The 57,671-nt window shown below is 55.8% G+C and carries 45 protein-coding genes and 1 pseudogene (1 of these 46 only partly in view); 27 read left to right on the forward strand and 19 right to left on the reverse strand.

Annotated features, from left to right (window positions below; translation table 11 throughout):
- Positions 1-3,278: the 5' portion of a TonB-dependent receptor domain-containing protein gene (locus tag RBB82_RS19820; protein WP_433972466.1), read on the reverse strand. It extends 238 nt beyond the left edge of the window; only the first 3,278 of its 3,516 coding nucleotides appear in the window; its start codon is at positions 3,276-3,278; the stop codon falls past the left edge of the window.
- A 1,240-nt stretch (positions 3,279-4,518) separates the two neighbouring features.
- Between RBB82_RS19820 and RBB82_RS19825 the strand changes: the two genes are divergently transcribed.
- The 3 genes from RBB82_RS19825 to RBB82_RS19835 all read left to right on the forward strand — a co-directional run bounded on the left by RBB82_RS19825 (position 4,519) and on the right by RBB82_RS19835 (position 7,662).
- Positions 4,519-5,661: a hypothetical protein gene (locus tag RBB82_RS19825; protein WP_433972467.1), complete on the forward strand. Its 1,143-nt coding sequence runs from the start codon at positions 4,519-4,521 to the stop codon at positions 5,659-5,661.
- 64 nt (positions 5,662-5,725) lie between these two features.
- Positions 5,726-6,874 carry a sensor histidine kinase gene (locus RBB82_RS19830; protein WP_433972468.1) on the forward strand — a complete coding sequence of 383 codons (1,149 nt, stop codon included), beginning with the start codon at positions 5,726-5,728 and terminating at the stop codon, positions 6,872-6,874.
- Positions 6,871-7,662: a LytR/AlgR family response regulator transcription factor gene (locus RBB82_RS19835; protein ID WP_433972469.1), complete on the forward strand. Its 792-nt coding sequence runs from the start codon at positions 6,871-6,873 to the stop codon at positions 7,660-7,662. Before RBB82_RS19830 ends, RBB82_RS19835 begins: the two co-directional genes overlap by 4 nt.
- A 347-nt stretch (positions 7,663-8,009) precedes the next feature.
- On the opposite strand, the gene RBB82_RS19840 is transcribed toward RBB82_RS19835, so the two are convergent.
- The 3 genes from RBB82_RS19840 to RBB82_RS19850 are packed head-to-tail and all read right to left on the reverse strand — an operon-like array spanning position 8,010 to position 14,604.
- Positions 8,010-8,885: a transglutaminase family protein gene (locus RBB82_RS19840; RefSeq protein WP_433972470.1), complete on the reverse strand. Its 876-nt coding sequence runs from the start codon at positions 8,883-8,885 to the stop codon at positions 8,010-8,012.
- Entirely contained in the window at positions 8,882-11,380 is a 2,499-nt protein-coding gene (locus RBB82_RS19845; RefSeq protein ID WP_433972471.1) for a circularly permuted type 2 ATP-grasp protein, read from the reverse strand. The genes RBB82_RS19840 and RBB82_RS19845 overlap by 4 nt, the downstream gene beginning before the upstream one ends.
- Entirely contained in the window at positions 11,377-14,604 is a 3,228-nt protein-coding gene (locus tag RBB82_RS19850) for a DUF2126 domain-containing protein (protein WP_433972472.1), read from the reverse strand. The genes RBB82_RS19845 and RBB82_RS19850 overlap by 4 nt, the downstream gene beginning before the upstream one ends.
- A gap of 579 nt (positions 14,605-15,183) precedes the next feature.
- Here RBB82_RS19850 and RBB82_RS19855 point away from each other — a divergent pair.
- The 8 genes from RBB82_RS19855 (at position 15,184) to RBB82_RS19890 (ending at position 22,153) form a co-directional block, all read left to right on the forward strand.
- Positions 15,184-16,698 (forward strand): S10 family peptidase, encoded by a 1,515-nt coding sequence (locus tag RBB82_RS19855; RefSeq protein WP_433972473.1) that lies wholly within the window; start codon positions 15,184-15,186, stop codon positions 16,696-16,698.
- Positions 16,699-16,856: 158 nt separating this feature from the next.
- On the forward strand, positions 16,857-17,084 hold the full coding sequence (locus RBB82_RS19860; protein WP_020713518.1) for a hypothetical protein: 228 nt from the start codon (positions 16,857-16,859) through the stop codon (positions 17,082-17,084).
- Between the two features lie 128 nt (positions 17,085-17,212).
- Complete coding sequence (gene ribB / locus RBB82_RS19865) at positions 17,213-18,358, forward strand: 3,4-dihydroxy-2-butanone-4-phosphate synthase (protein WP_433972474.1); 1,146 nt, start codon at positions 17,213-17,215, stop codon at positions 18,356-18,358.
- A 371-nt stretch (positions 18,359-18,729) separates the two neighbouring features.
- On the forward strand, positions 18,730-18,909 hold the full coding sequence (locus RBB82_RS19870) for a hypothetical protein (protein ID WP_433972475.1): 180 nt from the start codon (positions 18,730-18,732) through the stop codon (positions 18,907-18,909).
- Positions 18,906-19,544 (forward strand): GAF domain-containing protein, encoded by a 639-nt coding sequence (locus tag RBB82_RS19875; RefSeq protein ID WP_433972476.1) that lies wholly within the window; start codon positions 18,906-18,908, stop codon positions 19,542-19,544. Before RBB82_RS19870 ends, RBB82_RS19875 begins: the two co-directional genes overlap by 4 nt.
- Before the next feature lie 111 nt (positions 19,545-19,655).
- A complete protein-coding gene (locus RBB82_RS19880; protein WP_433972477.1) occupies positions 19,656-20,420 on the forward strand; it encodes a hypothetical protein in 765 nt (254 codons plus the stop codon).
- Between the two features lie 105 nt (positions 20,421-20,525).
- A complete protein-coding gene (locus RBB82_RS19885) occupies positions 20,526-21,254 on the forward strand; it encodes a DUF4440 domain-containing protein (RefSeq protein ID WP_433972478.1) in 729 nt (242 codons plus the stop codon).
- 32 nt (positions 21,255-21,286) lie between these two features.
- Complete coding sequence (locus RBB82_RS19890; protein WP_433972479.1) at positions 21,287-22,153, forward strand: hypothetical protein; 867 nt, start codon at positions 21,287-21,289, stop codon at positions 22,151-22,153.
- A 3-nt stretch (positions 22,154-22,156) separates the two neighbouring features.
- On the opposite strand, the gene RBB82_RS19895 is transcribed toward RBB82_RS19890, so the two are convergent.
- On the reverse strand, positions 22,157-28,120 hold the full coding sequence (locus RBB82_RS19895; protein WP_433972480.1) for a beta strand repeat-containing protein: 5,964 nt from the start codon (positions 28,118-28,120) through the stop codon (positions 22,157-22,159).
- 102 nt (positions 28,121-28,222) lie between these two features.
- A complete protein-coding gene (locus tag RBB82_RS19900; protein WP_433972481.1) occupies positions 28,223-28,885 on the reverse strand; it encodes an HAD family hydrolase in 663 nt (220 codons plus the stop codon).
- Between the two features lie 81 nt (positions 28,886-28,966).
- Between RBB82_RS19900 and RBB82_RS19905 the strand changes: the two genes are divergently transcribed.
- The gene (locus RBB82_RS19905) at positions 28,967-30,145 is read left to right on the forward strand and encodes a pyridoxal phosphate-dependent aminotransferase (RefSeq protein WP_433972482.1); all 1,179 of its coding nucleotides are present in this window, start codon (positions 28,967-28,969) and stop codon (positions 30,143-30,145) included.
- Positions 30,146-30,205: 60 nt separating this feature from the next.
- Here the strand turns inward: RBB82_RS19905 and RBB82_RS19910 are convergent, their stop codons facing one another.
- The 3 genes from RBB82_RS19910 to RBB82_RS19920 form a co-directional block, all read right to left on the reverse strand.
- Positions 30,206-30,832, reverse strand: coding sequence for an MBL fold metallo-hydrolase (locus RBB82_RS19910; protein ID WP_433972483.1), 627 nt, complete (start codon positions 30,830-30,832; stop codon positions 30,206-30,208).
- A gap of 224 nt (positions 30,833-31,056) precedes the next feature.
- Positions 31,057-31,353 (reverse strand): preprotein translocase subunit SecG, encoded by a 297-nt coding sequence (secG, locus tag RBB82_RS19915; RefSeq protein ID WP_260738596.1) that lies wholly within the window; start codon positions 31,351-31,353, stop codon positions 31,057-31,059.
- Positions 31,354-31,579: 226 nt separating this feature from the next.
- Entirely contained in the window at positions 31,580-31,990 is a 411-nt protein-coding gene (locus RBB82_RS19920; RefSeq protein WP_433972484.1) for a hypothetical protein, read from the reverse strand.
- A gap of 591 nt (positions 31,991-32,581) precedes the next feature.
- Between RBB82_RS19920 and RBB82_RS19925 the strand changes: the two genes are divergently transcribed.
- Positions 32,582-33,178 (forward strand): cysteine hydrolase family protein, encoded by a 597-nt coding sequence (locus tag RBB82_RS19925; RefSeq protein WP_433972485.1) that lies wholly within the window; start codon positions 32,582-32,584, stop codon positions 33,176-33,178.
- Between the two features lie 49 nt (positions 33,179-33,227).
- Here the strand turns inward: RBB82_RS19925 and RBB82_RS19930 are convergent, their stop codons facing one another.
- Positions 33,228-34,979 carry a carbohydrate porin gene (locus RBB82_RS19930; protein WP_433972486.1) on the reverse strand — a complete coding sequence of 584 codons (1,752 nt, stop codon included), beginning with the start codon at positions 34,977-34,979 and terminating at the stop codon, positions 33,228-33,230.
- A 221-nt stretch (positions 34,980-35,200) separates the two neighbouring features.
- Here RBB82_RS19930 and RBB82_RS19935 point away from each other — a divergent pair, with 221 nt between their 5' ends.
- Both RBB82_RS19935 and RBB82_RS19940 read left to right on the forward strand, forming a co-directional pair.
- The gene (locus tag RBB82_RS19935) at positions 35,201-35,728 is read left to right on the forward strand and encodes an NUDIX domain-containing protein (protein ID WP_433972487.1); all 528 of its coding nucleotides are present in this window, start codon (positions 35,201-35,203) and stop codon (positions 35,726-35,728) included.
- 1,210 nt (positions 35,729-36,938) lie between these two features.
- On the forward strand, positions 36,939-37,727 hold the full coding sequence (locus RBB82_RS19940; RefSeq protein WP_433975425.1) for a CoA transferase: 789 nt from the start codon (positions 36,939-36,941) through the stop codon (positions 37,725-37,727).
- A gap of 392 nt (positions 37,728-38,119) precedes the next feature.
- Here RBB82_RS19940 and RBB82_RS19945 read toward each other — a convergent pair whose 3' ends face one another.
- From RBB82_RS19945 to RBB82_RS19965, 5 genes are all read right to left on the reverse strand, one after another.
- Entirely contained in the window at positions 38,120-39,547 is a 1,428-nt protein-coding gene (locus RBB82_RS19945) for an alginate export family protein (RefSeq protein WP_433972488.1), read from the reverse strand.
- A gap of 60 nt (positions 39,548-39,607) precedes the next feature.
- Positions 39,608-40,540 (reverse strand): glyoxalase, encoded by a 933-nt coding sequence (locus RBB82_RS19950; RefSeq protein WP_433972489.1) that lies wholly within the window; start codon positions 40,538-40,540, stop codon positions 39,608-39,610.
- Between the two features lie 26 nt (positions 40,541-40,566).
- Positions 40,567-41,301, reverse strand: coding sequence for an MIP/aquaporin family protein (locus tag RBB82_RS19955; RefSeq protein ID WP_433972490.1), 735 nt, complete (start codon positions 41,299-41,301; stop codon positions 40,567-40,569).
- A gap of 92 nt (positions 41,302-41,393) precedes the next feature.
- Complete coding sequence (locus RBB82_RS19960) at positions 41,394-43,226, reverse strand: amidohydrolase (RefSeq protein WP_433972491.1); 1,833 nt, start codon at positions 43,224-43,226, stop codon at positions 41,394-41,396.
- A 65-nt stretch (positions 43,227-43,291) separates the two neighbouring features.
- Positions 43,292-43,999 carry a hydrolase gene (locus RBB82_RS19965; protein ID WP_433972492.1) on the reverse strand — a complete coding sequence of 236 codons (708 nt, stop codon included), beginning with the start codon at positions 43,997-43,999 and terminating at the stop codon, positions 43,292-43,294.
- Between the two features lie 508 nt (positions 44,000-44,507).
- Here RBB82_RS19965 and RBB82_RS19970 point away from each other — a divergent pair.
- From RBB82_RS19970 to RBB82_RS20015, 10 genes and pseudogenes are all read left to right on the forward strand, one after another.
- Positions 44,508-44,681, forward strand: a complete 174-nt coding sequence (locus RBB82_RS19970; RefSeq protein ID WP_433972493.1) for a hypothetical protein — start codon at positions 44,508-44,510, stop codon at positions 44,679-44,681.
- 105 nt (positions 44,682-44,786) lie between these two features.
- Positions 44,787-45,254, forward strand: a complete 468-nt coding sequence (locus RBB82_RS19975) for a hypothetical protein (RefSeq protein WP_433972494.1) — start codon at positions 44,787-44,789, stop codon at positions 45,252-45,254.
- A 563-nt stretch (positions 45,255-45,817) separates the two neighbouring features.
- Complete coding sequence (locus tag RBB82_RS19980) at positions 45,818-46,756, forward strand: 3-hydroxyacyl-CoA dehydrogenase NAD-binding domain-containing protein (protein WP_433972495.1); 939 nt, start codon at positions 45,818-45,820, stop codon at positions 46,754-46,756.
- A gap of 227 nt (positions 46,757-46,983) precedes the next feature.
- Positions 46,984-47,346: an acyl-CoA dehydrogenase family protein gene (locus RBB82_RS19985; protein ID WP_433972496.1), complete on the forward strand. Its 363-nt coding sequence runs from the start codon at positions 46,984-46,986 to the stop codon at positions 47,344-47,346.
- On the forward strand, positions 47,343-48,116 hold the full coding sequence (locus RBB82_RS19990; RefSeq protein WP_433972497.1) for an acyl-CoA dehydrogenase family protein: 774 nt from the start codon (positions 47,343-47,345) through the stop codon (positions 48,114-48,116). Before RBB82_RS19985 ends, RBB82_RS19990 begins: the two co-directional genes overlap by 4 nt.
- A 210-nt stretch (positions 48,117-48,326) precedes the next feature.
- A pseudogene (locus RBB82_RS19995) lies at positions 48,327-49,150 on the forward strand (AMP-binding protein); the annotation flags it as partial.
- Positions 49,151-49,354: 204 nt separating this feature from the next.
- On the forward strand, positions 49,355-49,678 hold the full coding sequence (locus RBB82_RS20000; RefSeq protein ID WP_433975426.1) for a class I adenylate-forming enzyme family protein: 324 nt from the start codon (positions 49,355-49,357) through the stop codon (positions 49,676-49,678).
- Between the two features lie 102 nt (positions 49,679-49,780).
- Positions 49,781-50,605: a CaiB/BaiF CoA transferase family protein gene (locus RBB82_RS20005; RefSeq protein ID WP_433972498.1), complete on the forward strand. Its 825-nt coding sequence runs from the start codon at positions 49,781-49,783 to the stop codon at positions 50,603-50,605.
- Positions 50,606-50,756: 151 nt separating this feature from the next.
- Positions 50,757-51,011, forward strand: a complete 255-nt coding sequence (locus RBB82_RS20010; RefSeq protein ID WP_433972499.1) for a hypothetical protein — start codon at positions 50,757-50,759, stop codon at positions 51,009-51,011.
- A gap of 18 nt (positions 51,012-51,029) precedes the next feature.
- Positions 51,030-51,830 (forward strand): enoyl-CoA hydratase/isomerase family protein, encoded by an 801-nt coding sequence (locus RBB82_RS20015; protein ID WP_433972500.1) that lies wholly within the window; start codon positions 51,030-51,032, stop codon positions 51,828-51,830.
- Positions 51,831-52,327: 497 nt separating this feature from the next.
- On the opposite strand, the gene RBB82_RS20020 is transcribed toward RBB82_RS20015, so the two are convergent.
- A complete protein-coding gene (locus tag RBB82_RS20020; RefSeq protein ID WP_433972501.1) occupies positions 52,328-53,101 on the reverse strand; it encodes an RNA polymerase sigma factor in 774 nt (257 codons plus the stop codon).
- Positions 53,102-53,574: 473 nt separating this feature from the next.
- Here RBB82_RS20020 and RBB82_RS20025 point away from each other — a divergent pair, with 473 nt between their 5' ends.
- Together RBB82_RS20025 and RBB82_RS20030 are read left to right on the forward strand one after the other, a co-directional pair.
- A complete protein-coding gene (locus RBB82_RS20025; protein WP_433972502.1) occupies positions 53,575-54,810 on the forward strand; it encodes an NTP/NDP exchange transporter in 1,236 nt (411 codons plus the stop codon).
- A gap of 152 nt (positions 54,811-54,962) precedes the next feature.
- Positions 54,963-55,775, forward strand: a complete 813-nt coding sequence (locus RBB82_RS20030) for a hypothetical protein (protein ID WP_433972504.1) — start codon at positions 54,963-54,965, stop codon at positions 55,773-55,775.
- 432 nt (positions 55,776-56,207) lie between these two features.
- Here the strand turns inward: RBB82_RS20030 and RBB82_RS20035 are convergent, their stop codons facing one another.
- The 3 genes from RBB82_RS20035 to RBB82_RS20045 form a co-directional block, all read right to left on the reverse strand.
- On the reverse strand, positions 56,208-56,795 hold the full coding sequence (locus RBB82_RS20035; RefSeq protein ID WP_433972505.1) for a winged helix-turn-helix domain-containing protein: 588 nt from the start codon (positions 56,793-56,795) through the stop codon (positions 56,208-56,210).
- A gap of 292 nt (positions 56,796-57,087) precedes the next feature.
- On the reverse strand, positions 57,088-57,255 hold the full coding sequence (locus RBB82_RS20040; protein ID WP_433972506.1) for a hypothetical protein: 168 nt from the start codon (positions 57,253-57,255) through the stop codon (positions 57,088-57,090).
- 39 nt (positions 57,256-57,294) lie between these two features.
- Positions 57,295-57,459 carry a hypothetical protein gene (locus RBB82_RS20045; protein WP_433972507.1) on the reverse strand — a complete coding sequence of 55 codons (165 nt, stop codon included), beginning with the start codon at positions 57,457-57,459 and terminating at the stop codon, positions 57,295-57,297.
- Positions 57,460-57,671: the final 212 nt, after the last annotated feature.

Genomic DNA, 57,671 nt, shown 5'->3' on the forward strand with positions numbered 1-57,671 from the left:
GCTGCGTCGAAGTTCCATGCTCCCGGACCATAGAACGCATTTCGATGAGTCATGCCAGCTGGATAAGGTCCGAAATCTGAGATTCCTCCTGTTATTCCATTATCGTAGGGCAGGCTGGCAGCCGGGTACGGAATGGCTGCAGGCAGCGTTCCGATGTTGTATACGTTAGGGCCTGCCTGGCCGGTACTCTTATTGAATTTCTTATTTGTAATAGCAGCGGAGGGAAGATATCGCGGAATGCCAGATCCCGCTCCTGCGTTCAACGATTGAGTGCTATCCGAATAAGTGAAAGGCGTGCCTGTCCGGACGGTATAGATTCCAGTTATCAGATATCCACCAAGGAGACGGCCCATCATGCTTCTGTTTCCCTTGAACCATGGGGTTTGGTAGATCGGCGCCAATACAAAGCGCTGACGTGTATCAAAGTCGGAGGCCCCGTAGTCTAATGCAGGATTGAAAGGATTGAGGTATCCGAGATTGCCGATGCCATTGGATGCGCTGTTACTCTCAGAAAACGTCGAGCTGATGTCGTCCAGTGAGTGAGCGTAGGTGTAGTTCGCTGTCACACTTAGTCCGGTGTGATGATAGTCGTTCATTTGCAGACCAATGTTCATGCCGTCGTAGTGTGAGTCGCCGTTGCTTCCGCGATCGTTGATATCGCTATATTGGTTATTCAATCGCGAGTATCCATTTCCTGCGGCTGGATTCTGAATTATAGGATCGCCTAAATACACGTTTCCGGCACCCTGCTGGTTATAGTCCTTGATGTCGTAAAGGTGAATACCGCGCGAACCTATGTAACCGATTGACGCAACCACACTAGGTGCCAGTTGGTGTTCTAACGTGAGGCTGTAGAACTGAGTGGAGGCCTGTCGAATATTCGGATCTACGGCCCGCAGTGAAGAGGGAGGCAGCGCGACAGACCCTGAGGCTCCGCCCAATGGTCCCAAGTTATTCGTTGTCACAGGTGTGTTGTTAATCGTCAGCACTGCGTAGTTTGGCGGATTTTGAATTATGTTGAAAGTGACATTGCCGAAGTTCCGTTCATAAGAGATGCCGTAGCCGCCACGGATGGAAGTCTTTCCATCGCCTGCAACATCGTAGGCAAACCCGATTCGCGGAGAGAGAGTCCCGTACTGCGGATTCCATGGCCGATCGTTCGGGCTATTCGGTGTCGTCAATACCTGGCCATTTCGTATTTGTGCATAGATGTCCGCTCCTGGGCCAGTGAAATAGTTGGCCTGCAGACTCGGATGATTGTCGCGGAGTACACCAAAGTGATCGTAGCGAAGCCCATAGTTGACGACTAACTTCGGTGTCATCTTGTAGGAGTCCTGCGCATAGACAGCCCATTCTTTGTATCGGTTGCTTCGCGAGAAACTTGGCTGAGAGGCTGGCAGGTTGACAGTGCAGGCGGGCGTTACTGTCAAGTCAGTTGTGGCGTAGTCCCGGAAGCATGGAAATGCGCCTTGTGGATTGGCCGCGGCCTTGAATAGAGCAAGTTGGCCTGTGAGGAAACCATCCAATGAGTTCGGCAGACTAGATCCAATACCTTCAACTGCCTGGGCATAGGCGCCGTAAGAGATGTTGTTCTGGATGTAGAAGAGTTGCACTCCGAACTTCATCGAGTGATGGCCCTTCGTGATATCGAAGTCCTGATTGATCTGTACTGTATTCTGCGGGCCTGCTGCAGGTAGCCCGCCGGTGCCTTCATTGTTGTCAAAGAATCCAGGTAGCTGGGCATTAATTCCGGCAAAGTTGGCACCACTCTTGAAGTAAAGAACCGGAGTATTCCCGAGCGCTGTGTCGTAGCTTTGATCCGTCGAGTTCCGAGTGAAACTTAATTTCGTGCTGCCGACTAGGGACGGGTTGAATTGGTGGCTTAGTCCGAAAAGATAGGTCTGGCCCTTGATCGCTTGTCCAACATTGTATTGAGAGTATGGCGAACTGAAGAGACCACCTGGGTCGTCAATCTCGTTGTACAGCGCATAACGGCCGAACATTTGTGTTTTGTCGCTGAGGTTGTAATCGACGCGTCCGACGAGGTAATACGTATTTCCCGGGTTGCCGCCGCCTGCATTGGAAGGCGCCTGAAACGCTACAACTCCAAAGACTGGAAAAGAGTCGGGCAACGCGTCGAATGGGCCGCCTGGCGTCGGTGTCACACCGCCAGCCACAACATCTGCCTTACTTAAAGTGGAGGCGAATGCGGGAGGATTTTTGCCATATGCAGCAAAGTAGTCCTGGAGGTTTGAAGCAGAAGCAGAAATGAATTGAGGCGTGGGAATAAGTGACTGGTTGCTCCCCGCGCCACGTACCCGAGCCCATTCTGTGCTTTGGAAGAAGAAAAGCTTGTTTTGCAGGATCGGGCCACCGATCGCGTAACCAAATTGGTTGCGCGTGTAGTTTCCCTTCGCTATGCCACTTTGAGCGTTGGTCACCGTGTTTGCCGTGTATGCCGAGAGGCGGTTGTACTCCCAGGCACCACCGTGAAATGAGTTCGTTCCGCTCTTGGTGATGATGTTCACTACTCCACCAGAGGCGCGGCCATATTCGGGTCCAAAGTTGCTGGTAATGACGCGATACTCTTGTACGCTATCGATCGGAATTTGAATCAGCGCTGGTCCGGTCAGGTAGGTATCGTTATTTTCAACCCCATCCAGAAGAATCTCGGTACCTGTGGATCGCTGCCCGTTGAGCGAGAACCCAACTCCTCGGGTGGTGTCGTTTTGGTCGCCGGTAGTCGAGGTCGCACCGCTCGAAGTCACTTTGTCGCCAGAGCTGATATTGCCCGAAATAGTGACGAAATCATAAGGATTGCGGGACAAACTGGGAAGTTGAGATACCTGCTGGCTACTTACAACTTGTGAGACCTCTTGAGTCTGCGTATTAACAGCGACGCCGCCCTCGCCCTCGACTGTAACGGTCTCAATGGAGGCTGATGGCAGTAGTTTTATATCGAGAGTCAGGACGCCTCCGACCGTGATTTCGGCCTTTGTTTTGAAGGCTCCGAAGCCGCTGGATGAGGCAATGGAGACCTCATATACCGTCGCTTGCAGGCCGGTAAAAAGGTAAGATCCGGTATTACTCGTTGTGGTCGTTCTGACGGCGTTCGTCCCTGCATTCCTTGCAGAGACGGAGACTCCGGGGACGACTGCACCGGTGGAGTCGGTTACGATTCCCGAGATCTGACCGGTTTCCTGGGCATAGGAGTATGAAATTTGCGTCAAGATGAAAGCGGTTGCGAGACTAAGAAGCAGCGTTTTGCTTCTGATCATGTCAGAAAGTGTCTTGAAAGTAGTTAGCATGAGCCACCAGCCCTCTTAAGTAAAACTATTTGTCACCACTTCTTTTTTTACCTTGGGATCCGATGCTCTGTATCATGTGCCAACACTTTTCGGATGAGCAATAGCATTGTGACGAGCGAGCGGAGAAATGTGACAAGCGGCAAATTGACAGGTCAGACTGCATGTCATGGTCGAGCGACCAGCAAAGTGTTAGGGCGCCTTGTTGCACCAAAATTTAGATAGTTGATGATAAAAGAAGGGTGACTTCATTCGTGACTCGATAGTCTGTAAGTCAACGAGCAGTACTGTTGTGAGCAATGCAAGTCAAATTTAAGCTCATCGAAAAGCTGCAACTGGAAACGTCACTCTTAGCATTTTTTCTGCGTGTTTTCTCCTGCGGGCTCGACTCGTGTTCAATTCAGACATCCAATATCGAATCCGTTCGCTGAATTCCTATAAACTGTAGAACTTTTTAGCGTGTTTTCCAGTTAATGAGAGATTAGGAATTATCTACGTAGCATTGCATCGATCTTTTCATTTTCATTTATGCCGTCGAAATGTTCCATTCCCTAACTTCGGCTACTTCGTCACTCCATATTGTTTGTTCGTAACATACCGGCCAACCAGGGATCGATTCGGATATTCAGTTGCATGATTCGTTAGTCATTGAGGCCAGTGTCTTATGGTGAACAAGGCAGGCAGAGAAGTCGATATCTACAGGTCCAACTCCAATGGGAGTGAGGGAACTGAGGGAGCTACGCAGGTAAAAGCCTAAGCCCGTCGACTTCCAGCCTTGCCGCTGCATAACCTGACCTTCCGAACTCACGTTTGGAGAGTCGATCGAATCAGGTCGCAGGTCTACCGATTCGCTTCGATCTTGATTTCAAGCCTGGAACACTTACACCGAGATGCTGAAGTTATCCAGCGCGAATTCTGAATCGACAATCAGATGACACAGGATGGGTTTTGAATCTATGTCCTTCGGTCAGATGAGGAGATCTGACGAGACGCGCAATACGTTATCCAACTTTGTGACGAGTCGCTTCTACAGGATGATCAACAGTCTGCACGGGCATTCGCAGTGCTTTCTACCGTGACGACAGAGCTACAGGCGTTTGAACTCCATTGATTACCATCTCGTACTCCCATAGGTCTATGCGGCACCGGTTGCTGCATTTGAGTATGTCAAGGGGGAGTCGCAGGTGGACTAAATCTAAATTTGGAGGGAATCATGGTACAAACTATTCGCACGCGCTTAGTAGTCGTCCGGGTCTGCCTAAGAGCAGTAGTGCTTTTACTTGGCGCAACATTATTTATTGACCATATCTCTGCGGCCGCGGTGTCGAATATCTCGCAGCTACAGGCGGATGCGAAAGATGGTTATGTGCCGCAAGAGATCGAACTCGCCGCTGCTTATTTCACTGGGAATGGGGTGCCGAAGGATGCGAAACAGGCGGCATACTGGTATCAAAAAGCTGCTGAAAGCGGAGATGCTGAAGCCGCAAACGAGATAGGGCTCTTCTATCAAGTCGGCATTGGTGTGCCAACGGATTCTTCACGGGCGATGCATTGGTATCAACTCGCCGCTGCGTCGGGCTTCACCAGGGCAAAGGTAAATCTTGGTGTGATGTACGTGTGGGGCATCGGTGTTCCCAAAAATGAGACGCTCGCAGCAGAGCTTTTTCAGGAGGCGGCGAGCAGAGGAGATGGTACTGGCGCTTCGTATCTTGGCAATCTTTATTATTTTGGAATGGGAGTGAAGCAGGATACAGCTGCCGCTGAAAGATGGTATCGCACAGGTGTAAAGCTGCACGATCCTATCTCTGCCTATAACTTAGGCACACTCCTTTCTACCGAAGCGAATCATCCCCATGATCTTCGCAAGGCCGCGGCGCTCTTTCGCCAGTCAGCAGTCGCCGGCTATGTACAAGCAATGCATTCATTGGGCTTGCTCCTGGTTAACCATGCAGAGTTGGCAATATCTCAGCAGGAAGCAGTATCCATGCTGGAAGCAGCGGCAGAGGCAGGTTCCTGGAGGTCATCTATCGTGCTCGGAGTACTTTCGCGTGATGGGAAAGGAGTTCCCAAGGACAGCAAAGCCGCTTACTATCGTTTCCGAACGGCTGTATTGCAGGGCGGGGAGCCAGCGATGCGCCTGGTTCGCAATGATGTTTCGACACTGTCTGAGACATTGGGAACAAGGCAGATAGAAATGCTAGATTCCGACGCGAATACCTGGTTTCAGCAGCATCATCTCGTTCTTCACTTCGTCTATAAAGACGGGGAGAAGAGCGGACGTTTTCCTGCATCGGCCCTTGCAGCTTCTTTAAACGGACTACATGCTGATGAACCGCTTTCTACGCCAGGCTCCTGAAGCTGTGAACCGCTGAGCGCCTGCTTACGTATACGTTCTTGATAGGAAGCAGGTTGAGGAGGATTTGCTGAAACCTTTGTCTATAACTCACATGCGCGCACAGCCAGCTTTCATGCATCCGGTAATCTTTGTGGGCGCTTCAGTCTTGTTGGGCATGCTCTTTGCGCTGCAAGAGTGGATGAGTGTCCGCCTATGGAACTACCACATCAGCATATGGGTTTTATTGAAGGCGTGGGCGGTGCAGTATTTCTTGTGGGGTGTGCTCTGCTGGTTGATGTGGAGGTGGTTAGGGCCGCGGATTCAGCAGGCAAACGCAGTGTGGATCGTTACGCAAGTTCTTCCGCTCAGCATCATTACTAGTGTTGCTGAAGAGATGGTCTGGGTGGCGTGCTTCCCACATCTCCCACTCAACCACCCGCACATGACGTATTGGCAGAGGCTTGCGTTTCAATTGGACGCAGAGCTGATCGATAGCATGGTGATTTTTTGGTGTGCGTTCTGCCTGTTTCGAGGTGTCGGCTACTACCAGAGGTTCCGGCAGGAAAAAGATGCCGCTGCCCAATTGTCAGTACAGCTGGCTCAGGCCCAGATGGCAGCCCTGCGCATGCAGTTGAATCCGCATTTTCTCTTTAACACGATGAACAGTATCTCCAGTCTGATGCGGACGGATATCGCTGCGGCCGACACGATGCTGGAACAACTCGGTAACTTGTTGCGTATTACCCTGGAGCGCGGCGAAGTCCAATTTATCAGTCTGAATGACGAAATGGAGTTTGTTGAGATGTATCTCGCAATGCAAGAGCGAAGGTTCATGGGGCGCGTACGCCAACAACTTTCAGTTAATCCTGAATTGCATGATGCGCTTGTGCCTGCGATGATTCTTCAGCCACTTATCGAGAATGCGTATGCTCACGGGCTCTCCAAGTTGGACAGAAATGGCCTGCTCGTGATCGAAGTAACTCGAGAAGATCGATATTTAACGTTGAGTGTTTTCAACAATGGCGCAGGTTTGCAGTCGAATCAAGAAGTGTCCACAAATGGCCAAGGCGTCGGTTTGGCCAATATAAAGAGCCGTTTACAGCTGCACTATGGAGATGAGCAGACATTTTCCATACGTGAGGTTGCACGAGATCAGGTTGAAGTGACGATTAAGCTTCCATTACAGTTTCCCGCTCGTCCAACAGACAAACTAACAAGGTTTGGCACAGCATGATCCACACTATCCTCGCAGACGACGAAGTGTTGGCAAGACAGAAGTTGCGGCAGCTTCTTCGCGACGAACCTGAGATCGAGATTGTCGGTGAAGGCGCGTCAGCTGGCGAAACTATAGAGCTTGTGCGCGCCACGAAACCAGATCTGCTTTTTCTCGATATCCGTATGCCCGGGCTGGATGGCTTCGATATTATCGGCAGGCTATCAGCCTGCAAAGATCTAGCTATGCCACGTGTCGTATTTACTACCGCACACGACGGGTATGCCTTGCGCGCGTTTGAGATTCACGCTTTGGATTATTTGCTCAAACCATTCTCGTCCGAACGTTTGCATTCGGCGGTTCTACGCGCCACGGAGCAGATATGCGCAACCAAGCAGGGTGCCGTACGCAGCAGTGGGCGTGGTCAGAGTTCCACTTCCTATATAACCCGCATTGTCTTCAGGTCTCGCGGTCGCATCCTTTTTCTGCCAGTCTCGGATATTCGTTGGATTCGAGCGGAAGAGAATTATGTACGAATTTGCACGGAAGCTGAGCAACACCTACTACGCGAGACGATGAGCCATCTTGAGGAGAAGCTCGATCCACAGATGTTCATGCGCGTGCATCGTTCCGCTATCGTTAATCTTCAATATTTGAAAGAAGTACGGACCGAGCCAAGCGGAGAGTTCACGGTTTTGTTGATGAATGGTCAGAAAGTATCGATGAGCCGAAGCTATCATGCTCGGATTGGTGAATTATCAACGGCTTTCCAGGTTCAGCCGCCCGCTTTAACGAATGGAAGGCCGTGAAGCTCGCTCAGTCGCGGAGCTTTCCTCTGCTGAAGAGAAATATTCATTTGAATTAGTGCCTATGCAAAAACTCTCAGTAATTTGATCTCCATCGGTAGGCATCTGCAGCCATAGTCATCCTGGCTGGCGCACAAAGAGACAATAAAGGTTAGTGTGGCCGTTGACTGGTTGCATGAGGTAGGGCTCGCCACTAAGTCAGAAGCTCGATAGATGGTCCTTATGTCGTCTCTCGTGACTGCAGATATGGGACCAGCACATTCGACGCGGTTGTTATCGATCACGTCGCTTCAGTTTGTTGAAGTTGTTACCTTTTTTGTCGTTAGGTAACGATAGGGGGATGACGCTAATCAATCGAGCGGCTCCATGTCGACGGCGACTTTGAGTGTATGAGCGCCGCCTCCTAAGATCAGGCCACGAAGCGGACTTACATCGCTGTAGTCCCGGCCCCAGGCTAGTGTTACGTGGCCGTTCGATGGGACAAGATTGTTTGTGGGATCCACGTCGAGCCAACCGGCTCCGGGGCAGTACGCAGATACCCAGGCGTGAGATGCATCGGCGCCTATCAGTCTCGGTAGACCGGGTGGCGGATAGGTTCGAAGATAGCCGCTTACGTAACGGGCGGCGAGGTTCAGGGAACGGAGGCAGGCGATTTGCAGGTGTGCGAAGTCCTGGCATACACCGCGCCGTTTTCGAAAAACTTCTTCCGTGGTCGTCCGGACGGTGGTGACCTTTGAGTCGAAGCGAAAGTCTTTGTGAATCCTTGCGGTCAGATCCAGCAACGCCTCCGCCATTGGTTTCCCCGGTGTAAATGACTGGAGCGCATAGTCAGCGAACTCCGTCCGTATGCGGATACGCGGTGACTCAAATCCAAACTGGTAGGCTTCGCGACCTGCAGGAGTGAGATCGTTCGGAAGGGATTGGGTAACTACTTCCCACGGTGGCGACTGTTGCGGCCAAGGCGATGCATTGTCCTGCATAATCACTTCGCTCCGCGCCTCTACTACCAGTTGCTTGTGCGGCTCCTGAACGGTGAAGAAGCAGAGAAGATTTCCGAAGTAGTCCACTCGCTCGGTCCGGGTTGCCGGGAGGGGTTGTATTCGAAGTTCGGTTTGCGTCAACTGCTGGTGTGGCAACAATCGGGGCTTAAGGCACGCTACATGATTTCCGAGAGAGACCGGATTTCTGTATTTGTACGTGGTTCGATGGACGATTCTATAGATCATTGGCCCATGGCGATCGGCAAGGTGCGAGCGTGGCTGAAGTATCTGTTGGATAGGTTATTCGACCAGGAGGGCAGCAGACGTTCCAACTCTTTGAGGAAATTCTCAAGACGGGACAGTCCATTCGCTTCCTTCGCTACGGGTGCGGCACCTGGCAATGGATGATTCAACTTCCGCAGATCAAAGCTGCGTAACAACGCCAGTGCAGTTTTCATCGCCTGCAGATCTTCGGGCAGATGTCGCGGGAGTTTTTGGTAGAGATCGACGAGATGACTGAGTTGAAAGTCCAACGAACGGGGATTGGTCTCGTCTGCCATGAGTACATCGAGCACCGCTAACGGCTGAAGCGTTGTGTAGTATCGCGTTCGATAGGTCATAGAACTGTCCGCGACCTCGAGCAGACACTCCAGGAGTGGCCAGTCTTGTTCTGCGAGCGGTTTGGTGATCTCGCGTAGTTGTCGTGTCAGATAGATTGCGCGCTCGAGTCGACGGCCGAGGGTCATGATCAGCCAGCCTTGTCCACGGTTAATGTTCTCTCGCTCCATTCCGGAAAATGCTGAGAGTAGTCCCAGACAAACGCTCAGCAACGCCGGATACTCGAGCGATGGTGTGTCAGGCTCGATCTTGATTGAGTCGCGCAACTGGCCGAGGAGGTGCATCATATCGGAGGACAACCTCTCCCGAACATTGCCTCCAACCCGGTAGACCTCCACTAGCGTGGAGGACAGGCTGTCAGACCGCTTGTTGTCGGTCATGACTGAAATCAGCTCGTGTTCGAGCTCAAGCGACGTCGGTCGTCTGTCTTTCGACCTTGGCAACTTGCTGTGCCGTGTTTCCAGGCAACTGTGCAGCCGGAGGAGGCAGCCAAGTTCCGCCTCATCGGCCCGTCGTACGCGAGAGACCATCGGGCGCAACAGCCGTGCTATGTTTTCCGCTCGCTCGGCATATCGTCCCAACCAGAAAACATTGTCCGCCACACTGCTGGGAACGGAGCGCGAGACACGGCGTAACTCGACTGGCTCGTTGCGTGGGTGCAGCATGCTGAATGTATCTACGGGACCGTCCCAAAGAACCCAGGTGTCTTTGCTGTGGCCACCGCGTTGCATGGAGACGACCGATCCTGCCGACTCGGCAACCCGGACTAAACCGCCTGGGATGGCAAGCCATCCGTTGCCGGTATTTAGCACATACGTGCGCAGTACTACGCTGCGTGAGTTGAGACGGCCGTTGTCCCATACAGGAGCGGTTGATAAAGCGATCTGCTCTTGAGCAACATACTCGTGGGGATGGGCGCGCAACTGTTCAGCAAACTTGCGCTTCTCGGCGTGCGGGAGTTCGGCGCCGAAGATAGGTTCCATACCACGTGACGGAAAAGCAGGTTTTACTACTACAGAGTCGAGATGATCGAGCACCCAGTCGAGTGCATACTCTTGTCCGCACCACCAGGTCGCGACGGAGGGCAGTTTGAGTTCTTCGCCGAGAAGATGTCTGGAGAGGCCGGGAAGAAACGGCATGACGGCGGCTGTTTCAATCACGCCGCTTCCCAGTGCATTGGCGACTTTCACGTTTCCAGCGACGATGGCATCGACGAGGCCCGGAATACCCAGAAGCGAGTCACTTCGGAGTTCCAGCGGATCGCAGAAGCTATCGTCGACTCGGCGCAAGATAACGTGGACCTGCTCCAACCCGTCGACGGTCTTCAGATATACGCACCGGTCGCGCACGGTGAGGTCTGCCCCTTCGACGAGAGTGAATCCAAGGTAGCGTGCGAGATACGAATGTTCGAAGTAGGTTTCGTTGAGCGGCCCTGGAGTGAGAAGGACGATTCGCGGATTGTCACACTGAGCGAGGCTGGTAAGCGCTTCGCGTTGTGCGCGGAAGAACGGAGCAAGACGCAGAACGTTCGAAGTGCGGAAGAGATCGGGTAGAACATCTGACACAATGGTGCGGTTTTCGAGCGCGTAGCCGCTGCCTGAGGGAGCCTGCGTGCGGTCGGCCAGCACCCACCACTGGCCGTCGGGAGAACGAGCAAGATCGACGGCCAGCATGTGCAGATAACTGTGCGCAGGAACCGGTACGCCCACCAAAGGCCGAAGGAACGCTGGATTGGCGTAAAGGAGAGCCGCAGGGAAGTGCCCTTGCTCCACCAGCTTCTGCGGCCCGTAGAGATCCTCGAGCAGAAGGCTCAGCAACTGGGCACGTTGAATGATGCCGGCTTCGATGAAGCGCCACTCGTCTGCTGCAATTAGCAGCGGAACTATGTCGATCCTCCACGCGCGGTTCGCACCGAGTGGATCGCTGTAGATGTTGTAGGTGATTCCGTTCTCGCGAATGCGGCGTTCGGCACGGCTCCAGCGTCGTCCGAGCTCTTCGGGCCCGATCGTGCGCAGCGACTCCATCAGGTGTGACCAGTGCGGGCGAGGAGTCACACCATCGGCTGACAACTCGTCGTAGGCCGCTCCGTAGTGCAGCGAAGTTTGATAGAGATCGACAGTCATGGGACAAGCCCCGGCTTCTCGATGTGGATACTATGTGCGGGCGGGGGCATACGCAAGTCCAGAGTCATGGGGAAGATTGGGTTGGTCTCTTCCGTCGGCGTCGCAATCGGGCCAGGAGGAGGATCGGACGTTTGAAAGCGTTCCAGACGCCTCTCTTTCGCTTCTGCTGCATTTGCGGGCGGTGCGGTATACATGCGACCGTCGGGTGGTACGGCATGGTAACTGCACCGGCTGATCGAACGCTCTTTCCAACAATCGATAATGTCGAAGACAAGTGGTACGTGGAGCGGAACAGTCGGGTGTAGCGTCGCTTGTAGCCGTCGAGCGCGGTATCGTATGGCGGCTACCGCTTCTCCGGGGTCGCCCGTGGGATGGAGCGGCACTTTGCGCCCGTTGCATGCAACCACATAACGCCCTTCCGTAATAAATCCGAATACCTTCGCCTGTATCCGCTCGAGCGAGGAGTCCACGCTGCGAACTGTTCTGCCGGAGGCCGTCTCTTCAGCGAGCACGTTCCAGGGTTCTAGAGCTCGACGCAGCTCAAGTTCAACTCCGTCTGCCGAGATCGAACCAATCTTCGGAAAACGAAACTCCAGGTGCGAAGCGAACCACTTTTCTTCGAAGTCATAGCCGGAACGACGCAGATGAGTAAGTACATCGAAGAAGTCACTCTGAACAAAATGGGGCAGCATGAAACGGTCGTGGAGCGCTGTGCCCCAACGAATAAGTCTGCCTTCAAATGACTGCTTCCAGAACGAGCAGACCAATGCGCGGATGAGTAATAGCTCGACCAGGCCCATTCTGACATGGGGAGTCATCTCGAAGGCGCGCAGCTCAAGGAGACCGAAGCGCAACCCGAGGCCGTCCGGTGGATAGAGTTTGTCGATGCAGAACTCGGCGCGATGTGAGTTGCCTGTGACATCGACCAGCAGGTTGCGGAATAGTCCATCCACAATGAATGGAGGGCAGTCACTCGTCGGGAGATTGCGGAACGCAACCTCAAGTTCATACAGGGCATCGGTACGCGCTTCATCCACGCGTGGATATTGACTGGTGGGGCCGACATACATGCCCGAGAAGAGATAGGAGAGCGATGGGTGGTTTTGCCAGAAAGCTACCATGCTTCGCAGAAGATCGGGGCGTCGCAAAAAGGGGCTTTCCAGCATGGTGGCTCCGCCCACCACGATATGGCTGCCTCCGCCAGTAGCGATATGGCCGCCGTCGTAGGTGAACTTTTCCGCCGTCAGCCGGTTTCGACGTGCCTCCTCGAAGAGTAGCGTGTTGATCTGTTCCAGGTCGTCCCAATTGCTGGCGGGCGGCAGGTTCACCTCAAGTACTCCAGGGTCTGGAGTGACGCTGAACGATCGCAGTCGCGGATCGGAGGGCGGGGTGTAGCCTTCCAGCCACACCGGTGTTTGCAGGTGTTGGCATGTGTCCTCGACGGCAGCTACCAGGTCGAGATAGTCCGACAGCTTCGACACATAGGGCAAAAAGACATGCAGACGTCCTTCGCGAGCCTGGATACACAACGATGGGCGGATCAACTCGTGTGCGGTCTCTGCTGTAGCGGATAGCGCGGGTAGCGGGTCTCTTGGGGGAGTTTGATGGAAGAGGTCCATGTGGCGGAGCGAGTCTGTTGGAAGCTTGATTCGATCCGCGAAGGGTGCAGCTTCGTATTCGTATTCAACATCGTCCGGCGCTACCCAGGGCATGGCCTCGGTTGATATCCGATAGCCAATGGGAGAGTCCCCCGGCGTGAGCAACAGACGTTCAGGACGAGGGAACCATAGCTGGCTCGACCAGGACAACCGGCCTGCAGGTTGGCGACGACGGGTGGGCAAGATGTATCCGGCTGGTTCTGTGGCTTCACTATCGGGGTTGTAAGCAGGCAGCAGGTTTTCGGGACTTACCTGGAGACGGTGCGCGAGGGCTTCCATGAACTTGAGAGCATCGGACGTGTTAAAGCCGTAGTCTTTGTCTTCGCGAGCGATGAGGGCAATATCTTCCCAGACGGGAACTCCGTCGGCGCGCCAATAGCAGCTTAGCGCCCAACGCGGCAGGGGCTCTCCTGGATACCACTTTCCCTGCCCGTAGTGAAGCAGTCCGCCTGGGGCCACCCTCGCGCGCAAGCACTGGATGAGATCCAGGCCACGGGTTCGCTTCATCGGTCCTAGAGCATCGATGTTCCATTGCGGGCTCTCGGGCTCGTCGATGCCGACGAAGGTGGGTTCGCCACCCATGGTCAGGCGCACGTCCTGTGCCTCAAGGTCTGCATCGACGCGATGTGCGACGCGTTCTACCTGCGCCCAGTCCTCCTCTGTAAAGGGCTTGGATGTGCGTGGTGGGTCATTCAAGCGACGAATTGACATGGTGTAAGTAAAGTCCACGTTCGCCGGCTCGACTGTGCCCCCGATTGGGGCGGCACTGGAGGCGTTTGGTGTGCAGACGAGCGGGATGTGTCCCTCGCTGACGATCAGGCCCGAGGTCGGATCAAACCCAATCCAACCTGCACCTGGTAAAAATGCTTCTGCCCATGCATGCAGATCCGCAGAGTCAGTCTTCGGGCCGCTCGAACCCTCCGCTGCTTCCTCGTCCGCTGCCAATTGAATGAGATATCCGGAGACAAAGCGTGCCGCGATTCCCAAATGCCGCAGACATTGCACGAGCAACCATGCAGAGTCGCGGCAGGACCCAGTGTGCTTTTCGAGCGTCTCCTCGCAAGACTGCACTCCTGGACTGAGACGGGTCACATATCCGACTTCATTGCGGATTCGCTGATTTAAGTCGACAAGAAAGGCGATCGTCCCGCGCTTCTCGCGCGAAAGGCTCTCGATCAGGGCTAGGAGAAGAGGGCCAGCCGGATCGATCGTGCGATACGGCTCAAGGTCCTTTGCCAGCTCCGGGGTGTATTCAAAAGGGTATTCTTCTACGCCCGGCTCTAGATAGAAGTCGAACGGGTTGAATGGCGATAGCTCCGCGATTAGATTCACCTCAACCACGAACTCCTTTGTCTTTTCTGCAAAGAGAAGCCGAGCCAAGTGATTGTGATGCGGGTCGAGCTGCCAGTTGAGCAGATGCTGGGAAGGAGTAACGCTAAGGGAGTAACTGAGAATCGGAGTGCGGCAGTGCGGGGCCGGACGCAACTGTACGACCTGTGGACCGAGGGCGACCGCTTTGTCATACAGGTACTGTGTCCGGTGTATCAGAGCAACTTTTGTGCTCATCCGCCCCCTGCGGTTCACGCCCTGAAGTTTTTGGTTAGCTCTCACCCAACGGTGCGGCGACAAAACTCTCACGAAAGCCGCGACTGTAGAGTTACCTTAACATATCAATTGCGAGAATCCATATTGGTTCCGTTGAAGAATCTTCGACACTGAAGAAAGTTTACGCCTGATGCCTAGCAATGCTTCATTGCTATGGGTTCCGGCCCGACGATCGACGCGGACAACACGCCAACTGACCAGACTGCTCAGGGTGGGTATGTAGAACGGGTCAGCGATCCAGAGGCCGCGATCTACCAGAATCCGGTGTTTCAGCTATCGAGGATGAATCCGTGGTTGACCTTGTTCGCAACCCTGGTGTGTGAATTGTGCCTTCTCGACAAACGTTGCTGGTCAGTTTATTGAATAAGGTGCAACCCTGCGTTTTGCAAGGTTATGATTGTGGCATTCCTAAGAGTTGTAAAACCGATTGCGCAAAAACTTGATACGGAGTGCACTTTGAATCTGTCAGGACGACCGAAGTTGTTTGTGGTATCGCAAATACTACGTTTAATCGCAGTCTTAGTGATGGTCGGAGTATTGGTGACGACCGGAATGGCGCAGACGCCTGAGGTTCGGCCACACGCTGCGGGTGATGGAGCCGCGAAGGAAGAGCCGACGATACCAATTCCATCGGAGACGACCTCTGTAACCAAGCATGAGTGGGCAGCGGGCGGGCAGATGATTCACTACACAGCGACGGCGGGGAATCTGCTGATTCGCGATGATCAAGACAAAGTGAATGGAAGCATCTTTTATGTGGCCTATACCGAAGATGGAGTTGAGGCGAAGAATCGGCCGGTGACGTTCTTCTATAACGGTGGCCCGGGCGCGGCGACGATCTGGTTGCATATGGGATCGTTTGGGCCCGTACGTGTGATGACGCAAAGTCCCGAGGCAACTGGGCCTGCGCCGTTTGAGTGGGTGCAGAACCAGTACAGTCTGCTGGATAAAAGTGACCTGGTGTTCGTCGATGCGCCCCTGACGGGTTTCTCTCGGGCGGTGGGAAAAGGGACAGCGAAAGACTTTGCAGGAACGGATCAGGACCTCAAGGCATTTGAGAGATTTATTGTCCGGTACATTACGGCGAACCAGCGATGGAACTCGCCGAAGTTTCTGTTTGGCGAATCGTATGGGACCACGCGGTCGGCGGGTCTGGTTGCGGCGCTACAGAACGACGGCATCGAGTTCAATGGGGTGACGTTGTTGTCGTCGATTTTGAACTACAATCGGCGCAACCCCGGGCTTGACTATGAGGCGATTGGGTATATGCCATCGTTTGCTGCGATTGCATACCATTATCACAAAGTGAAGACCGATCTGACGCTTGCGGACTGGGTGCAGCAGGCGAGAGTGTTTGCTCGTGGACCATATGCGGAGGCGATACAACAGGGGGATAAGCTGCCGCGAGCCGAGTTCGACGCGATGGCTGCGAAGGTAGCGGCGATCACGGGGTTGAGCGTGGAGTATGTGAAGGAGTCGAAGCTGCACATCTCGGCGACGCGGTTTCGTAAAGAGCTACTGCGCAACGATGAGAGAACTTTGGGTCGATATGACGCAAGATTTATGGGCTGGGATCCGGATGCTGCGGGGGATAGCCCAGGGTATGACCCGTCGGACACAGGGATTAGCGGGGTGTATGTCGGGGCGTTTCATGACTACATTCAGAGAGAGTTGAAGTACATGAGTCAGGAGACTTACTACCTGTCGGGACCTGGACTGAATCAGGATTGGGACTTCAAACATAAGCCGTCAGGTGGTGGCGGACCTGGGCGTAATGGAGAACAGACCGCGCCTGATGTCGCGGTGGACCTCTCGGACGCTATGCGGAAGAATCCCAGACTGCGGGTATTTTCAGCGAACGGGTACTTTGACCTGGCTACGCCGTTCTTTTCGACTGAGTACGACTTGAGCCATATGGATTTACCGGAACAGTTAATTGGAAATGTGCAGTTTGGGTACTATCAAGCCGGTCACATGGTTTATCTGAATGTGGATGCGCTCAAGGAGTTGAAGGCAGATATGGTGAAGTTTTATGCTTTGGCGCAACAGCACTGATGGGGTTGAAGTTGCGGGGAAGATGCTGTTGGGAACCATGCGGAAGGCTGCTTCAGGGCTTGCTTTTGGCGCATAAATGCCTTAGAATGAGAGTTGCGAATTTTTTCTGAGCAGGTGAAGTGCGGGAAGTTAATCTTTGAAGAGGTACTGATAAAGATATGGCAAAGCGTCGTGGAAATCCAAACTGGGGCAAGCCTGAGCCGATCGGGCCGGTTGTTCCAACCGTAACATCGTTCGAGCAGGTTGTGAAGGAGTTCAAGCTGACCCCTGACCAGTACATTCGGTCGACCAGGCTTCGTGAGTGGGCCCGGAGAAATAAGAATTCGAAGTACATTCCTGAGGCGCTGTTGGAAGCCTGGGGATTCGAGATCGAGTCTACTTTGTAAGTGATTGATGCAGGTTTTGTAATTCGATTGTAAAAAGAGACGCCGCCCTGTGTGGGCGGCATTTCTTTTTCTGCGACGGGCGTAGCATTGGGTGCGTCGAATGTGTTGTGCGGGGAAAGGTGAAGGCTATGTTTGCTGACGTGTCAGAGGCAGTTGCAGAGATCAAAGCTGGTCGGATGGTGGTGGTAGTCGATGATGAAGACCGCGAGAATGAAGGCGATCTGACACTGGCTGCGGAGTTTGTTACGCCGGAGGCGATCAACTTCATGGCGAAGTTTGGTCGCGGTCTGATCTGCCTGACACTGACAGAAGAGCGCGCGGATTATCTGCGATTGGGGCCGATGACGCAGGAGAATACGTCGCGGTTTGGGACGGCGTTCACGGAAAGTATCGAGGCGCGCGAGGGCGTGACGACGGGCATTTCTGCTGCTGATCGGGCTCATACGATCCAGGTGGCGATTGATCCAAAGTCTACGGCGCATGATCTGGCGCGGCCGGGGCATGTCTTTCCGCTGCGGGCGCGCAAGGGCGGTGTGCTGGTGCGTGCGGGACAGACGGAGGCGTCGGTCGATCTGGCGCGGATGGCGGGGTTGGTGACGGCGGGTGTGATCTGCGAGATCATGAACGACGATGGGACCATGGCTCGTGTTCCGGATCTGGTTAAGTTTTGTGCGGAGCATGGGCTGAAGATGGTGACTGTGGCGGATTTGATCCGCTATCGGTTACAGAATGAACGGTATATCCATCGTGTGGCTGAGTCGCTGATGCCTACGGCGCATGGCGAGTTTCGCATGATTGCGTATGAGAGTGAAGTGGAAGGTGGGGAGTCGCATATTGCGCTGGTTTATGGCGATGTGACGGGCGATTTGCCTGTGACGGTGCGGGTGCATACGCATTGTCTGGCGGGGGATGTTTTTTCAACGACGTTGTGTGATTGCAGGGCAGTTGTGGAGCAGTCGCTGCGAATGATCGCGGAGGCGGGTAGGGGTGCGTTGGTGTATCTGCACAATGGGAGCGCGGGTTTCGGCGTGGATAAAGGGGTTACGCCGGCGCGGGTGGTATTGCATCGGGAGCAGAGAGCGCGTGAAGGGAGCGACGATCGGGCGCACAGGACGCTGCGGCAGGTTGGTTTGGGCGGGCAGATTCTGTCGGATCTTGGGATTCACAAGATTCGGCTGTTGACGAATACGCCGACGCATGTTCCGGCGCTGCAAGGGTTTGGTATCGAGATCGTGGAGCAGGTTCCGGTGTCGATCGGGGCGGTTCGACGGTAGGTTTTTTGCAGAAAAAGTCTGGCGTGGTGGATTGGGAGAAAACTGCGGTTTTGCAGGCCTTTTTCGAGGGGGTTTTGGAAAAGTACGTGTTTTTTGCGTGGTAGTTTGTGCTGCATTTGTGGTGGGATGTGTGGCTAACGTGGTGGCTTAACGACACATTTTCAGACTCCGAAAAATGCGCCATAGATTTTGAATATTTTTATTCTTTTACGTTGTTAGGCTGGTTCGCTTATGATTCAGTCTGATCTATTCGACACCGGCCTCCCCAAGACGAACTGGTCCTGGCATCTGAGTGATGGTTTCTGACCGTCAATCGCGTTCAGACAGTCGATCTGTCGGTCGTATAGCCGCAAGGAACGGGGAGTGTCGACATGGGCGTAGTGACTTCGAATTTGACGGACACCGGTCTGGAGGTTATCGACCTGCAAACGGATCCTTCGTTTGCGGAGAGGCGCCTGCATGAACGCGACGCAGCGACCCAGATGGAAGGAATGCGACGGGTGGCGCGTGCCTTTGTCGATAGTCGGATACGGTTCTGCAGGAGTTGGTGAATGCGGCGGTGGAGTTGTGCGGGGCGGACAGTTCGGGCATCAGCATCGAGCGGGGGGACGGGAGCGATGCTGACTTCTATCAGTGGGTCGCTACTGCGGGGGCGTACTCGGGATTTTTGAATGCCGTGCTTCCGCGTTGGCCAAGTGCGTGTGGAGTTTGTCTGGAGCGGGGGCGGCCGCAACTGTTTCGTGTGACGCAGCGTTTCTTCGATCTGCTGGGGGTCGTAGCGCCTGAGGTGACCGATGGGATTCTGCTTCCGTGGGATGAGGGTGAGACTCGGGGCACGATCTTTGTTATGGCGCATGGGCGGGATGAGGCGTTCGACGCAAACGACGTTCGGATGATGCAGGTGCTGGCGAACTTTGCTGCGATGGGTGTGAGGCAGCAACGGCAGCAGAGACTTCTGATGGATCGGGCGCGGGCCACTGCTGCTGCCGCGATGGCGAACGATCTTGCGCACAGGATCAATAATCCGTTGCAGAGCCTGACGAATGTTGTGTACCTGGCGGGACAGGGCTTGAGCAGCGGCGACACGAAGGCTCTGGCGGGGGAGATGTCGGAGCACCTTATGCGTCTGTCTGACGTAGTGAAGAAGTTGTTGGCTCTCCCCGGGGGACCAATCCACCTGGATTGATCGCTTTCATCGCCGTGAACGGCGAGCGATAACGTGTGCTCGATTTCTCTGTCTTCGGTGTGCCGTGCTGAAGGATAATGGCTTCGCTTTCGAGCAGGGAGGAGAGCCGTAATGAGTCCAGTTCGCTTCGTGAGAGCAGCTTTGGATGGATTGTTGCTTGGCGTTGTCTTCTTTAGTGTTGGGTCTGTTGTTGGGATGGCTCAACTGATGCCCGCGCCGCCGCAGGCGCCTTCAATACCGCAGGGCCCGCCGATGCCGAGCATGCCGACGATGCCGTCGGACGCGCCGGCTCCGCAGGGGCCGCCGCCGGATCCGTCACAGCAGGGGCAGCAGCAGGATCAGCAGCGTAGAAATAATCAGCAGGGGTCGGCGGGGTTTCTGGGGGCGTGGTGCGCGCAGGGAGATCCTTCGAAGCAGGCCTCGATCAGCAGTAACGGGCCGATGCTGAACCTGACGAATGAGAGTGGAAGCACTTCGATTGGAAATCTGCAGGGAAATAATCAGATTAGTGCGCCGGAGTGGCAGTTTGTGACGGGGATGCTGAGTGGCGATGGCCGGAGGATCAACTGGTCGAATGGGACGTTCTGGGCTCGTTGCTCCGGCGGCGGTGGAGGTGGGTATCGAACGCCGAATCTGAATGGGAACTGGTATCCGAATGGGAATCGATCGCTGCAGTGTTCGATTCAGCAGCGGAAGGGAAATCTGACGCTGCAGAACGAAGTTGGAGACAGGGCTACCGGATCACTGAATGGCAAGTGGGGCGTGACAACGAACTGGCAGGGAACGAGGATCACGGGGACGATAAGCAGAGATGGGACGCGGATCGATTGGAGCAATGGGACGTATTGGATTCGGTATCGACTGTACGGACAGTGAGGCGATCAGTCTAGTGAGACAACCGATCTGAAGAGGGAACTCTGAGCTTCGGGCGGCGTATTTAGGAACCAGAGCATTGGTCGGCGTCGTCTGAAGGAGAGTGAGATGAAGCGAGGTCTGGTTGCTTCGTTGGTTGTGACTGTCTTCGTGTGCCCGGCGGCGCGCGGAGTGGATATGCCGAAGATCACAGAAGTGGTGCTAGTTCAGCGGACACAAGAACTGTACGATGCGGTTGGTCCTGGTGATGAGGCGCCATGGAAGAAGTTTGTCGCAGAGGATGCGATGTTCTTCGATGAGAAGGGCAGGGCGATGGACAAGGCAGCGCTGATGGAGGATCTGCAGCCGTTGCCGGCGGGGTATAGCGGCACGATTCGGGTGGTTCATCCGAAGTCGCTGTTTGCGGCCAACGTTGCGATTCTGAGTTACGACTGCGATGAGGTGGAGACGGTATTTGGACGGGAGTTGCATGCTCGTTATCACTCGACGGATACGTGGCTGTATCGGAATCAGGCATGGCAGATTGTTGCGAGCCAGACGTTGCGGTACTACGAAGACCCGGCTGTGGGAGCGGTTGCGGAGGCGATGCTGAACGACTATGTGGGGGCGTATGAGTTGGCGCCCGGGAACGTGATTACGGTTACGCGGCAGGGTAGTGAGTTGTATGCGCAGCGTAATCCCGGGAAGCAATACCAACTTTTGCCGGAGTCACCGGATCTGTTTTTTCGTGTGGGAGTGGAGGGGCGGCGGTTGTTTCATCGGGATGCGGCGGGGCGCGTGGACATGATGGTTGATCGCAGGAATAACGAAGATCTGCTTTGGAAGAAGATTCGGTAGCGCGTCAGAAATTGTGAATGGAAGAGGTGTTTGTGCCAGCGAGTACTAATATCTGGATTTGCGTTGCGGGAGTGATTGTTCTTGTTGTCGGATTTGTTGCCGCCAGGAGAGAGTTGCAGGCGGCGGTGGGGCTGGACAAACTGGTTGCGGTAGGCAGGGTGCTGTTTGCGGCGCCGTTGGCGGCGTTTGGGGCGGAGCATCTGGTGCTCGGACGGATGATACTTGGGGCTGTTCCGGTGTGGATGCCGGTGCGTTTGTTCTGGGTGTACTTCGTCGGCATTGCGTTGATCGCTGCGGCGTTTAGTTTGGCGTTGGGGATACGTGTTCGTCTGACAGCGACGCTGCTTGCGATCATGTTTTTTCTATTTGTGGTGATGATCCATCTGCCGAATGCGGTGGCACATGGGCACGACAGAATCATCTGGAATGTGGCGTTGCGGGATTCTTGTTTTGGTGCAGGTGCGCTGGCGCTTGCGGGGTCGTTGTGGTCGAGAGATCGCGAGAATGTGTGGGTGTGGATTGGGCGAGTTGTTTTTGCCGCTGTGTTGATGGTGTACGGCGTGGAGCTGATTTTGTATCCGGAGTTTGCGCCGGGGGTTCCGTTGGCCAAGTTGACGCCGCCGTGGGTTCCGGGGCCTCATGTGTGGGCGCTGCTGACAGGGCTGGTTTGTATCGGGGGCGGGGTGGCGATGTTGATTCGGAGATACTGCCGCGATGGGGCGACGGCGGTGGGTTTGGTGATGACGCTGCTTACGCTGTTTCTTTATCTGCCGATTCTGCTGATGGCGTCTGGGGTGCCCGCCGTGTTGGAAGGAGCGAACTACGTCTGGGATACGCTGCTGTTTGCAGGGGCTGTGTTGCTGGTGGCAGAAGGCGCGCCGAGGCGAGATGTTGCGTGACGCTTAGTGGGCGGCGGTGACGATTAGGTTGAGCGTGACGGTTTGAGTGAGTTGGACGCCGGTGGTGGAGCTGGCGGTGATCTGGTATTGATAGGTGCCGGGTGGGGTGAAGCGGAGGTTGGGGTCGGTGCCGCCGCGGCCGCAGCCGGAGATCCAGAAGCTCGTTAAGGTGATGAGAGATGTGAGGAGGAACGCTTGCGTTTTTTTGCGGCGAGATCCTTTTGTGGTCCAGAAGAAGAGAAATGATGCGGGTAGCAGGCAGAAGATGATGTGTGAGTGATTTTGGTGCGTGGTTGCTGTTGTTGGGGTGGGGACGAACTCGGTTACGGTGTTGATGTTTGCGATGGAGTTTTGTGGGGCGCCGTTGAGGGCGATGCTCGAGGGTAGGAGCGAGCAGGTGGCGTTGGGTGCGATGGTGATGGGAGTGCAGTTGAGGACGACCGTGCCGATGTAGCCGGATTGTGGAGTGAGTTGGAGGGTGTAGTCGGCGGCTTGCTCGCTGGGGATGGTTGCGGTGGCGGAGGCGGCTCCGTTGACGGTGAGGGTGAAGGTGCCGCTGGGGACTCCGGTGCCCGTTAGGGGGATGGTGATTGGCGGGGAGTTCGTCGAGCTAAGGGTTCCGTTACGTGGGCCTAGTGCGGTGGGGGTGAAGGTGACGGTGAGTTCGCAGCTGTTGCCGGGGGCGAGGGTGGTCGAGGTGCAGGGGACTGTGATGGCGTAGTCGCCGGTGACTGCGAGGGTGAGGCTGGTGATGGGAGCGGTGCCGGTGTTGGTGAGGGTGAGGGTTTGGGCGGCGGAGGCTCCGACGGCGATGTCGCCGAAGTTGAGCGTGGAGGGGACGGCTTGAAGGTGTGACTGAATGCCGATACCGGTGAGGGGGATGTTGATTGGCAGGGTGCTGAGAGAGGTCGCGACGCTAGCAAGGCCGGTGCGGGTTCCGGTTTGCGTGGGGGTGAAGGTGATCTGTGCGGTGCAGCTTGTGGCGGGGGCTAGCGGGCTGCCGGGGGTGGGGCAGTCGCTGGTGGCGGAGTAGTCGCCTGAGGCGGTGATGCCTTGGAAGATGGCTGGGGTGGTCGCGGTGTTTGTGATTTGAAGGGGGAGTGTGGTGGTGTTGGTGAGTTGGACGGAGCCGAAGTTCAGGCTGATGGGAGTGATCGTGATTGGGGATGGAGTGGCGGTGCCGAGGAGGCTGATGAAGTCGAGCGCGTTGCTGGAGTCGGAGGTGATCTGGATGGCGGAGATGCGGTTGTTGGTGGTGTTCGACGCGACGGGCTGCGGGGCGAAGGTGACGATGATGATGCAGCTTGCGGATGGGAGGAGAGCGTTGCCGCAGTTGCTCTCGAAGGTGAAGTCGGATGTGGTTTGGAGGGCTGTGATGTGGATGGTGGTGGTGCCAGTGTTGGCGAGGGTGACGGTTTGTGAGTTGCTGGCGTTGCCGACCTGGGTGGTGGGGAAGGTGAGGGAGCTTTGTGAGAGGGCGTAGGAGATGAGGGGGGCGTTGTTGGTGGGCGCGGCGACGGAGATGGGGGCGGCGGAGCCGGTGAGGTTGATGAGGTCGGGGGCGGTGAGGGCGTCACTCTCGATGGTGAGGGTGCCGGTGTCATTTGTTGGGAGCGGCGAGGTGGTGCCGGTGGCGACCTGGTTGGTGGGTGTGTAGATGAGGGTGGCGGTGCAACTTTGCGTGGGGGTGAGCGTAGCGCCGCAGGTGGTTGCGGTGATGAGGAATGGCCACTGGCTGGTGAGGCGGCGGATGGTGAGCGGCGTGGTGCCGCTGTTGGTGAGGGTCAGGGTTTGGGTGCCGCTTTGGCCGGAGGGGATTTGGCCGAAGTTGAGGACACGCTGGGAGGGGTTTTGATTTGGGATGATGTTGCCGGTGATGGTGAGGGTCGCGGGGCCGATGCCATAGCCTTCGACGAAGCCGAGGCCGTTGAGAGTGGCGGAGCCGTCGGTGGGATTCGCTTGGGCGAAGAGGGTGCCGGTGATGTCGCCGTTGGTGAGGGGGAGGAAGGTGACGTTGAAGTTGCAGGAGGCGTTAGGGGCGAGGGCTGCGCAGGCAGGGCCGTTGAGGAGAAACTGGCGGGGGAGCGCGATGTTGAGGGCGAGGGATTTTGAGGTGAGATTGTTGATGGTGAACTGGCGGGTGCTGCCGAGGGTGGTGGTGGGGTCGGGGCCGTAGTCGGCCTGGTTGGGGATGATCTGGAGGCCTGCAGATTCGGTGGTGTAGGCGCCGGTGAGCGGGATGGTGTAGGTGGTAGGGCCGGTTGGGGAGCTGGTGACGGGGAGTTGGAGGGTGTCGGTGACGGTGGCGGTGGTGGGGATGAAGGAGACGGTGATGGTGCAGGTGGCGGCGGGGGTGAGGGTGGTGCAGTTGGTGGTGGAGGAGAAGTTTTGTGTGGTGTTGGTTGGAGTGGCGATCTGGAGAGTGGCGGTGCCGGTGTTGGTGAGGGTGATGGTTTGTTGCGTGGCGGTGAGGCCGGGGACGTTGTTGAAGATGAGTGAGGTGGGATTGAATGCCAGGCCGGGGTCTGGTGTGCCGAAGCCGGATAGTGTTGCGGTGATCGGGCCAGTGGAGGTTTGGAGGGTGATGGTTCCGGTGCGTTGGCCGGTTGTTGTTGGGGCGAAGTTCGCGTTGAAGAAGCAGGAGGCGTTGGGGGCGAGGGTCCCGCTGCAGGGTTGGCCGCCGGAGGGTGCGGTGCTCAGGGCGAAGTCGCCTGAGAACGCGAGGTTGGTGATGGAGGTGTTGGCTGCGGTTAGATTCGTCAGCGTGAAGAGGAGTGGGGCGCTGATGCTGTGTACTGGGACGGAGCCGAAGTCTTGTGTGAGTGGGTTGAGGATTAGGCCGGTGAGCGCGAGGCCAGTGCCTGTGAGGGTGAGGGGGGCGGGTGTTCCGGAGGTGCTGGATGAGAGCGTGACGGAGGCGGTTTGGGGACCGGGCGTGGAGGGGGTGAACTGCACGCCGAGCCAGCAGTTAGTGCAGGTGCCTGTGAATGTGCTGAGGAACGCGGAGGGCGGCGGTTGGCCGTGGCTGAAGCCGGTGTCTTCTACGAGGATGGCTCTGAAGTCGGGAGCGGAGGTGGTTGCTGTCAGGGTGGGGAATGGCGCAGTGATTTTGTACCACTGGACGGAGGGCTGGCCGACGATGACGCTGCCGAAGGCGAGGGTGTTATTGCCGGTGGAGAGGATTGGTGTGCCGGTGCCGCTGAGCGAGACGAAGGTGGGTGTCGATGAGCTGCCGGTTGTGACCGACAGAAGGCCCTGGCGCGTGCCGGACTGCGAGGGTGCGAAGGCGATGACGACGGTGCAGGTTGAGTTGCCGGGGAGGGTGGCGGTGCAGTCGGTGGTGTCGGTGAAGTCGCCGGTGAGGGTGAGGGCGAGTGGGAAGGCGACGGCGCCGGTGTTGCCGATGTTGACGGTTTGCGTGGTGCTGGAGGTGGTGGTGACGAGGACGGCGGTAGGGAAGTTGATGCTGGTGGGGGAGACGGTGAGGTTGGGATTGACGGATTGGCCGATGCCGGTGGACGGGGGCAGCGTGGTGCCGCTGATGAGGACGGTGAGGCCTTCGTCGAGGGTGAGGGTGGTCGCGTCGGCGGATGGAGCGACGGCGGATTGGTAGGTGATTGCGAGCTGGCAGACGCTGTGTGGGGCGAGAGTGGTGGGGCAGCTGTCGGTGAGGGTGAAAGGGGATTGCAGGGTGACCGGGGTGTGGGTGATTTGGTTGGCGGAGTTGTTGGAGAGGTAGAGATAGCGCGGGAGGTGAGGGCTTGTGTTGCCTGGGGTGCCGAATTGGGTGCCGAAGTCAATCTCGGTCGCGGATAGATTGAGGTCGGCGGCCTGGGTGTATCCGGTGAGTAGGACTGCGCGGGTGCCGGTGGCTGTGTCAATGGTCCAAGGGATCTGGGCGAAGCCGTCGTTGGCGGGCGTTGACGATGGGGTGAAGCTGAGGGTGATGTAGCAGGTCGCTCCGGGGGCGAGGGTTTTGGTGGTGGGGCCGGTGCTGGGGCAGTCGCTCGAGGATTCGGCGAAGATGTAAGGGGTGCTTTGGTTGCTGCCGAGTTGTGAGGCGAAGGTTTGAGGGGCGTTGCTCAGATTTGTAACCGTGACGGTTCGTGTGGCGATTGGGCTGGTTGCGGTTTGGATGCCGAAGTCGAGTTCTTTGGGGGAGAAGACGATTGGGTTGGGGTTTGTTGTCGGGACGGCGAGGGTCGCGGTTTGGGTTGTGGCGTTTGCGGCTTGAACGGTGAGGGTGCCGGGGTTGGCGCTTGTGCTGGTGAGCGCGACGCTGCACTCGGAGCCGGGCGCGAGTGTGGTTTGGCAGTTGGTTGCGATGGTGAAGTTGGTGGCGGTGAGTTGTACGTTCGTTGCGGCGAGACTGCCGAGGTTGCGGAGGGTGATGTTGGGGGAGTCGGTGGAGAGAGCGAGGCTGGCGGCGGCGGTGGTGGGGTTGAGTTTCGCGAGGTAGGCGGCTGAGCCTGCGCAGAGGCTGCTGCCGGTGCATGCGCTTGGGGAGAGCGCGGCTGAGCGAACGTTTGAAGGAAGCGCGGGGGTGGGTGTGTTGGTGAGGGGCAGGTCGTAGGTTTCGGTGCTGAGGAGCGTGGTGCTGGCGGTGGGAGACGCGCTGCCTGCGAAGGTGGGCTGGCCGGTGGCGTCGGTGGTGATGCCGGTGAGTGCGACGGGAGCGCTGGCGAAGTTTGGGTTGGTGGTGGGGAGGCCGCCGAAGCGGATGGTTTGGTCGATTGTGTTTTGTTGGGTGACGCGGAGGGCATAGCTGTTGCCGATGGTCGATAGCGGTGTGAGAGGGAGGAGCCATGCGGGGATGGTTTCGGTACTTGAGATCCAGGCTGCGCCGTTGGGAGCAGCGGTGACGGTGGATTGTGTGCCGGGGGCGAGGAGCGTGGAGGCGAGGACGGTGCTGCCGTCGAGGGAGAGACGGAGGAGGGTCTGGTAGTTGGTGTTGACGAGAGGAGAGGCGACGGTGGCAATAGGGAATTGGCCGGGGGCGATGGACCCGGAGACGAGAAGGTTTTGCGCGGTGGGGTCGATGGCGATGGAGGTGATGCCGGGGCCGGGGATGAAGGTGGAGAAGAGGATGCCGTCGCCTCCGGGGGTTAGCTTGGTGAGGAAGCCGGAGGTGGTGTTGGGGGTGGCGGGGACGATGTTGGGGATGAGGGCGTTGAGGGTGGGGTAACCGGTGGCGGTGGTGAAGCCGGCGATGTAGGCGTCGTCGGCGGAGTCGGCTGCGATGGCGGAGGGAGCGGTGTTGTCGGGCTGGCTGTTGGCGGATTGGCCGCTGAGGTAGGTGGCGTAGAGGAGGGATGTTCCGCTTGCGTTGAACTTTTCGACGAAGCCGTTTTGGAGGGAGCCGAATGCGGGCGTCTGGATGATGGCGGACGGAGTGACGGGTAGTGTGGAGCCGAAGATGCTGCCGGTGATGAAGACGGCGTCGGCTGTGGCGGCGATGGCTGCGGCGGCGGTGCGTGGGCTGCCGGCGTAGGTGATGAAGATTGGGTTCAAGTTCTGGTCGAACTTGCCGATGAAGGAGTTGATAGAAGTGTCGGCCGCGCTGGGGAAGGCTGCGCCAGCGGTGGAGGCGATGGAGCCGGAGGTTGTGGTGCCTGTGATGCAGATGTTGCCTGCGGGATCGAGGGCCATGGCGAGGCCGATGTCGCCGCTAGCGCCGAAGTGGGCCTGGGCGAGGATGTTGGTTGCTGTGGGGTCGGTCTTGAGGAGGCGGACGCCGTCCTTCTGGTCGAGAAGGATATAGAGATTGCCGGAGGCGTCGGATTGGATGGCGTTGAATTGAGCGTTGAGCTGTGAGTTTGAGGAGCCAAGGAGTCCGGCGAAGAGTAGTTGCTGGGGAGCGGTGGGCGGGGTCGTGCTTTGGGCCTGGAGGGTAAGGCTGATGAGGATTAAGGCTATGAAGCCGCAGAGGCCGGCAACGAGACGTCGGGGAGAGCGCGGTGTCTTCATGTGTATTGGCTGCGGGCAGTACGCTGGTGCAGCCTGACCTTAAATATTCGTTGCGTGACGATGGTTGTGATGGAGGAAGTTGAGGAAGACGTTACGGAAGTACTATAGCTTCCCGTTTTGGGAGGCCGAATGACGCTCAAGTTGTAGGAGAGAGTCGAGGCCACGGGCGCGCATCTCCTGCTCGAAGGTGGTGTGGTCGGAGTATTGGATGGCCTGCATGCCTGCCGCGAGTGCGGCGGCGATGTTCTCGGCCTTGTCGTCGATGAAGAGGATGTTTTCGGGTGGGGTTTGCAGGCCTTCGGCGGCGTGTTGGTAGATCTCGGGCTCGGGCTTGGCGCGATTTACGGCGTGGGACCATGTGTGGTGGTCGAAGGCTTCGATCCATTGGTGGCGGGCGCGGAGGCCGACTTCCATGGCGTCGGGCATGTTGGAGAGAATGCCGGTGCGGATGCCTGCGCGCTGGAGGCTCTCGACCCAGGCGAGCATGGGAGGGTTGATGGTGGACCAGTAGTCGGTGTCGGCGGCGATGAGGTCGGCGAGTTGCGCGGGAGTGATGACGATGCCTGCGCCTGACGCTGTTTTGTGCCAGAAGGACTCGGCGTTGAGGTCGCCGCGGTCGTAGGCGTGACGGTGGGCCCAGTATTCGTGGCTGAGAGGCTCTTCGGCGAGGCCGGTGATGGAGCGAATGCGAGCCCAGGCAGCGGGGTCGGGTGAACCGGAGAGGACCATGCCGTAGTCGAAGAGGACTGCCTGAATCGTGTTCATAGGAGAGTTAATTGTAAGGGATGGTTTGGTGATTCATTGGCGGTGTGAAGTTGGGTGGTGGCTTCGCATTAGCATGTAGGAGTGAGCTATCGGTTTTCAGCGCGGACGGGTTGGGATGTGGGGGAGAGTGGGTTTGCGGCTGCTATTCGTGAGGCGCGGGCGGCGGGGCGGGAGCTGATTGATCTGACGGTGTCGAACCCTACTGTGTGTGGGTTTGAGTATGACGCTGGGGCGATTCTTGCTCCGCTCAGTGATATAGGGGCTCTGACGTATGATCCCGATCCGCGGGGGACGCGGTTGGCGCGGGAGGCGGTGGCGGGGTACTACGCGGATTATGGGGGCGATGTCGATCCGGATGACGTCGTGATGACGACCAGTACGAGTGAGGGCTATGGGTATCTGTTTCGGCTGTTGTGCGATGCCGGGGATGAGGTGCTGGTCGCGCAGCCGAGCTATCCGCTGTTTGATTTTCTGGCGGACTTGGAAGATGTGACGCTAAGGTCTTATCCGTTGTTTTATGACTATGGATGGTGGATCGACTTTGCGCAGCTGGAGCGGAGGATTGGGCCGCGGACGAAGGCGATCGTTGTGGTGCATCCGAATAATCCGACTGGGCATGCGACGGCGGGGACCGAGAGAGTGAGGCTTGAGGAGATCTGTGCGCGGCATGGGTTGGCGCTGATTGTGGATGAGGTGTTTCTGGACTATCCGCTGGCGAAGGGAGCGCGGCTGAGAAGCTTTGCGGTGGGGCCGCATCCGGTGGTGACGTTTGTGCTGAGCGGGATGAGCAAGATCGCTGGGTTGCCGCAGATGAAGGTTGGGTGGATTGTGGGGTTGGGTCCGGAGGGTGACCGGCGGCAGGCGATGGGACGGCTGGAGGTGGTCGCGGATACGTTTTTGTCGATGAACGCTCCGGTGCAGCAGGCGCTGCCGGTTTGGCTGGAAGGGAGGCTGGGGATTCAGAGGCAGATTCAGGAGCGGGTGCGGGGGAATCTGCGGGTGGCGGTGGAGGGTGGGGTCGATGTGCTGAAGGTGGAGGCGGGGTGGAGTGCCATTTTGCGTCTGCCGCAGGTGGTTGGTGCGGAGGATTCGGCTGAGGTGTTGCTGCGGGAGGCGGGAGTGGTGGTGCATCCCGGGAGTTTCTATGGGATCGCTGAGTCGGGTCGGGTGGTGGTGAGCTTGCTGGGGCCGACTGGGGGGTTTACGAGGGGAATAGAGGGCATCAAAAGGGTAACTGGGTTGAACCACGGTAGTTACTAGTTCATGTGTTGGATGTAAAGTATTGGTTTTTGTTTTCTACCTAAATAGTTGATTTTGTTGTCACTGTAGAAATGGGTTGGAATCGCGCTCTGCTCCAATTGTTGTGCGGGGACCGTGTCCGGGGATGACGGTGACCTCGTCCGGGAGGGTGAGGAGACGGTCGTGGATCGATGACAGGAGCTTATTCGTGTTGCCTCCGGGGAGGTCGGTGCGGCCGACAGAGCCTGCGAAGAGGGTGTCGCCGGCGAGGAGGAGGGTCTGGTCGGGAAGGTAGAGGCAGACGCTGCCTTCGGTGTGGCCGGGGGTGTGAAGGATGGAGCCGGTGAGGCCGGTGATGGTGATGAGTTTGCCGTCGTCGAGGGTGTCGTCCGGAGCGTGGACGGTGGGGGTGGGCATGCCGAGCCATCCGGCCTGGACGTCCATCATTTTGACCAAGGGCAGGTCGTTCTGGTTATAGAGGATGGGTGCGCCGGTGAGTTGCTTGAGGCGATGGGCTCCGGCGATGTGGTCGATGTGGGCGTGGGTGATGACGATCTGCTTGACGGTGAGGTGGTGCTTGGCGAGCAGGGCCATGATGCGGGGGATGTCGTCGCCGGGATCGACGACGATGGCTTCGCGGGAGGTTTCGTCACCGAGGATGGAGCAGTTGCACTGGAGGGGGCCGACGGGAATGACTTCGTGGATCATGTCTTTATTTTAGAGGCAGCGGAGACGCGTTTATCGAATCTATGTCTGCCTGGAGGGTGATGAACGGTTCTATTCGCTGCGTGTTTATGGCAAGTTTCCTATGGTGTAGAGACTGCAAAACGCAGATTCCCTTCGGGAATGACAAACAAAGAGAGCGGCGTTGCTCTCAAACATGAAAAATGCGCAAGCCATTTGGCCTGCGCATTTGGAAGATCGTGAGTTGGTTACTTCTTTGGGGTCGTCTGGCTGGTCGGGTGCGCGGTGCCGGAGAGGACGGAGTGGTCGCCGCTGGCGCGGGAGAGCAGGATGGTGAGACCGATGGAGGTCAGCATGAAGATGATTGCGGAGTAGGTGGTCAGCTTAGTGAGGAGGTTCGCGGCACCACGGGGACCGAAGGCTGTCTGTGAACCCTGGCCGCCAAATGCGCCGGCGAGGTCGGCTGACTTGCCCTGCTGGAGGAGTACGACGCCGATGAGGAAGAGACAGACGACTACATGAATGATTACGAGAAGAATGACCATCGGGGCTGCTTGTTACCTCTTCGATTCCGGGGATGTCCGGAGAATGTGTGGATCGGTGCGGCCGAGGACCTGTCCGCTATGCCTTGCAACACTGTCACCAATCTAACCTTTAGTGTATCACCGGGTATCGGATGGGACCAAAGCGAGTCGAAGATCTTGTAGTGGCCAGACTGCATTTCGGGGGAATCAAAAGTTATCTATAACACAGTTTTCAGGGATCAAAGCTCTAGCGTTCGGTTCGGAAACTATCTCTCCGGAACAGCGCCTCGCCGAGCGGGATCTCCTTACCATTCAGGAACAGGCGCATCAATAACCGTAGGATATCTGAAGTCGGTAAGCTGACGATCTCACGTAAGATCACAACACCCTGCTTACGGCCGGTGCCATGGATTGACTCACCGTCGAAGAAATATGACATCTCATCAACCAGCGGCGATCCTTTGACCTCGTAGAACTCTTCATTGAAGGCCGCATAGACTTCTACGGCGGAGCGGCCATTCTCTCGTGTGATCTGTTCCTCAACGCGAACACGATCACCCTCAATCTGGATGGTTTGCTTCCATTGCGAAGGTGGAGACTTTAGTTGAGAAAGGTCTCGATCGAAATTCCATATTCCTGAAAATGCTTCAAGCGGCATGCGCTGTATCTCCCGCGATCATTTTAGGTTGGGATGACGGTGGAAAAATTGAAGTTCCTGCAAAGTCCGGAATTTTGAGAACAGTCGTCTAGTCCAAGCTGAGACACTGCTGGGAATTGGGTAGTGGGTCAATTTGAAATACTGGGCGTTGTTTGCTTTCGAAGCGATACTCGCCTACCCAAAGGGCGATGAGTGAAAGTGCCACTATACTCACTATCGCTAGCACCGCCCAATGCCATAGTGCTGGGCGTCGGCCGCCTCTTTTCCATTTCACTACTTCATCAAGAGCAATAAGCCCTAGGACGATGGCGGAGATGATGAACAGTCCAAGGAGCGGAAATATCATGCCATCAATGCTCTCACGTGAGCCGCGTTGACCGACACACAGACATAAGCATTGTAAATTCCGATGCTCTGGTACTCGGTCTTTTTCGATTCCCGGGTTGACCCGCATTTCGACTTCAAACTGCACGATTGCCAACTACGATTGCCGCCCTGCTTTGAGCCTGTCAGCAGCGTAACAGTTCCAGTGGTTCAAATCGATACAATCAGATTCGCCACGAGTGTGCTGCGATTTTTTTGGGGGGTGTTATGTCTGAGGTGTTGCGGATTGATCCGGCTCGTAGTGCGGTCCTGAGTATGGATTGCCAGAACGATATCGTCTCCATCTATACCAAGGGTGATAAGGATGGGTTTGTTGCGCGGGCTGCCAGCGTTCTGAGTCGTGCGCGCGCATCCCGTATAACTGTCATCCACGTTAAAGTTGGTTTTCGGCCGGGTCTTCCTGAGATTAGTTCCCAGAACCAACTGTTTGGGGCGGTCAAGGCTTCTCCGCAACATCAGAGCTTGTTTCAGGAACCGTTGGGCGACATTCATCCGGCGCTCGCTCCTGCAGATGGCGAAGTCATTGTCATCAAGCACCGTGTCAGCGCTTTCACCGGCACTGACCTTGCGATGATTCTTCGCGCCAACGACATTCGTACTCTCGTGCTGTTCGGCATCGCTACCAGTGGCGTTGTCTTGTCCACTCTGCTTGAGGCTAGCGACGCGGATTTCCGCATCGCGGTCATCAAGGACTGTTGTGCTGATCTTGATGCGGATCTGCACGAGGCTCTCCTTACAAAGCTATTTCCGTCGCGGGCCACCGTCCTCTCGGCTGCTGACTTCATTCAACTCGTCCACGACTAACAGCGTCTTTCTTTGCGGCACCGCTTTGATGTTCCACGGCTGCGCTTGGCTACCACCAGGTTTCGGCCTGTACTCCGTAGCTGATGCCTGCGGTTTTGTTTTTGTAGGGGACGCCGCCGACGAGACCGCGGAATCCGTTGGACCAGTCGGCGTAGGTGAAGAAGGTTCGGAGTTGGGGGCGGCTGAAGAACTTGCGGCCTGCGCCAATTTGTGGAGCGATGGTGTATTTGCGGAGCCAGCCTTCGACGGGGCCGTTCACCGTTGCGTTGTAGCCGTCGGTGTGGTCGAATCCAGCTTCGAAGGCCAGAGAGAGATAGTTGGTGAAGAAGATCTCCGGCCTTGCGCCGAATGATTCCCAGTCGTTGTGGCCGTGGGTGCCGTCGCCGTCTCTTAGTCGCTGGAAGACGAAGATGGGCATGATGGCGAACTTGTCGTTAGGCTGGATGACCATGTGGTTTGTGACGAGCAGTCTTTCGGAGCTGCTCTGGAAGGTGTTGGGGAAGGCGAGGGAGGTGCTGAAGTTGCTGGCTGCACCGGTTCCGTACTGGACTGTGATGGCGTTGTATCCGCCATGCCACTCGAGATTTTGATAACGAATGCCTCCGGCGAAGCCGTTGGTAGTGGGCAGGACGACACCGGTTGTCGTCGTGCCGCCCTTCTGATTCGCATAGTCGAACCAGCCGCCTAGCAGACCGACTGGTGCCTTGAGATCGTAGAAGCGCACGTCGAGATTGTTCTTTGAGTACGTGCCGTTTTGCGTGATGAAGTCGGGCCGTGCAGCGCTGAGGTAGGCGACCGCCATCCGGCCTATGTGAACATTCAAGTCTTCGACGCCAGCTCCGTAACCGCTTGTGTCGAGGGGAAAGAAGTCGTCGATCTCGACGTGTTGACGGCGATAGTAGCGCTCACCGGCCCAGAACTTTGCGTCGGGTTGTGAGGCGAAGAGGTTGCCGGCCTGGACGAAGGCCTCGCGCAGCCGGAACTGATCGTTGCCGACCTGGTTGGGAAAGTTGGCGTAGGTGTCGGAGTTGGTGGTGTTGGCCTGAACGAGGAACTCGGTTTTGAACCATGCGGCGCCGGGGACACGGTCGGGATTGGCCCAGTTGTTGACGAAGATTAACTCGCTGTAAGTCTCGGCTTCATTGCCCAGACGATATTTCGCTGGTGCGCCTGGGGCTTGGAACGCCACCATCTGGCCGCCCTCACCGTTTTCGCCCGCACCCGAACGGACGTAGCCGTGGAACTCGAAGGTGTTGACTTGCTCGGTGAGTTTTCTGATTTTGATGTCGGCTTCGTTCAAGAGGTCGTAGGTTGGCTCTGAAGGTACGTCGCCCTGATACTTCTGCCCGACCTGTTCTGTGTCGCCTAGAAAGACTTGTTTGGCTGTCTGCACGGCGAGGTTGGGTGTGGGGGCAGGTGTTTGAGTGGAGGATGCTGTTGCTGTCGGTAGAGTAGACGACGTTGGTGCTGGTGTCGCTGAAGTGCTGGCGGTGACCGATGGTGGTGGTGCTGCCGTGGTTGGTGACTCCGGGGCCTTCGGCTTGCTCGCTTGCTCTGGGTTGGGCGGATTCTGCTTGTCGATCTTTTGTTCGAGGTCGGCGATGCGCTTCTGAAATTCCAGAGTGGTCTGCTCGTATTGCTTTTTCAGGTCCTGAAGCTGCTGGCGAACATCGTCGGTGTTCTGAGCTCTGGCAGTTGAGCCTATGGTGGCAAGGAGTGCCATCGTCCACATGGATGACTTCAGGAATTGATGAACTGAGCTATGGATCGCTCCAGGATTTGGGCTAATGAACGTTCGCATCGTGGATCCCCTCAGTTTCGGTGAAGACCTTCGAAGTGAGACTCCAACCAGATGGGCCCGCTCAAGGTTTTTCGTTGATTGGAATCAACACGTTTTAATGCGTGCTTGGAAACTTCTCCATCAATCTACAACGCTGTAGCTCGACGAATACAGGAAGCCGTATCAGACTGGGTAACGTTGCAGCATATTGATGTGGGATGTGTTGGCGCGAGCTACGATAGGTGAGAGATTTTGTTCGTGAGTTTCGTATCTCCAATAGCAGGTTCATTATCTTGCCAAGACGCAGTGCAGGATTGTTGATGTATCGGCGCCGACGACCTCGGGAGTTAGAGGTCTTCCTTGTTCATCCCGGTGGGCCGCATTTTGCGAAGAAGGATCTGGGGGCCTGGACGATTCCCAAGGGGGAATATCTGGACGGGGAGCAGCCTTTGGAGGCCGCCAAGCGTGAGTTTCAGGAGGAGACGGGCTTTACCGCGTCCGGGGCTTTTTTCGACCTCGGCTGGATTAAGCAGAAGGGCGGAAAGATCGTCACTGCGTGGGCTTTTGAGGGTGACTGCGATCCGAGCAAATTGACCAGTAATTTCTGCGAGGTGGAGTGGCCTCCGAATTCGGGTCGTCGGATTGAGATCCCCGAGGTGGATAGGGGGGATTGGTTTTCGCTTGATGAAGCGAAGGAGCGGATCAAATCGACACAGATACCCCTTATCGAACGGCTGTCGGAGGCGTTGGGTTTGAACCGTAGCAGATGAGGACTTCGTTAAATTTTGGAAACAGAGAAGGCCGGTCTTCCAGTAGACAGCGATGAGCAGCTCAGATCGCATTTCAAGCCGCTTCTACCGCGGTTGAGGCGGTCCATGTTGCGTCGCTGTCGTCAACAGTACCGGGCGCTACACTTCGACCTCTCACTGAGATCGGCTCAGGTTACGAATACCAGTGAAATTTATGCGGCGTAAGGATTCATTGCCGATGAATCAAGTCGACGCGCTGCAGGTAATACGGATTGCATTCACCTCGTCGACTACTAGCAATATGGAATATCTTTCGCGCTTCAGTCTTGCATAGGATGACCTTGGTCCCTTGGAAGATGGCCCGTCCGACTATGACGAGATTGCAGGTTTCGCATCAGGCCCGGAGCTGCGCCAGGCTTTACCGTTCTGCGCCGGACGAGGCATGGCGTCTCAGATAAACACGTTGTACTCACAACATCCAGGAGTCTGCATAATGCGAACTGTAAACGCGAATAAGGAAGAAACCCAGGTGCCAGCTGATCTAACTGAGACTATCCTCGACAAACTAAATAATCCCTCCACCTCCTCGGATTTCGATTTTCATGCAGGAGTGAATGAAGTCCTGGCAGATGTTGGAATGTCAGCGGCGGACGGCGCTGGGCAGCTAACTTTCTATGGCCAGGATCCCATCGTCCCGAGCCGGATCCGTTTTGCAACGATGGCGGGTATAGGTCTTGCTGCTAAAACCATTGCGGCGGCGGCGGTCTGGAGAGATCGGACTGGGCAACACCAGGATATTCATATAGATGTTCGCAAGGCATATCGACGTTTCTCCGGTTTTTTTGAGGGTATCTGGGAGACTGTGAATGGGCGTTCTCCTGCAATGGGAGCTTTCGAAGATAATCCTTTTCTAAAGATGCCGTTCTTTCGTGAGACGCGAGATGGCCGACATGTCGTAACGCTAAACTTCTACCCTGAGTCGCATCGGCGTGCACTCAATTTCTTTCGATGCAGCGACAGTGTCGAAGCTCTTGAGAATTCAATTCTGCAGTGGCGAGCAGATGATCTGGAGACAGCCGCCGCGCAAGAGGGGTTAGTCCTTGCCAAAGTTCGTAGCTTTGAGGAGTTGTGCAAGGAGCAGCAATATACCGACGTGCTCGCAAAAATGCCGTTAATCTCTGTCGAGAAGATCGGGGAGAGTGAACCGGTTCCTTTCAAGTCGGATGCCAAGATGCCACTGGATGGAATCCGAGCTCTCGGGATGGGACATGTGATCGCCGGCGCTGCAATCGGGAGAGACCTGGCCTTCTATGGAGCTGACGTTCTGAATGTCTGGAGACCCAACAATACGGAATTAGAGGCTTTCTATTGGGATGTTCAGGTTGGCATGCGCTCTACGATTCTGGATTCCTCGAAGGAAGATCGTGCCAAATTCGATACCTTGCTCAAGGATGCCGACATCTTCTTCGCAAACAAGCGTCCTGGCTATTTGAAGTCCAACGGCCTGGATGCCGAAGAGTTGTGTGCGAAAAAGCCAGGACTGATCCACGCCACCGTCGTTCTTCACGGAGAAACAGGGCCGTGGTCGAATCGGCCCGGTTTTGATGAGATCGGTGCAACGGTGTCGGGTGTCTTCGCCCTCGAAGGGTCACTCAGCAGTCCGAAACAGCCACCTATTGTTCCCATCTGCGACAACGTTGTGGGTTGGCTCGGTACTGTGGGCGTTCTCGCAGCGTTGCGAAGGCGCGCGGTGGAGGGAGGAAGCTACAAGGTCGTTGTCTCGCTCACTCGTACTGTACTTTGGCAGTTGTCGCTCGGGATCTTCGACAAGGCCTACGCCCAGAAGGCGGCCGGCTCGACGGAAGAACGCACCAATGTCGCCCCGGATGTATTCACCGCAGAGACTCCGCTCGGCACATACCAGGGGCTCGACGAACAGGTCTACCTGTCCAAGTCACCTGGATCGTTTCAGACCGTACTCGTTCCGCGAGGATCGCACAAACCTGAGTGGCGGAGTTGATTCGATACTCCACGGCCACTGTCAATCACCCGAATATGAACTACCGTTGGTCATCAGCAAGGAGCCTCCGCCTTCTATGTCGTCGGGCATTTCGTATAGGGCATAACGCTCTCAAAAGTTGTTAAAGCAGTCAAAAGGCACGTTGTGACTGCTGTGGTGATGCCTTGCCACACAACCAGGTTGTAGATCAGATAGCAAAAACTTGCGGCGAGACCGCCCCGAACGCCAAACTGCACGTAAGCAGGATTTGAAAATGCATCAGGAATGGTGAGCGAGCAAAATAAATTACATATTTCTCGTAGTTGAGATTCGCATGGTGATCATGATTGGCCTTACAAAGAGCAACACTGCTGTCGTCGATTCGAAATGGCAACCTTCATCATCATGGCGTTCTAAAATTTGTAACCGGCCCACAGAGCCCAGTAGTTCAGGTTGCGGCCAGGTTGCGTCTCCTTCAAGAACCTGCCAGCGTAGAAGATTCCATAGTCAGCCTGAAGCCAGAGATGCCGGTCAACCTGCCATCGCAATTCTGTACCCGGTCTGTGTCCGACAAATCGCGCCTGGCTGTTGCCTGCCGACCGGATCAGAGATCCCGGGACCGAGTAGACTCCGTCCAGGACATTTTCACGCCACTGAAAGATCCAGTCGACCGATGCGATCACGTTGTGTGGAAGTGTTGTTTCGACATGCGGATGAACATCGATGAAGTTAATCGGACCGGGTCCCGTCGTAGCCAGGACTCCAAAGTAGTTTCCCTTTGGGAAAAGGGGATTGAAGGTCGCTAAGGTTTTTGAACGTGGATTATCTCCGCTTGAGATGTCTGCCTTTGCGCTGAACCTCGGTTTGAGGGGAGCCGTCGGGAATCGATAGCCCGTTTCGGACGCAACCGTCCATGCCCGGATGTTTCCGGAGCCGAACGTGCCGAACTGCCAGACGCCTTCGTAGTCAAAATCCAGTCCGTGCGATTCCGTTGCAACGGGGCGTGAAATCCTCGCACCCAAGGAGTGGCGCACCTCTTGAGCCGTGCCTCGTTCGAAGGTCGCCTGGCTGCGGTTCAAACCTAAGTAGTAGACCTCCAGGGGAATTTTGCTGATCGAGGGCCGAGTTGCATAGACGCCCCAGAAGCCAACGGCGTGATTCGGTGCGTTATCAAAGAACCCGAACTTGTCGAAGTCGGGACGAAACGCGAATCCGTCGATTTGCCAGGAGTCGATCTTGCTTTTGACCATGAAGCCGTCGAAGCTCAGCCGAACATTCGGACCTTCCCTCACATCAATCAAACGTCCGGAGCCGTACTCGAGTTCCTGCCTGCCAATACGGAGTGCGACTGAGCTCAAACCTTTGGAAGTGCCAAGTTCGAGAAATCCGGCCTGGAAGTCGAGCTTCTTTTCGTCGATGGGCCGCGGGCCACCTATCCGGTATGAATTCAATCCACTTTTGAATTCGACGAACGAGCGCACATGTTGCCCATAGTGAGCGTCGAACGAAAGCATGTACCGTTCGTTCAGATACCCGTTCATGTAGGGCTGCTGTCCCCAATTGTCGTTGCCGATCTGCTCCCAGACCTCTCGAGCCTCGCCTCCGATGGTGAGATACCAATCGTCTGCGTGGTTTCGCAAAGGGATGTACTTGATCGGATCCCATACGTCCTGCCGGAGGGCGCGATCGCGCAGGAAGGTCCAGCTCTCGTCCTCACGCAGCAGCTGGTAACTGCGATTTGGGACCGCGGGGTCCACGGCGTTGTCTGATTGGGCGTGTGCGATCAGCCCAGTAAGGAAGAACGCACACGCCAAGATCAGAGAGATTTGCGTCGATTTCATTTCTTCAATTCCTAATTTCTTCGGCCCTAGCTAAGGCTCTGTCGATTTCTCCCGGACACACTAATTGCTAACGTTGGAGTGAATTTCGGCGATATAACCGCCTGGGAATTGAATGACGGCCGCATTCCTTCGATCGGCAGTGTAGGGAGGGACCAGAATCTCTACGCCGGCTGCTTTGGCCTTGGCAAGGGTATCTGTTAGGTTTGCGACTTCATAGCCGGTGGTCTCGCGCCCATAGGGGTACGGCAGGTGGCCATCCGTTACGAGCACGGTCAACTTACCGAAGTTCGATTCGATTCGGATTCTGCGATAGATATCCTTCGGTTGCCCGATCTCGACGCCGGGAGCATGCGAGTCATCGGAGACCACTCTGCCGTGAGAGAAGGCCAGAAAGCCCCGAAGCAATGCCTCCACCCTGTTGGTGGACACATAGACACGATTTTCCGGAATCGACTGCAACTCCTTGTAGGAGGGAGCGGTGGTGTGCCAGTACAGTTGCATATTCACACCGCCCGGCCATTGGATGACGACATCGCGTCCGATCGGATCGTTAAACGGACTGACGAGCACATCTGCTCCATCCTCGAGGGCGGCTCTCGTAGCTCCATCCAAATCGGTCACTAGATAACCCGTCCTTTCCGCGCCGAATGGATAAGGTACCGGCGACTTGAAACCAAACACCGACAGAGTTCCAACTGGTGTCAACACCAGTTGAGACATCGTGCGGCTCGGAGTTGGCGTTACGGTAAAAACGCCCTGCTTCGTGGTCGTGCCCCCAAAGGTGGCCAGAAGACTCGCTACGAAGCGATCGAAATCCTCTGGTGAGACATAAACGTGAGCTGTATCGTATTGCGGTGCCACTCCCGGGCCAGGTGTCGACGTCGATGCGTGGACGACCGGCAGCGTAGTTCCTGACAACCATGAAAGACCCGCGCTTCCATAGATCAGGAGGGCGGCGACGGCGGTCACGGTAAGGTATCTGGTAGTGCGCATTGAATCTCCTTTACTGAGGACCGGTATCAGATCAGATTTCCTGCTGGATGGCCGACAGTGCCGCAGAGCCTATGGGTCAGGACCTTTCGACGAAACTGCAGTAGCGATCTTAGCCACGCCGCGACTGCTGCTCCCACCAATGGGGCTAGCAGGTAAACCCATAGGAACTGCGTTTGTCTCGAAGCGACAGCGGGCCCAAACTGGCGTGCGGGATTCAGACTGCCTCCGGACGCTGTTCCCAGCACCCCGATTCCGATCCCCACGAGAGCCCCGACGATCCAAGGTACGAACGGCGTCAGTCGTTGAACCGCGAGGCAGAGCCCGACAAGGAACAAGATGACCGCCATACTGAAGGCCTCGGTTGCGAATAGTTCCCATGTCGACCACCCTGGTTTTGGCTGGAGAGCCGCATATAGTACCGGCGGCTCCGCCACAACATCGCCCCATAGCCTGCGAGCGGCGACGACCCCAAGTACGGAACCGAGCAATTGTGCGACGGTGTAGGGGATGACCCCTGCTCCGGGGAAGACTCCGAAGCGCCACATGGCCAGTGAAACTGCCGGATTCATGTGTCCCCCGGAGGACCTTCCCGGAGGTGTGAGAATCAGTCCGGCGAGCAGACAGGCGACGGCAGCACCGACGATCCAGAGTTGCGCATGGATCCCGTGGATCGTCCGTGAGATGGGCGACGGTCCAATCACCCATCTCACAATACTGACTACGCCGAAGAGCAGAACAGAGGTGAGGATCAGCTCAAACATGCTGTCTCGCGCCAGTCGGCCAAAGCTTACGCACCCCGGATTGTTGGTCAATGCTAGAGATCCATCCAATTACTTGTCCTTTCAATTTGGAGTTAGAAAGCGAAGCAGTCGCAGCCGAGACTCCAAAGTCCCTTGTCGCCCAAGATCCATTGGTGCGCCTTATGACCGGCGGAATGCTTGCCATCGTTCGACGACATCACGTGGCTCGCTGCGCCAACGGTCGATTCTTCCTCGCTCTCCGCATATCCACCGTATTTCTTGACAGGGGACCAGTCCGGACTCACGGGCAGCTCCGGAGGCGCCATGCTTGAGAATTCGGCTGTCGCGTAGACTACCTTGCCCCCGACGATCGTCAGCACCGACTCCAGGTTCTTGATCTCCTCTTCGGGAATTGAGAAGTAGTCCGAGGAGAGGACCGCCAGGTCGGCGAGCTGCCCTTGGGCCAGCGAACCTTTCTTGCCGTCTTCCGTAGAGAACCAGCTGCTCCCGACGGTGTAAAGCTCGAGTGCCTTCGCTCGGTCCAGCCGGTTTTCCTCGGGATATAAGCTCAACCCACCGATGGTCTTCCCGGTCACCAGCCAGTAGAGAGAAAGGAAAGGGTTATAGCTTGAAACTCGCGTTGCGTCTGTGCCCGCTCCTACCGGAACTCCCATCTCCAGCATTCTTTGGATCGGAGGTGTGCGCTTCGCCTGCTGCGCGCCGTAACGGTCGACGAAATATTCTCCCTGAAACGCCATCCTGTTCTGAACGGCAATACCGCCACCAAGTGATTTGATTCGCTCAATATTCCTGTCGGAGATCGTCTCGCAGTGATCAAAAAACCAGTGCAGTCCGTCCAACGGAATCTCGCGGTTAACCTCCTCGTATACATTCAAGGCTCGAGAGATTGTTTCGTCGTAAGTGGCATGCATGCGGAAGGGCCATCGGTTTTCCGCGAGGTGTTGAATCACCGCCTTCAACTCGCTCTCCATGACAGGGGCCATGTCCGGCCGAGGCTGAAGAAAGTCTTCGAAATCGGCAGCAGAGAAAACCAGCATCTCGCCTGCGCCGTTCACGCGATAGAAATCATCGCCATCGCCAGGTTTGGTCATCTTTGTCCAATTCTGGAAGTCGGCGAGCTCCTGCTTTGGTCGCTGAGTGAAAAGGTTGTAGGCCAGGCGAATCGAGAGTTCACCGTTCTTGTGGAGTTCGTTCACGACCCCATAGTCATCAGGGTAGTTCTGGAAACCGCCGCCTGCATCGATTGCGCTGGTGATGCCGAAACGATTCAGTTCTCTGAAGAAGAGGCGCGATGAGTTGAGTTGGTCTTCCCGCGACAGCTTTGGCCCCTTTGCCAAGGTCGAGTACAGAATGTTTGCGTTCGGTTTGGCCAGCAAGAGACCTGTGGGATTGCCCTGTTTGTCGCGCTGAATCTCGCCGCCGGGAGGATTCGGGGTGTCTTTGGTGTAGCCCACTGCGCGCAACGCTGCGCGGTTGAGCAACACCCGGTCGTACAAGTGCATGACGAAGACGGGGGTGTCGGGCGACACGGCGTTGATTTCATCTAATGTCGGCATCCGGCGCTCAGCAAACTGAAACTCCGTCCACCCGCCGACAACCCGTACCCACTGAGGCGCGGGGGTCCGATCCGCTTGCTCCTTGAGCATTCGCAGCGCATCGGCGAGCGATGGCACGCCATCCCAACGCAACTCGAGGTTGAAATTGAGCCCACCGCGGATCGGGTGCATGTGTGAGTCGTTGAGACCGGGAATGACCGTTCTCCGGTTGCCATCAATGACCGATGTCTTTGGACCGCGCAGCCGCAGGATCTCCTCGTTTGTACCAGTGGCGCTGATTGTTCCCGCGGTAATGGCAACCGCTTCGACAAATGCTGGCACCCGATTTGTCGCGATCCTGGCGTTGTGAAGTATTGTGTCAACTGCCACAGAGTTCTCCTTAGTTGCAAAGCACTGTTGCTCGGAGGGCAGGGATCGCCTGCCCTCCGCGAACCCTATTTGTGTGCGAGTTCTGCGGTGGGGACCACGTACTCTGGAAGCTTCGTTGCGGGAGCGCCGTGAACCATGGTGTAGGCATATTCGACGCCGATGCCATACGCGCCATAGTGCGTCTTCGCAAGGTCCATTACGGCGTCGTACGTATCCCGGTTTGCCCAGTCGCGCTGCCATTCCAGGGTTACAGAGAGGGCCGTCACCGGTTTTGCTCCAGCCTGGACAACACGACGCATCGCATTGTCATGTGCGAGTTGGCTGACGTCGCCGCAGCAGTCTTCGACTACGTAAACCTCGTAGCCATCGTGGATCGCCTGCACTGTCGGAAGAGCGACGCAGGTCTCCGTCCATAGGCCAGCCAGCACAATCTTTTTGCGTCCGGTCTTCTCGATTGCGGCAACGAAGTTCTTGTCGTCCCAGGAATTCATGGACGAACGCTCGATCGGTTCCTGGCCTGGAAAGACGGCTCGAATCTGCGGCCACAGGTTCCCGCTGAAGCTCTTGGTTTCGACCGTTGTGAGCACTACCGGAACGTCGAATACTCGGGCTGCTTTTCCTAATGCGACAGTACAGTTCATGATCGCCTGGCGATCAAAGTTACTCGTCCCGAACAGCATTTGCGGTTGGTGATCGATCAGCGCCACAACGCAGTTGTCTGGCGTGAGAAGTCCTTTTTCGCTACGCTTCGATGTTCCGTTATTTTGACCCATATTCGTTTCTCCGTTCCTTCTGTGTAGTTGCGCCTCAATCGCTTCACGGTCTTCGCAACGATTGCGCCTGCGAACTGCAGTGATCCGGCGATACTAGCAACGCAGGAGAGAGAGAGAAATTACATCTTCCTGTTAGGTGTTGTGGGGGTTCATCACGCGCAGGACCAATGAAACGAATGCAACGAAAGACTGCGTTGTTGCGCGTGGGTGAACTGCGTCTACAAGGAAGATGTAATTGTTCGCCGTGGTCGTGTTTGTTAGTATTCGCGCTATTGGGTGGCAAAATGCATCGAGCAATCCGTCAGGCTTTCAAATCGAGCCGAGATTGAATGATGAAGATTACCGAGGAAATCAGTGGCGAATGTAGCGAGAGACTAATTGGTGGCATCTGGCATGAGGCGCGGCCAGTGCACGCTATGCGTAGCTCCATATGACTGGGCAGCTCGCCCGGTGAAGGCTCCACTTCTGCAACAGACAGCGCGCGAGCATGCGCTGAGGGGACAAACACATGAGACGCACCGAGCTTGAAATTAATCAGCAAGACATGTGGAGAACCTTGGTCTTCGAACAGAGAACCACCCTAACCCTCGCGGTTGAGATGCTGTTGCGTTGCCATCTATCTCCCGAGCAGATCCTGACCAAGACGGCGACGGCACTGGAAGGCTCCCACTACGATTCATGAGATCGATTAGAGGCCGCCGCACGGCGGGAAAAAGAGACGGATACTAACTACCAACATCGCGGGAGCAACGATGCAAACAGCCTCTTCGGATAGAAAGGCATTCTCATGACGAGTATGGATCTCAGCACAGAGCAAGAAGAGATGTGGAGAACATTCTTCGATGACAATCACGCAGATCTCGTTATCGTCGCTGAGATGCTTTTGCGTTGTCATCTATCCCCCGAAAGGGTACTCCGGAAGGCATTGTCAGGCCTGGAAAGCTCCCCATGCGAGGTGACCTTCGGACAGGCAATCCACGCTGTCATCGATACGGCCATCGAATACAATCGGGAGACTGCCAACTCACCGCTTCAGGCAAAGACCCGTCCTTCCGTCAAATTGAGAGTCCCTGGAATATCGCAAATTACTGAGCTTCCGTGGCCCGAACGGGCAGTGTATTTTCTGCGCGGAATTCTTCATTATTCCTGCGAGCGGACTGGTCTGCTCCTTAATCTGAGCGACTTCCAGGTCGACCAGCTCTACAAGCTTGCAGCAAAGCGTCTCGAGTACAAAAATAAGACAACATGTCGATGACGGTTAGTTAGAAACATTTTTCTCCCATAGGCCTACACCCTCACGGGCGAGGTTTCATTGGACGCTTTTGCCGCGCCTGGGGCGCAGGTGCATCTACATTAAAACCATGCGATTGAAGTTGTTGACTTCTTGATCTTCGATCCGGGCCGTCGTGGGAACACCATTACTTTGCAGATGAAGCACTGAAGGAACCGTCGCAAAATCTGCTTGCGAGCGCGGATGACTCGGAGTCTACTGCTGACCTTCGCCTGATGCCCTCACCACCGTCAGACAGAACCTCGCAAAGACTCCTTAGTCGAGCGCGGCTCCGGGATGCGTTCTTTCATGGCAGCTGAATCTAAGTCCAAATGATGCGGCAAATGCGAAGCAAGCCGTTCTACCGGCTACTAGGAATATGCAATATCTTTCGCGCTTCAGCCTTGGATAGGATGACCTCGTTGCTTTGGAAGATGTGCTCGTCGGATTGTGCGATCTATCAATCCTGGGCCTACAACAGACTTTACCGTTCCACGCGAGACGTCTTACGTCATCGCTAAGATTTTTCTGAGTCAAGGAGAACACCGATGTCTGTTGACAAACCTATACGTCGTATTGCGATTGTTGGAACCGGAGTCATCGGGGCCAGTTGGGCCGCACTGTTTCTGGCACGTGGTCTCGAAGTGATCGCCACGGATCCAGCTCCCAATGCCGAAGAAAATCTGCGCGAGTATATCGATAGTGCGTGGCCTGCCCTCGAGCAGTTGGGATTGTCTTCCGGCGCATCGAAGGATCGCCTGTCGTTCACGGCCAAGTTGGGCGACGCGCTCAAAGATGTCGATCTGGTCCAGGAGAATGGACCCGAGCGGCCTGATTTCAAGATCAAGTTGTTTGCCGACATGGACGCACTCACACCGGCGACCACCATTCTTGCGTCCAGTTCGTCCGGCATTCCGATTGGCGTCAGCCAGTCGCAGTGCAAGCATCCGGAGCGCTGTGTAATCGGACACCCCTTCAATCCACCGCATCTCATCCCGCTGGTTGAGATCGTCGGCGGCGAAAAGACATCAGCTGCCACAATCGAGCGTTCGATTGCGTTCTATGCCTCGATCGGTAAGCGCCCGATCCATGTGAAGAAAGAGGTGGTCGGCCATGTCGCGAATCGTCTTCAGGCAGCTATCTATCGCGAAGTTGTGTACCTGATCGAACAGGACATACTGAGCGTCGCGGATGCGGATGCGGCTGTGAGTTGGGGGCCAGGACTGCGTTGGGGTCTCATGGGGCCGAACCTGCTCTTCCATCTGGCCGGTGGAAAGGGCGGTATTCAGCATTTCATGGAGCACCTTGCGGGCCCGATGACCACATGGTGGAAAGATCTCGGAAATCCCGAGTTTACGCCCGAACTGAAAGAGAAGATCGTGCAGGGTGTCCTGGCAGAGGCGGGTAACCAGTCGGTCAATGATCTTGCTGAGGAACGCGACACGCAGTTGCTCGGATTGCTCGCTCTGAGAGGCACAGCGAAGTAGGGAAGATGCCCGATCTGTGCGGCCCCGGCTGCGCCGTGAGTCTGGACGCGTGTATGGATGGCGCTTGACGCACAAAGATGCTGCTCGCTGCTCAGTAAAGCCTGGCTGGCGTCGCGTACACCGACTGACTGTGTTACTGCGTTCGCATAATTGTTGTGGTTTGACACAAACCAAACCGAAGAGCAATGGAGAATCCGATGTCAGATACACGCACACAAGAAGCAAAGATGCCGAAGGTACTTCCGGAGCCGAACAGCGATTGTTACCAGACTTTTCAGACGCTGTCTGGAGCTGAGCAAGCAATGGTCATGAAAGTACGTGAATTCATGAAGGCATCCGTTGCCCCAATCATCAACGATTTTTGGGAGAGGGACTCATTTCCGTTTGATGTTTTACCCGGGTTCCGGGATCTCCAGATTATGGGAGTGGGGTACGAGGGGTATGGCTGTGCCGGTGGCAGCAATCTGCTGGCCTGCTACATTGCAATGGAGATCGCGAAGGTCGACTGCTCCTTTGCAACTTTCTTCGGTGTGCATAGCGGCCTTGCGATGGGTTCGATCTTCCTTTGCGGTTCGGAAGAGCAAGCTTGACTGAGCCCCTGGTCGGCTCGGGTGCGTCACGTGGTCTTGGGACCACTGCACGGCGCGAGGGGGACACGTGGATTCTGAATGGACAGAAGAAGTGGATCGGTAACTCTACGTTTGGAGACCTCACCATCATCTGGGCAAGGGATGTGGCTGATAACCAGGTGAAGGGCTTCATCGTCGAGAACAAGACCCCGGGCTTCAAGGTTGAGAAGATTCAGCACAAGATGGCGCTGCGGGTTGTGCAGAACGGGCTGATCACCCTCGAAGACTGCAAGGTGCCTGAAGAGAACCGCTTGCAGAACGACAGCACCTTCCGTGACACTGCCCGTGTACTTCGCATGACCCGCGGCTTCGTTGCATGGGAAGCTGTCGGATGCCAGATGGGCGCTTACGAAAATGCATTGCTGTACGCACAACAGCGCGAACAGTTCGGCAAGCCGATCGCTTCGTTCCAGCTGGTTCAGGATCTGCTGGTAAAGATGGTCGGCAACATCACCGCCTGCCAGTGCATGGTCATGCGGTTGTCCCAGTTGCAGGACCAGGGCAGACTGGCGGACGAACATGCTTCTCTTGCCAAAGCATTTTGCACCGTAAAGATGCGCGAAACGGTGGGGTTTGCAAGAGAGCTTCTTGGAGCAAATGGAATCCTTCTTGACTATAACGTAGGGCGCTTTGTTGCCGACTCCGAGGCGATCTACTCCTACGAAGGAACGCGCGAGATGAACACCCTCATCGTTGGCCGTGCGGTCTCGGGCTTCAGCGCATTCATTTAGTCAATCACGTCTGCCCGTTACCGAGTAAGAGGCATAGATGATCTATACCCATTCCATTGGTCGCGCTTTGCAATACTTCCCGCGGCATACAGCTCTACTGCGGGAAGAGCGGACCATATCTTTTCTGGAACTGGATATTCGAGTGAGAAGAGGACTGGCGCGGCGCTTCAGCGTCGCGGCTTCCTGAGTGGAGATCGTCTGGTCTTCCTAATGCCGAATGGGCCGGACTACGTAGAACTGATCTACGCCTGCAGCCTGCTTGGTGTCATTGCCGTTCCCATCAACACGCGTAATGCAGGCGCCGAGATTGACCGGCTCCTTGACGATGCGCGACCACGCGGTCTGATACGACACTCGAGGTTTCCCGCGCCCACTGTGGGCCTAGAGTGGGAGCATGTGATCGACATCGCTCCTCTTGGTGAGGCCAAGGAAGAACTATACGTCGGAGAGTTTTACGATCCTGACGCGATACTCGCGCTTCTGTATACAAGCGGAACGACCGGCGCCCCCAAAGGAGCCGCGCTTACACACGCGAACATTTTTTCTAACGTTCACGACCTCAGCTACTGGCTGACGTACCGAGAGAAGGCCGTCTTTCTTCATGCGTCACCGATGTTCCATATCGCGGATTTTCCCGCGATGTTCGCGGCCCCGGTCTTTGGCGCAGCGCAGATGACATTGGAACGCTTTGACGCACTTTCGTTTTGCACCTGTGTTCAGACACATGGGGTACTCACACAGTGCTCGTTCCGTCGATGATCAACACACTCTGTCAATTCGAAGGCCGTGCATCGTTCAATCTGGATTCTCTGGATGTGCTTGGCTACGGTGGGTCGCCAATCGCTCCAGCACTTGTACGGGAAGTACGCAGAGCTTTGCCGAAAGCAAAGTTGCTGCAGGTTTACGGTTTGAGCGAAGCCGGCTTCCTGACTGGTTTGACAGACGCCGAACACACAGATGAAAGGCTTCAGTCGTGCGGCCGCCCATGTCCTGGTATCGATCTGCGAGTTGTCGATGCAACTGGTAAACCGGTGTCGTCCGGCGAACTCGGGAACCTGGCAGCGCGAGGTCCGGGCATCATGCGTGGCTACTGGCACGACATTGAAGAAGACCTGTCGGGAGATGAATCCTCGGTGGACGAAACCGCAGAGGCATTGCGTGGCGGATTCTTCCACACCGGAGATATTGGACGCCAGGACAAGGACGGCTACTTCTACATCGTCGATCGAGCAAAAGACATGATCGTCAGCGGCGGGGAGAACGTCTACTCTGCCGAAGTCGAGGCCGCAATTTATGAGATTCCCGAAGTGAAAGAGGCTGCGGTATTCAGTATCCCGGACGACAAATGGGGAGAGTTGGTGGCTGCCGCCGTTGTTCTAAGGCCGGGAACCAACTTGTCTGCGGAAGAACTCAGACAGTACTGTAAAACGCGGATCGCCTCATACAAGGTCCCCCGTCATATCGAGTTCATGACAGAAGAACTCCCCAAGTCCGGATCAGGGAAGATTTTGAAACGAGTTTTACGGGAGAAGTACTGGGCCGGGCAGTCACGGCGAGTGTGATTGCACCGCGGGTCTCAAGGCAATTCGCAAACCGAAGCAGATCCAGAACATCGTGACGAGCTTCGCTATTTAGGTTGACGAGCAGATAGGGCAATAGGATTTATGAGCACAGGCAAGACTTTTGCGGGACTAAAAGTAGTAGACCTTGCGAGTTTTATCGCCGAGCCAGCAGCCACAACGGTACTCTCCGACTTCGGAGCTGACGTGATCAAAGTGGAGCCGCCAGGGTTCGGTGATCCTTATCGAATCCTTCACCGCACACCGCCTAACCCGGCCTCCGATATCGACTACGCCTGGCAGTTAACGAACCGCAACAAGCGCGGTATTGCGCTCGATCTCAAGAATGCCGCTGCCCGTGAGGTATTGGAAGCATTGGTCAAGTGGGCGGATGTCTTTGTGACCAACTATCCGCTACGTGTCCGCAAGGCCCTGAAGCTGACGTATGAAGACATCGCTCCGCTCAACGAACGGCTGATCTATGCGGACATCACCGGCTATGGTGATTTTGGTCCAGCCGCGGATGAGCCCGGTTTAGACATCGCGGCGTATTGGGCACGCAGCGGCTTGATGGCCATGACGCGCGATGCCGGCGGCGATCCAACGTTGCCGATCCCGGGCACTGGGGGCCACGCGACTGCTATCTCTCTCTACTCCGCCACTGTCACGGGTCTGTATCAGCGGGAGAAGACGGGCAAAGGAACCAGGGTGACGACCTCGCTCATCGCTGAGGGTGCATGGGCGGCTGGGGTATGGATCGAAGGTGCGCTTAACCATGCGAAGTTCTTTGGATTGCACGATCGGAAGAATCCATCGAATGCGCTTCTGAATCCTTATCCAACGAGCGATGGCCGCTGGATTCTTTTCGTGATCGCACAGCAGGACCGTGACTGGCCGGAACTCGTCAATGTGATTGATTCTATGATGTGAAGAAGCGGAGCGCAAATGCTGGGGCGCTCGCGGGGATCCTCGATGAGGCGTTCACGAGCAAACCACTTTCACACTGGAACGAAGCGTTCGGCAAGACGCCCATCACGGTAGGCGTAGTCCAGACCCTCGACGAAGTGGTCCATGACGGCAGATGCTTGCCAATAACATACTGGTGCCCGTGCAAGGAATGGGCCCAGAGGTTCGCACCGTCAACAGCCCTATGCAGGTGATCGGCGCAGAGAAGGTAGCACCGCGCCGCGCTCCGAATGTTGGGGAGCATACGGCAGAGGTGTTGCTCGAGCTCGGCTTCTCGGAACAAAAGATAGAGTCCTTGCGGGCTAGCGGAGCAGCACCACAGGCGGCCCATGCTGCGCTACCAACACACGCTCCAGGGAAACCCATTTAGTAGAGAGGAGAGAGTTTAGTGAGTGCTACAGAAGTATCTACCAGCTTTGAAAACATCACGTATGAGGTCAAGGGACCCATCGGTTACATCACTTTGAATCGCCCAAAGGTGATGAACGCACTCAATCGGCGGACTATTGAAGAACTTAACGCTGCGTTCCGCACGGCGAAGGAGGATGCTACGGTCAAAGGCATCATTCTGACCGGAGCTGGAGAGAAGGCCTTCATTGCCGGCGCTGACATCGAGGAGCTTTCGGCGATCGACGGGGAACTGGCAGGCGAATTCTCCGCGAAGGGCCAGGAGGTGCTCTTGTTCCTTGAGAAGCTTGGCAAGCCTGTGATTGCAGCGGTGAATGGCTCCGCCCTGGGAGCCGGTTGCGAAACGGCGATGGCGTGCACGATCCGCATCGCCGCAGAAAACGCGAAGTTCGGTCAACCTGAAGTCAAGCTCGGGATCATTCCCGGTTACGGCGGCACGCAGAGGCTACCGCGCCTCGTTGGAAAAGGCCGAGCTCTGCAACTGATCCTGACTGGTGATCTGATCGATGCGCACGAGGCCTACCGCATTGGGTTGGTGAATGAGGTTGTTGCTGCAGCGGACCTGATATCGCGCTGTGAGGCCATTCTCAAACAGATCGATTCCAACGCACCGCTCGCAATCCAGTACGCAATCGACGCGGTGAACGAGGGAGTTGATACAGACCTGAGTTCGGGGCTAAAGCTGGAGACAAAGTACTTTGCCTCCAGCTGCTGGGACCGAAGACAGGAGGGAAGGCACTTCTGCCTTCGTCGAGAAGCGTGCTCCGCAGTTTCAGGGTAAGTAACTGCAAGAAATACACCCTTCTGAAAGGACGATGTCGACAACTCGCGCAGCGCGCGATCCGAGTAATTATTGTGTCGAGCCTCACGCTCGCCTGAAGGACCCCTCGAGCTTTGAGTTGCTCGTCGACGCCTACCCACAGGTACCAGCTGGTGTCGCCGCTTTCCTCAGGGACGAGAGTTCGGCTCTTAGATGGTGCCATCTCTACGTGCCATCGTAGACGCGAAATCGCCAGATCACATCCAAGTAGATGAGGTCTTGGAATTCCCGGGAAGGAATATCGCTCTTGTCGTCCATTTGCAGAACGAACGTGCGTCTTTCGTGAATAGCCATTTGACCTTCGCCTCCAGGGCGGTCGGGCGCGATGGGCAATGCATATCTACCAACTCTCTGAGCGCCAGACGGTCTGTAGCCTCTTCAGGGAATGCTTCTTTGGATTGCCCTTTAATTAGGATAAGAAGGCGAGCGTGGAATGAGAGGGTTCCCTCTATACATATTTATGTAATTGAGTTTAGAAGGCCCTTTCGTTCAAGCGATGACTTCAAGATCCGACGTCCACGTAAGAGGCGAGACTTAACCGCCGCAACCGAAAGTCCTAACGCATCAGCAGCTTCCTGCAAGGTGTGGTCGTTGCCATAATAGGTAGTCACTACCTCCTGCATTTTCGGTGAAAGGCAATGAAGTTCCTTCCGAAGGAGGAGAATTATCTGTGCCCTTGCCAAGCGGCACTCAGGATCTGGCGCCTGATCGGCAATGTCCCAGGCTGGTTCGTCAGGGTCATACGGTTCCATATCTGCTTCTCGCCGAGCCTTCCTCCTTCGTATCACGGTTAGCGCGGCATTGATACCGATAGCGGTCATCCACGTAGAAAACTTGCAGGACTGACGAAATCTTCCCAGGTTCGCGTATGCGCGGACCAAGGTCTCTTGCATGGCATCTTCAGCATCCTCCTGATGTCGGACAATCGCAAGAATTCTTCGCCTGACAGTCTGAGCGTGTCGCCGGCACAGCTCAGCAAAGGCCTCGTGGTCACCCGACTGAGCTGCCCCAACAAGATCATCATCGGTGCGCAGTGTATTCAACAATGGATCGTCATGGCCGCGATGAGGCGACACGATCGGGAGTGGGGCTGTTTTGAACCTCCGAGCTTCGTTTCGAGTACGCGTTTTCGTTCTCTCCAGCTCCATGTTCGGCCCCTGACAGAAACAAAGTTCCCAGTGGTTGGCAACTCTCAAGATCTCTGTGGGCTTCCACGTCGTCCTTGAGGGCATACCAAAATCTGATTAATACTTCCAGTTCTTTGGCATGGCGGTGCAGTGTAAACGCATCCCATCTGCACCTGGCGTCTGAAAATCGAAGGGCGGCACTGGCTCACTGAAAGCAGCACATAGCAAATACTAGCGCCGCATGTTTGCCGTGAAAATTACATCTTCCTAGTACGCATCTGCAAGGTTGTGTCGAGGCTCGTCTATTGAGCGAAGCATGGGAACTCGGCGGATTACTAGGAAGATGTAATGGGAATCAACCCATGGGCCTCGTTACGATGCATCGATATGTGAGAGTCACGATCCTGCAGCGAGGGTTGATGGGAGTGTTCGATAGAAAGGTTGACGATGTTGCATTCGCCACGTCGTCGGTAACAAATGCGGTATCCATTGGAACTGACTTGCAACTCCGAAAGAATCTTTTAGAGAGGCTCCTTTCGGTCATATGTGATGTTTGTCCGGGAGAAGGTCCGGGGGCGTTGATCCTTACGATCAATCTCTTCATGCTGCTCGGGGCGTATTACCTTCTGAAGACGGTCAGAGAGTCGCTCATACTCGCCGAAGGGGGAGCAGAGGTCAAAGCGTACTCGTCCGCAGCACAAGCGATTATCTTGCTCGGCGTCGTGCCTCTGTACGGCTGGATCGCAACTCATCTGAATCGTAATCGGCTGCTGCGATGGACAACGCTGTTCTTCGCCTCGAACCTTTTCCTCTTCTTCTTCGCTGGCCAGGCCGGTGCTCGAATCGGTGTCGTGTACTACATCTGGGTTGGGATCTTCAATGTCTTCACCGTGGCTCAACTCTGGGCTTTTGCGACGGACCTTTTTTCTCTGGAGCAAGGCAAAAGACTGTTCCCGTTACTCGGTTCCGGAGCGTCGTCTGGAGCGGTCGCAGGGGCCTGGATTGCAGGACGATTGATCAACCCCCTTGGCCCTTACAAGATCATGCTCATCGCTGTCGCCGTCTTGTGTATTTGCGCTGCTCTGACGCGGCTGGCGGGCTACATCATCACGAAGCGTGGCGGAGAACTCGAGAAGAAGAAAGACCAGGAGACCCTGAGCAGTGAAGGCGGTTTTCAGCTTCTCATGCGAGATCGCTACCTGATGCTGATCGCAATTCTCACAGTTCTGCTCAATATAGTGAGTCTTTCCGGTGACTTCATCTTCGGCAAATTGCTCGTGGATCAGACAAATCATGTGGTTGGCACCGCGGCCTCACTCATGAAGGCGCGCAAGACTTACATCGGATCCTACTATGCCTCCTACTACGAGTGGACGAACGCGGTCAGCTTAATCATCCAGACATTCCTTGTTTCCCGCATCTACAAGAGATTTGGCGTGCGTGGGTCTGTGTTTGTCCTTCCGTTGATTTCAGTTGTCACCTTCACGACGATTCTCGCAAACCCAATTCTTCAGGTCGTGCGTGTTCTGAAGATCGCTGAAAACTCGACAAACTACTCCCTTCAGAACACTGTTCGGGCGGCCCTATTGCTCCCTACATCAAGAGACGCGAAATACAAAGCAAAGGCGGCGATTGAAACGTTCTGTGTCCGTTTCGGTGATGTGTTGCAGGCGGGAGTCATCTTTATCGGCACGTCACTCCACTTCGGTGTGCAGGCATTTGCGGGAATGACATTGGCGATGACTCTAGTGTGGCTCCTCGTGGCACTGAAGCTTTATCAGGAACACAAGAGAAGGGTGCCGGAGTTTCACTAATCCAGCGCAGTTGCCGATACATGATTAAAAATTTTACAACTCGTCTTAGCGACAGCTCATTTCCCATTCTTGTTCTGTCGTACTCGATTCTTATGATGCACTACGTCTTCAGCAGGGCGTTCAGAGATTCGTTACTGGGATCTGGACTATCGGTGTCCGAGCTTCCAGGGCTTACCTTCCTTGGTACATTGCTCGCAATCAGCCTGAGTCTGATCTGTTCCTTGTTCCTGCGATCGAATGCCAGGATTCATGTGATTCGATTTTTCTATCTGTTAAACGCTGTCGCCGAGCTCATCATTGCTTTCCAGTACCAGAACCATAGCTGGATGCTGCGAGCGTATTACATCGAAGTATCGGCTTCGACTGCGATCGGGTTGTCTTTGATCTGGGTATTGATCGGAGACTGGATGAGTAACTGCAACCACGGTAATACGAACAAGGTTCCTTCTGTTCTGATTTCCGGTACGGCTGCGGGAATGCTCGCCGGCTTCGGTTTGGTGTACCTGTCTTCGGCAAACGATCTTCGATCATCGTTGGTGATGCTTGCTGTCATGGACGTTTGTGTCTCTTCGCTGCTTCTCTTTCATAAGGACGGAAGTTGCACCTCTGCCGGCAAGAAGAAGTTTGAAGAATTGAACAAGGTACGGCGGAACTGGACGAGCGCAGTAGTTCGAATGCTGGTGATCGTTACGATCCTTGGAGCTTCGGCCTCTACACTGCTTGACCTTGTTTTCCGGGTGAGAGTCGCGGAGCATTACACCTCCCAGGCCGATCGAATCCACTTCATGGGCTCACTGCAAGGGTTTCTATGCCTCGGCGCATTGCTCTCACAGTTTGCGGTACGAAGACTCACGAGTGGTCCTTGGGCGAAGCGCTGTCTCATCCTCTACCCAGGCATCCTGACTGCAACCAGGAATATTCCCCCAGAAATTGCAACGACAAAGACCGACAAATCATATATCTGATGCGCGGGCGTTGAAGCTGGAGCAAGCGTGGACGGCTTCGTCCCTTGCGCTGCCAAGATGAAGTTCGTCAGAAGGGGCCATGCTGCGGCAATGCTACGGCAAATCAGACGTTGCGCACGGCGCGTCTGCATCTTTTGATTACCTCCTCCACCACACATGTCTCGACATCTACGAGTGTGAATGCCCCGACATAAGGTGTTGGTCTTTCTGTCAGTGCGCTACGTCGACAGCGTGATAGTAGCAATCGGGTGAAACGATCGAAATTACATGTTTCTATTAGCGATTGATCGAAGAAGGAAGAGCCTCGATCTATGTGATCGGTGTCGAAGCTTTTCGCCGTGACGGGGCTTTGATTACCTTTGGGACGAGCGAGGTGTGTGCTGTCGTATTGATGCAGCAGGTGCCCGCGTACGATATCCCCGGACTATCTAGTCACCCACGCGGAGGAATGGCAGAATTTCCTTCTATCGCTTCCGCGAAGCGATAGCCGATCCCTGGCTCTGTCAAGAGGTACTTTGGATATGCGGGATTGTCCTCAATCTTGAGGCGTAACTGTCTGACGAAGATTCGCAAATACTCGCGATCACTACCGTACTGTGATCCCCATACTGATCGTAGTAATTTCCTATGTGAGACCGGCTTCCCCGCATTCATCATCAGGTTATGAAGGAGTGCGAACTCCTTCGGAGTCAGATGGAGGGGGCGGCCTTTCTTCTGTACCAGGTGCCTCGAAGCATCAAGATGCAAATCCCCCACCCTGAATAGGAATTCTTCCTCATCGGAGTTATGAGTCGGTTTCAACGCGGCGCAGACTTGCGCGATTAACTCGTGGAACGGCAACAGATCTATCGAGTAGTCAAGGGCGACCGCCTCCGAAGACCTGCCTAGCGGGCCGTCACTGTCTCGCGGCGTATGGATAGCAACCAGAAAACTCGAAGCGATCTCACCTTCCACATGGCTGATGTCGACTCCTACAGTTTCCGGTTTACTACGCCCAAGCGCACCTTGGACCAGTGTCATTCCGATTGGGTGCTGAACTTCCGGCTTTCGTTTTCCGCTATTACGATTAGCGATGGTTTTGACCTTCCAGTTCATGGAGAACCCTGTGTGGATTGCGATTTTTAAAATCGACTGCCGTGCGATTCGAGTTCGTTGAGGATTGCTCGGCGGGCGGCGAGGACTCAGCTCCGGACGACCGCACTCTCGAAGTAATGCCACTTCTATTCAGGAATGTGCCTTTTCGTCCTCACCGATGACCAATGCAATTCAGCATAGTTTTGGTCAAGATAACGCTTACAATCTTGTTGCGCCATTACATGTTCATGTGGCAAGGGGACACCGCGGCCCGGCTGGCGGAGTTTCCTCCTCCCACCACAATGACTTCTTCGGAGTCGCACATCTGTGCCTCCATATGCGTCGCGTTGTAATAGACGCCCCCTGCCGGTGGACGCATCTGTGTCTTCAATGGGAAGTCGCGCATACTGCGCTCCCCGTGACGATCACTACGGTGCATGTCGTCTTAGCCTGTCTTGCTAATCGCGACGATACCTTCCAGCGCAATAAACATAGGCACATCCGGTTGCGAGGGTTCATAAAGAACCTCACCGGTTTGGACCGATAGAAGCTGGGCGACGGACCTAATACGGTCTGTCTGCTTCGGACTCAAATTGGGATTGTCTCGCATCGCACCCGCTCTTCACCCCGCACACGAGCGAGGAAACATAAAGGCTTCGACCTCATGGCGCAGAGTCTGTAAAGTGCAGAGACATGCATTCAAATGCAAATTTCTATTTGGCGTCCATCTGGGAGTCGCATCGCCTGCAACCGTGCAATATTCAAAGGACTCAAGGCCACTCCATCACATCTTTATGTGTGTTGTCGGTGTGCTCAGAGTTG

The sequence above is a fragment of the Tunturiibacter lichenicola genome (assembly GCF_051013355.1).
GTDB classification, from domain to species: domain Bacteria; phylum Acidobacteriota; class Terriglobia; order Terriglobales; family Acidobacteriaceae; genus Edaphobacter; species Edaphobacter lichenicola_F.

What these genes read in the sequence shown, in the direction of transcription:
- RBB82_RS19825 (WP_433972467.1), top strand. Translation starts at nt 4,519, where the DNA reads ATGGTACAAACTATTCGCACGCGCTTAGTAGTCGTCCGGGTCTGCCTA.
- RBB82_RS20000 (WP_433975426.1), top strand. Translation starts at nt 49,355, where the DNA reads ATGATCGTCAGCGGCGGGGAGAACGTCTACTCTGCCGAAGTCGAGGCC.
- RBB82_RS20010 (WP_433972499.1), top strand. Translation starts at nt 50,757, where the DNA reads ATGCTTGCCAATAACATACTGGTGCCCGTGCAAGGAATGGGCCCAGAG.
- secG (WP_260738596.1), bottom strand. Translation starts at nt 31,353, where the DNA reads ATGGTCATTCTTCTCGTAATCATTCATGTAGTCGTCTGTCTCTTCCTC.
- RBB82_RS20020 (WP_433972501.1), bottom strand. Translation starts at nt 53,101, where the DNA reads ATGCCCTCAAGGACGACGTGGAAGCCCACAGAGATCTTGAGAGTTGCC.
- RBB82_RS19965 (WP_433972492.1), bottom strand. Translation starts at nt 43,999, where the DNA reads ATGGGTCAAAATAACGGAACATCGAAGCGTAGCGAAAAAGGACTTCTC.
- RBB82_RS20035 (WP_433972505.1), bottom strand. Translation starts at nt 56,795, where the DNA reads ATGACACTGGTCCAAGGTGCGCTTGGGCGTAGTAAACCGGAAACTGTA.
- RBB82_RS19955 (WP_433972490.1), bottom strand. Translation starts at nt 41,301, where the DNA reads ATGTTTGAGCTGATCCTCACCTCTGTTCTGCTCTTCGGCGTAGTCAGT.
- RBB82_RS19835 (WP_433972469.1), top strand. Translation starts at nt 6,871, where the DNA reads ATGATCCACACTATCCTCGCAGACGACGAAGTGTTGGCAAGACAGAAG.
- RBB82_RS19900 (WP_433972481.1), bottom strand. Translation starts at nt 28,885, where the DNA reads ATGAACACGATTCAGGCAGTCCTCTTCGACTACGGCATGGTCCTCTCC.
- RBB82_RS19870 (WP_433972475.1), top strand. Translation starts at nt 18,730, where the DNA reads ATGGGCGTAGTGACTTCGAATTTGACGGACACCGGTCTGGAGGTTATC.
- RBB82_RS19880 (WP_433972477.1), top strand. Translation starts at nt 19,656, where the DNA reads ATGAGTCCAGTTCGCTTCGTGAGAGCAGCTTTGGATGGATTGTTGCTT.
- RBB82_RS19940 (WP_433975425.1), top strand. Translation starts at nt 36,939, where the DNA reads ATGCCACTGGATGGAATCCGAGCTCTCGGGATGGGACATGTGATCGCC.
- ribB (WP_433972474.1), top strand. Translation starts at nt 17,213, where the DNA reads ATGTTTGCTGACGTGTCAGAGGCAGTTGCAGAGATCAAAGCTGGTCGG.
- RBB82_RS20040 (WP_433972506.1), bottom strand. Translation starts at nt 57,255, where the DNA reads ATGCGCGACTTCCCATTGAAGACACAGATGCGTCCACCGGCAGGGGGC.
- RBB82_RS19885 (WP_433972478.1), top strand. Translation starts at nt 20,526, where the DNA reads ATGAAGCGAGGTCTGGTTGCTTCGTTGGTTGTGACTGTCTTCGTGTGC.
- RBB82_RS19925 (WP_433972485.1), top strand. Translation starts at nt 32,582, where the DNA reads ATGTCTGAGGTGTTGCGGATTGATCCGGCTCGTAGTGCGGTCCTGAGT.
- RBB82_RS19895 (WP_433972480.1), bottom strand. Translation starts at nt 28,120, where the DNA reads ATGAAGACACCGCGCTCTCCCCGACGTCTCGTTGCCGGCCTCTGCGGC.
- RBB82_RS19930 (WP_433972486.1), bottom strand. Translation starts at nt 34,979, where the DNA reads ATGCGAACGTTCATTAGCCCAAATCCTGGAGCGATCCATAGCTCAGTT.
- RBB82_RS19845 (WP_433972471.1), bottom strand. Translation starts at nt 11,380, where the DNA reads ATGACTGTCGATCTCTATCAAACTTCGCTGCACTACGGAGCGGCCTAC.
- RBB82_RS19945 (WP_433972488.1), bottom strand. Translation starts at nt 39,547, where the DNA reads ATGAAATCGACGCAAATCTCTCTGATCTTGGCGTGTGCGTTCTTCCTT.
- RBB82_RS19910 (WP_433972483.1), bottom strand. Translation starts at nt 30,832, where the DNA reads ATGATCCACGAAGTCATTCCCGTCGGCCCCCTCCAGTGCAACTGCTCC.
- RBB82_RS20045 (WP_433972507.1), bottom strand. Translation starts at nt 57,459, where the DNA reads ATGCGAGACAATCCCAATTTGAGTCCGAAGCAGACAGACCGTATTAGG.
- RBB82_RS19850 (WP_433972472.1), bottom strand. Translation starts at nt 14,604, where the DNA reads ATGAGCACAAAAGTTGCTCTGATACACCGGACACAGTACCTGTATGAC.
- RBB82_RS19860 (WP_020713518.1), top strand. Translation starts at nt 16,857, where the DNA reads ATGGCAAAGCGTCGTGGAAATCCAAACTGGGGCAAGCCTGAGCCGATC.
- RBB82_RS19840 (WP_433972470.1), bottom strand. Translation starts at nt 8,885, where the DNA reads ATGATCTATAGAATCGTCCATCGAACCACGTACAAATACAGAAATCCG.
- RBB82_RS19980 (WP_433972495.1), top strand. Translation starts at nt 45,818, where the DNA reads ATGTCTGTTGACAAACCTATACGTCGTATTGCGATTGTTGGAACCGGA.
- RBB82_RS19985 (WP_433972496.1), top strand. Translation starts at nt 46,984, where the DNA reads ATGCCGAAGGTACTTCCGGAGCCGAACAGCGATTGTTACCAGACTTTT.
- RBB82_RS20005 (WP_433972498.1), top strand. Translation starts at nt 49,781, where the DNA reads ATGAGCACAGGCAAGACTTTTGCGGGACTAAAAGTAGTAGACCTTGCG.
- RBB82_RS19950 (WP_433972489.1), bottom strand. Translation starts at nt 40,540, where the DNA reads ATGCGCACTACCAGATACCTTACCGTGACCGCCGTCGCCGCCCTCCTG.
- RBB82_RS19920 (WP_433972484.1), bottom strand. Translation starts at nt 31,990, where the DNA reads ATGCCGCTTGAAGCATTTTCAGGAATATGGAATTTCGATCGAGACCTT.
- RBB82_RS19970 (WP_433972493.1), top strand. Translation starts at nt 44,508, where the DNA reads ATGAGACGCACCGAGCTTGAAATTAATCAGCAAGACATGTGGAGAACC.
- RBB82_RS19975 (WP_433972494.1), top strand. Translation starts at nt 44,787, where the DNA reads ATGACGAGTATGGATCTCAGCACAGAGCAAGAAGAGATGTGGAGAACA.